Origin of the sequence: Allorhodopirellula heiligendammensis (assembly GCF_007860105.1) — a bacterium.
GTDB classification, from domain to species: domain Bacteria; phylum Planctomycetota; class Planctomycetia; order Pirellulales; family Pirellulaceae; genus Rhodopirellula; species Rhodopirellula heiligendammensis.
Map to the genome: position 1 here is coordinate 2,412,854 of NZ_SJPU01000001.1, position 57,671 is coordinate 2,470,524.

Sequence of the window (57,671 nt, forward strand, 5' to 3'; positions counted from 1 at the left end):
GGTCGTACGAACGCAGGATCCGCCGCCTCCGCCGGCACCACCGAAAGCCACTCCTGGATTCGATGATGCGACGCAGACCTTCCTCACCGCGTTGGTACAAGGCGGTGATGATTGGACAGCATGGATGAACGTGCGAACCCGTGGCACCACTTTGAAGCTGAAGATTGGCGACGAGTTCGAGATCGGCTCGATCAGCGGAAAGGTTACCGGCGTGACCGCCCGCCGAGTGACGTTGGAAATCAACGGTCAAAGTTACGAATTGCGTCCCGCTGGCAAACTCAGTGACGTGCTCGAGGGATCTTGAACTGAGTACGGTGGGACTGTTGTCCCGCCCGAGGTGCCGGCGCGGGACCGCCGCCGTAGTTCGATGCCGGGGACGCGAGTCCGCGGCGTTTCGCTCGCGGGGCTGGGAGCAATGTTGCGCGGACGAATCAGTTCACGGTGTGGCGGCGTTTTCTCGTGATCGCTTTCGCGGTAGGGTTTGGGTTACACGCAGCCAATTCTTCCGCGTCCCCTCAAGCTAATCTCGTCATGTCACCGATCGCCACGCGTCCCTACCACACCGTCCTACAAATTATTTCGGTGGTGTGGTTGATTGTCGCAGTGCTCGCGTTGGCGGCTCACTCGTTCAGCCCGCCTGCCGTCGCGAATGGGTGGCAGGCTGAGACACCGTCGTTGACCAGTGGCGATGCATTGGTGATCGCTGGTCTCAGCGGATTGATCGCGATCGCGTCGACTCTGCCGGGATGTTTCATCATTGTGCCCGAGCAAACAGCTCCCGCGTCATCGATGGTATCCCGGCCGGCCGAGGCGGATGAAACTAACCTTCCGCCCCCGCAATCAGCGAGCGAATCAAGCAGGAACGTCGAACTCTCGCCGCATGATCTCGCGTTGGAACGCCTCGGCCAGGCTTTTCTGGCAGGAATGCTGATTCGCCTCACCGGGACAGTTGCTTTGTTTTTGGGTTGCAGTTATTACATGGAGGCTTCACCGACACAAATTGGAATTTGGGTGCTGGGGTGGCATTTGGTCCTGCTGCTGACTGAGGTCATCACCCTATCACGTCAAATCCGAGTGTCCTGATACTGGATTGTCATGTAGATTATGATGTCGCCTGTTAGCGGGCGGTTGCCCTCGTGGTTTTTGAGTGTCTGTACTAACCTGAAAAGGTAGCGCGGGATAACATGAACCACCTCGCTGACGCGTCCGGATAGTTGATAGACCACCCGCTAGCCGGTTTGACCCGTTTTTTCCGTCCTCCTCGCCGTTTCACGCCTTCCCATGCTTTACCTGCTTGCTGCCGGCCAAGACCCGACCGATCATGCAATTCCGCATTCATTGATCCATTCACCGCTGCTGCGAATTCCGGTGAGCGATGGCGAAACAAGCGTTCCCGCGATGGGGATCCACAACGGCTATTACGAATTCTTTATCACCAACCATCTGATGATGTCCGCGATCGCGGCGTTGTGCCTGATTGTCGTCGGTGTGTTTTGTTCGCGACGAATCAGCATTTATCACGGTGAGGGGTTGGGGCGCTACCAGACTCGCGGTCGGATTTCGCAGCTGTTCGAAACAATTTGTGCGTTCATTCGGGATGAAGTCGCTTACCCCAATCTTCGGGGACTGACCGATAAGTACATCTACTACATTTGGACGGTGTTCTTTTTTATCCTGTTCGCCAACATTCTCGGCGTGATCCCATTCGGGTACATGCTCCAGATGATCACCGGCGATACCCACTTTTCGCATTGGGGCGGTAGTGCGACAGGTAACCTGTCGATGACCGGGGTGATGGCTCTGACATCGTTGTTCGCAATCGTGTTCATCGGAATTCGCGAAACCAGTCTCAAAGACTTCCTTAACCACTTCAATCCGATTGGTTGGGATGGTGGGATCATGATGCTGCCCATCGCATTGATGTTGTACGTGCTCGAAGTGCTCAGTCTCCTGATCAAGTGTTTCGTGTTGGCCATGCGACTTTTCGGGACGATGATGGCGGGGCACCTTGTCCTCGCGGCATTCGTCGGGCTGATTTTTGCGGCGCGTGCTGCTGGGGATGGGACGGCCCTCGCCGTCAGTATCCCCGTTGTGCTCGTGGGTACCGCCTTGACGCTCTTGGAGCTTTTCGTGTGCTGCCTGCAAGCCTTCATTTTCACGTTCTTGACCGTGCTGTTCATCTCGTCAATGGCTGTCCACGAACATGACGAGCATCTCGACGATGACCCGCATGCGATGGACGACGCCAACCAGATGGACCCGGACAAGATCTTTGATCCAGGCCGGATCAGTCCCGCCGTCGGTGCGAGCCATCCGGCAGGTGCATAAACGCGGGCTCACTCCGGCGTCATGATGTCGACTCAGTTCACAGGCCGAAGAGTCGCCGGTTCAGCGGGCAGCATCCCGCAAAGTGGAGGTCGGAAGGGATTGGGCCCGAGTCATATGCAGACGATCACCCTCCGCGCCCGTTGGATCGTGCCGATCTCCAGCCCGCCGATTGAGAACGGATTTGTCGAGATTGCCGCCGGCAGGATCGTTCGCTGCGGTCCTTTGACAACTGATGTCGCCGTCAGCGTCGACCTCGGCGACGTGGCGATCCTACCTGGACTGGTCAACTCGCATACGCATCTCGAATTCAGCGATCTCGCGCAGCCGATCGGTCACGCGGGGATGGAACTGGCCGACTGGATTGTCCAGGTCATTCAGTCCCGCGCCACACGCGTTGCTGAGGATAACTCAATTGATTGTGTTGTCGAGTTGGGTGCCATGGAGGCGGTCCAGTCGGGTACCGCTCTGATCGGTGAAATTGCGACCACGCCATGGCAAATGCCCAGTACTGACGTTGGCATCGTGTCCTATGCCGAGGTTCTTGGTTTAACGACTGGACGCGCGACGGAGCGATGGAATGCGGCCGTTAGGCATCTCGACTTGTACCCACACGCCAGCGGCATCAGTCCGCACGCCCCTTATTCGGCACCGCCGGAGCTGATCAGCCGTTGTGTTGACCACGCGATCCATCTCGGACGCCCGCTTGCAATGCATGTTGCTGAATCACCCGCCGAACGTGAACTGCTGCAGCACGGCAGTGGGCCACTGGCGGATCAGTTGAGTACGCTTGGGCTGGACATGGAGTCGCATTTTCCGTGGGCGTCGTCGGATCCGTTTGGATGGCTTATCGATTTGCTTGCACGCGCACCTGCGGCATCGATTATTCACGGTAACAACCTCAGCCCAGCCGAAATGGAACGCGTCGCTAGCCATCCAACCCTCAGTGTCGTTTACTGTCCGCGCACTCATGCCTACTTCGGTCATGCTCCGCATCCCGTTGCCGATCTGGCCGCCGCTGGTGTAAACGTCGCCCTGGGGACTGACTCTCGTGCCAGTAACCCTGATCTGCAACTTTGGCGAGAAGTGCAGTTCCTATTGAATCATCGGCAAGATTTGAGCCCCCACACCGTCCTCCGCATGGCAACCTATGGAGGTGCGGCGGCGATGCTGCAGGACCACGATTACGGAACACTGTTACCCGGTCGCCTAGCCGCTTTTGCATCGGTGCCGACCACTGCCCACGATGTGAACCGTCTCTACGCAGACCTGGCTGTAGCCGATGCGAGCCAACTCACCCCGCTGTAAACTTTTTAGCTTGTGAGTGACAAGGCACTCTACCACCCGACCCATCCTGTTCGGCGGCTGGCGTCCGGCTTCCATCGGACAGCGGAGGCGAGCTGCCCGGTCAGGCTGACGTCCAGGCGCACGCGTGGCAGAAGTCAGTGAGCGACGCATACGGATGCGTCACCCCACCCGCCGCGCTTCACAAGGAGAGTCCGGCTGCGCAACGTTCCGTCTACGCTAGCCTCAAATCCAATCCACGGATGCGAGTACTGCCACTGGAGATCAGCACATCGAGCGTTTCTCCCGTGGCCGCCAAGCGAATTTGATAGTCCCCGGTCTCTGTAAACGACCGGAAACGATAATTGCCGTTCCGATCCGTTGCGGTAGCGTCGATGACCTCACCCGAGTCATTGAGTAGTTCCACCACAGCCCCTTCGACGCCAATGGTTGGCAGACGATCAGCGTTTGACTTGCGCGATGAACTTAGCGACGACGATTGCGGAGCACTCGTCCCGACCGTCCCTCGGACCTCTGCCTGCATGACGAACACGTTTTCCTGCAGTCCCTCCACGGATGTGTTTCGTTCAATCACGTCAGCCAGAGTGGTGCTGTTGATCGTCCGTAACTCCGAGCCGGAAAAGAGGTTCTCGTAGTAGAATCGATCCCCATCGCGAGTTCGCTCGAACTGATCGGCGATGATAGTGCTGGTCAGCTCACCGACAGAGGATCCCCGCAAATGATCCTCTGCCATCAACCCAACCCATAAATCGATATTATCGACGTCGTCATAGAGTGCCTCTAATTTTTGCTGCAGTTCGGCGTCACTGGTGATGTCATCGAACGACGCTACTGTCTCGAGCCCATAGGCTGCGCGAGTGGAGTTGTAGTCGTTCAATCCATGATCTCGTCCGCGTTGAATATTCAGCGCGACCAAGTCAAAGCCCCCAGCCCCGGGAGGGCCGAACAGAAAGTTTCGTAGGCCATCGACAACCTCCAGATCGATTTCCTGGGATTGTGACGAGGAGTCATACTTCAGAATGGAGTCGATCCCAGTTTCTTCAAGCAACGACGCATTGAAGAACGCATCTTTTAACTCGATTTCGTCCCGCACTGCTCGCCCATCGTTATCAAAGAACTCAATGTCGTCGTTCAGCGTGCTGTGACCGAACCGGTAGGCGGCGGAGGAGAACTCCGTAGCGATACTTGGGTCAACCGTGGCGTCATAGCCGTCGTAACGCCCGATGGCATGCTCGCCCAATAGTGTTGGTAGGTACTCGTTGTAGGTGATTGCTTGGATTTCGCCGATCACGATCGCACGTGCCTGCTGATAGATTTCCTCATCGCTTGCGTCAGGATTGCTCGCGGCAATTTCGTCGGCCAATCGATTGTGTTCGCGAACGAACAGCGTCTGGATGGCGGCCAAAGAAATATTCTCACTCGCTCGGACATCTCCGGCGATGACCATGCCGGTCTCATCAAGAGGAATCAGACCATCGTCAGTGATATTCATGCGACCGCCCTCGAATGAGCGAAGTCCGTCGGCGGTTGCTTGATCGCTACCATAAACCATCGAGCCATCGATATACGATGTAATCTCATTGACCTGTTGGGCCGGATTGTCAACCGACGTTCCGGTTCCCTCTGCGAACGTTGATCGCGTTAATGGAATCACCGCTTCGCCGCTGCCGGTGGGGTCAAATAGCGGATCGTCGGCAGGGACCTCAATGTTAAACGATTCGCCACCCTCACTGACCTCGGTCAACCCGAGGTCGTGGTCAATGAATTGGCCCCAGACGTAGATGAACGCTGACAACCCTCGTTCGCTCTTGACATCTTCGCCGATGACATCTGAGAGGGTGTTGCTGATCTCGCGGGCGCTCGGTCGATCCGCCCCTGCCGGTGTCGAAATGCCATCCCCATAATCCGCTGCGGCGAAGCGGATTAACTCTTGGCCAGCGCTGCCGAGCAGCGGGTCGTCCAAGTTGTTGCCAGTTCCGTCGACCGAACGCACTTCGTCGGGAAGCGCTGGGATAGTTTGTGGATTGTTGTTGTTGTTGTGCGCGGACCCGCTGCCGCGCAGGCTATCGAAATCGCGATTGAGCCGGTTGATCACGCGCAGGGCATCGAGGGCGCTTCGCTGGCCATCGTTGTTGACGTCGGTGAACATCGCGGACTCATCTTTCGCATTGCGGTTGATAGCGTTGATGATTGTCAATGCGTCGATGGCTGAAACCTGCCCGTCATCATTGACGTCCTCGGCGTCGAATGAATTATGTCGCGAGCCGTCAAAGTCGGCAGCGAGCAAGCGGCGTGTTTCGAGCATTTCCCCTCGCAGGCGACGCCGTTGACGACCACGTTTTCCCCGTCGTTTCGACTGACTCTGCAGGCGGCTGCGCAGGTCGTTTTGAAGTTGACGGATGGATTGCAGGGAACTGTCGAAAATATTGTTCCGCGTCATCGCGAATGCCCTCGCACTGGAGAAGAAAAGAGAAGAGTGGAGGCGATCCATCGGTATCGCCTTATCCTCAACAGGGAGCTTGGGAAGCCAAAATGTCACGCAGCGGGTACATATTTTCAACGTCTCCCTGTAATCGTAGGGGATTGCCAAGCATTGACTGCGGCCAGGTTGATCCGCGAATGGGCATCTTCGCTTGAGCTCCTGGCTGAACGAGGAGTTGCGGAGCGAAATGGAAAACCGCCGCTAGCTATCAGAGTTTTTCAGACGCAACTGTTTTCGATACCCGCTGGGCGTCTGCCCCACCTCGCGGCGAAAGGCGACGGATAGGTACTCGGAGTTTTCAAAACCGCATCTTCCAGCGATCACTGCGAGGGAGATATCCGTGTCGTGAAGCATCTGTTTGACGCGGTCGATTCGCAGGCGGACAATCTCTTCGTGAGGCGTTCGGCCTAATCGTTTGCGGAAACGACTCTCGAGAACCCTTCGTGATAGTGGAACCACCGCCAGCACATCAGCAACGTTAATTCCTCGCCACGCATTCTCGCGAATGTAGCGCAGAGCTGCCGCCACCTCTGGATCATCAATCGCCAGAATGTCCGTCGACTGTCGCGTTTCAATTCCCAGTGGATCGATAAAGTGACCCGTTGCTGGGACGGGTTCACCCAACATCATTCGATCCAACAGGGCGGCCGCTTCGTAACCAGTCCTGCGCGCGTTGGGAATCACGCTCGATAACGGAGGCGTCGATAGCTCGCAGACTAGACGGTCGTTGTCCACGCCAAGAACGGCGATCGACTCGGGCACTGCAATCGACAAATCACGGCAGACCTGCAGGAGTTGCTGTGCTTTGATGTCGTAGCACGCGAAGATTCCAATCGGCTGGGGCAATCCACTGATCCACTGAGATAGTCGCGCTTTCTCGGTCGTCCAAGAGTAGTCTCGGTCCCAGCGAGAGATTGAATCATAAAGGTACAACTCGCCTGCCGACCTTGCCACACACTTCTGGAATGCGTCCTGTCGCAACTGAGACCATGCGAATCCCGGGTCACCGCAGTAGGCGAAGCGGGTAAACCCGCGCTCGAGAAAGTGCTCCACCGCAAGTTCTGCAATGCGATCATCATTTGTTTCTACATAGGGCACTGTCCACGAGTGTCGCGCCGCACTCACATCGATGACCGGGACTTTTAATCGTGCTAGGCGTTTGGCAATGACATCGGTTTCAATACGAGCGATGATCCCGTCGCCTCGCCAATGGGCTAACCATTGCGGTGGCGGAGCCCCACGTTCTTGCTCGGGCAAATAAAGCGCCCACGGTTCATGGCTGCGCACGTAGGCGAGCACACCGTCGAGCAGTCCGCGTGCATAAGCGTTGGACGTTTCGATGAATAGTGCGACAGATCGAGTATTGGGCATGTCGGTAAAATATCACAAATATTAAACGCATAAAACCATTCCACAGGCGTTCGACTCTCCTAGAATAGTCAGAGTCGGGTGGTCTCCTCCAACTGCGCAGGCGGCACACGTGGCCATCCTATGTCCGATTGAAACCATGACGTATTGAAGGAAAAGTGACCGATGAGTGGTAGTAAAGTCAAAATGGCAATGGTTGGACTGGGGTTTGGATCGGAATTCATTCCCATTTACCAAGCACACCCTGACGCTGAGATCACGGCAATTTGTCGGCGCAACGAGGCGGAGTTGAACAAGACCGGCGACCAGTTCGGCATCGATACACGCTATACCGACTACGCAGACGTGCTCGCCGATCCCAATGTCGATTGTGTGCATATCAACAGCCCGATCAGTGATCACGCATCAATGTCTCTGGCCGCTCTCGACGCTGGCAAGCATGTGATGTGCACGGTGCCGATGGCAACGACGGTCGAAGAGTGCCGGCAACTCGTCGAAAAAGTGAAGCAGACCGGTTTGCGTTACATGATGGCCGAAACGGTTGTCTATAGCCGAGAGTACCTGTTCATCAAACAAATGTACGACACCGGAGAGCTTGGCAAGATTCAGCACTTGGCTGCCTCGCACCCGCAGAACATGGACGGCTGGCCTGCCTACTGGGAAGAGATGATCCCGATGCATTACGCGACGCACGTCGTGAGCCCGTGTTTGGGATTAGTCGATGGATTGGCTGAATACGTCAGTTGCTTCGGTTCGGGCACGGTGCGCGAAGATATCGCGGCCAAGTCGGGCAATCGATTCGCTGTGGAAACCTGTCACATCAAGATTCAGGATAGTGATCTGACCGCGCATATTTGGCGTTTCCTCTATGACGTTGCTCGCCAATACCGAGAGAGTTTTGACGTTTACGGGACGAAGAAGAGCTTCGAATGGACATTGATTGAGAATGCGCCGCATGTGCTCCATACGGCGCATAAACCAGAGCCCGAGATTCCTGAAGCCATCGAGGTGCCCGACTTCGCACATCTGCTGCCCGAACCGATCCAGCGGTTCACACTGCCGGCGGAAATACATGACGCGGAACATCTATCGTTCGTCCAAGGCGGCGGCCACGGAGGATCGCATCCGCACCTCGTTCACGAGTTCGTCAGTGCCATCCGAGACGGTCGCGACCCGCGGCCCGCCGCCGTCACGTCCGCAAACTGGACCTGCGTCGGGATCTGCGCCCACGAGTCAGCGATGAAGGGAGGCGAAATCGTTCGGCTGCCAGAGTTCACTCGCCAGAGGTAGCGGACTGTTGAAGTCAGTTGCCGAGGATCGTTCGCCCCCCATTCCCCATCGTTTTCGGAAGTTCACGCTATGTTTCGGTTCGTTGCCCTCGCGTCATTACTCGTTCTTGCCGGCGGTAGTCATGCTGCTGACATCCGCGCGTTGTTCTTGGGTGATCAAGGATCACACCAACCTCGCAATCGATTCGACGAACTTCAGCCAGCGCTGTCCGAACGTGGCATCACCCTGGAGTATACAGACGACCTGAGTGATTTGACGAAGCAGAACCTCGATCGTTACGACGCCTTGGTTGTATACGCAAACATTGACGAGATCGATGATCAGTACGCCGAGGCGATCCTGGATTATGTCGCCGACGGTGGCGGGTTCGTGCCGCTTCACTGCGCATCGTATTGCTTTCGTAACCAACCCGAGCTGGTCGAATTAATCGGTGCCCAGTTCCAGCGACATGGCACGGGAGTCTTCCAGGCGGAAGTTGTCGGCACTGATCACGAACTGACCCAGGGGTACGCAGGTTTTAAAAGTTGGGATGAAACCTACGTTCACGCCAAGCATAACGAATCCGCTCGCACGGTACTCGAGTATCGCGTAGATGCCGATGGTCGCGAGCCATGGACCTGGGTTCGTACTCATGGGAGAGGTCGCGTTTTCTACACTGCGTCGGGCCACGACTCTCGGACCTGGACGAACCCAGGATTTCAAAACTTAGTTGAACGGGGGATTCGATGGGTCGTCCGCGATGATCCGGCGAAAGCCGGCGACTATCTGGTAGAACGGCCATTCGACGTGCCCGCGATGACCGAGCCGCGGACCGACGTCGCGCCATTTCAATACATCGATGTCGGACCGAAAATTCCTAACTACACACCGAGCGATAAATGGGGCGTGCAAGGCAAACCCAAGACTCTAATGCCGGAGCCATTGTCGCCCGACGAATCCATGAAGCATTTCGTTACCCCCGCGGGCATGACGACGAAACGCTATGCCGACGAGCGAGATCTTCATTCCAAGCCGATTGCGATGACGTGGGACGAACGTGGTCGATTGTGGATCTGCGAAACGCTCGACTACCCGAATGAGCTCGGCACCGATCGTGACCGGATTCGGATTTGCGAAGATACCGATGGCGACGCTGTTGCCGACAAGTTCACTGTGTTCGCCGATGGGCTCAGTATTCCCACGGCGATCGTCATCGTGCGGGGTGGTGCGGTGGTACAGAACGGTACTGAAACGATCTACCTGAAAGATACTGACGGGGACGACATTGCCGACGAAAGGTCCACGCTCGTGACTGGTTGGGCACTCGGCGACACCCACGGTGGAGTTAGCAACTTCCGCTACGGGCTGGATAACTGGATTTGGGCGATGCAGGGGTACAACAACAGCACGCCCACCTGGGATGGCAAAAAATCTCAATCCTTCCGTCAAGGATTCTGGCGCTTCAAGCTTTCGCAGAGTGATCCGCCACGGGTCACTGACTTGGAATTCGTTCGTTCCAGTGACAACAATACGTGGGGGCTCGGCATTAGCGAAGAAGGTCTGATTTTCGGCTCGACCGCGAACCACAATCCAAGTATGTTCATGCCGATTCCCAATCGATACTACGAACGCGTTCGTGGGTGGGCACCGTCGACGCTACGCAGCATTGCCGATACCCATGAATTTAAACCGATCACGGAGGACGTCCGTCAAGTCGATCATCATGGTGGCTACACCGCGGGAGCCGGACACGCACTCTACACCGCTCGAGCGTTCCCTCAGCAATGGTGGAACAGCACTGCCTTCGTCTGCGGACCTACAGGTCACTTGGTGGGGACCTTTGTGTTGCGGCCCGACGGCGCAAACTACACTTCGACGAGCCCGCTGAACTTGATCGCCAGCGACGACCAGTGGAGCGCTCCGATCATGGCGGAAGTCGGTCCCGACGGAGCGGTGTGGGTACTCGATTGGTACAATTACATTGTACAGCACAACCCCACGCCCAATGGATTCAAAACTGGAAAGGGCGCCGCGTACGAAAGCGATCTTCGCGACAAGCGGCACGGCCGCATCTACCGCGTCGTGCCCGATGATGAATCCAAACTGCACGAGTTTAAAAGTCTTGCCGACTCAACCAATCTCGATTTGGTCGACGCCCTGCAGCATCCATCGATGCGGTGGAGACTGCATGCTCAACGTCTGCTCATCGAGCGTGCCGCGGGAGACGATCCGGCGGTAGTGGGCAGACTCATGGAATTGATCGCTAATGACGAGGTCGATGCAGCCAGTTTGAATGTCGGTGCTATTCATGCGCTGCAAACATTGAGTGGTCTCGATGCGCTCGAACCATCGGCATTGTCAGCGGCATTGAACCATCCATCGCCGGGAGTTCGTCGGAATGCTCTCGCGGTCCTGCCGACTACCGAACAGGGATTGTCGACGCTGCTTGAGCGCAGACAACTGTTCGCTGACAAGGACGCGCAAGTCCGCTTGCAGGCGATTCTAACGCTCGCAGACATGCCTGTTTCACCGGCCGCGGGCGCATTGATCGTTGAGTTAGCTGCTGGTGAAACGGATAGGATTCTCGGTGAAGCTTTGACATCCGCTGCTGCCACTCACTCCGTGCCATTTTTAGAGGCCGTTGCCAAGCTGAGCTGGCCCGGTGACGCTCGGCCTGGTCGCCGGTCAGGCGCTGCTATCCAGCGGGAGCCTATCCTGGCCATTGCCCGACGTGTTTCCGAGCATGTTGCGCGTGAGAACCCTGACGCTGAGACGTTGGAACGGATCGTCGCGAGTTTGCGACAATCCGACGCTGACGTTTCGATTGCGATTCTCGATGGGCTGACCAAGGGATTGCCCGGGGACTTCGCCATGGAACCTACCGCATCGCTTGACTCTGCGTTCGTCAGTACGTTTCAGGACAGCGATGCCACCGTCAAGGTGAAACTGTTGGGGCTTGCTATGCGCAGCGGCACTGACGCCCTCGAGTCCGAAGCGGACGCCATCGTCAATTCGATCGTGGAGGAGTTGTCTGATGATGACGCTAGTCCCGCTGAACGAGTTGCTGCGGCGGGCAACCTGATCGGATTCTTGCCGCAAGAAGCTGGAGCCGTCGAAGAAATTCTTGATGTGATCACGCCTCAAACTGCACCGGATCTCGCCGCCAGCCTTCTCGGTGCGATTAAACGGAGTGAGTCCGCCGAAGCGGGCGACGTTTTACTGGGGGCATTGGCCGGCTACGCGCCGAGCCTGAAGGCTTCCGCCATCGACGTTGCACTCAGCAAACCGGCCTGGGCGAAATCACTGTTAGCCGCGGCGGACTTCGGTGAGTTCGATCTGGACGAGCTCTCTTTAGAGCAAAAACAATCTCTGCGAGCGTTCCCCGATCGATCGCTGCGTGCTCAGGCGGAAAAACTACTCGCCCGGGGTGGCGGATTACCTGACGCCGACCGAGAAAAGGTATTGCAATCTCTCATGCACCTCACGCGGGTCAACGGTGATGTGAAAGCGGGCCAAGCCGTGTTTAAGAAAGTCTGCGCGAACTGTCACCAGCACGGTGATATCGGGCAGAAGGTTGGCCCGAACTTAACAGGGATGGCCGTGCACCCCAAGGCGGAATTGCTCACCCATATCATTGACCCATCTCGAAATGTCGAGGGCAACTACCGGATGTACAATGTTCTGACTGTTGATGGCATGGTCATCAACGGCATGCTGGCGGGCGAATCGAAAACATCGATCACCATCGTTGATGCCCAAGCGAAGGAGGTCAGCGTCCCGCGTGAAGATATCGAAGAATTGATTGCGTCGCGAAAAAGCGTGATGCCCGAAGGTTTCGAGAAACAGATCAGCGAGACGGAACTGACCGACTTGCTCGAATTCTTAACTGACAAAGGCAGCTATCTGCCACTCGCACTTGACGACGTCGCGACCGCCGTCAGCACTAAGGGGTTGTTTCACAGCGGAGATGCCGGCCCTGACCGCATGGTGTTCTCGGATTGGCAGCCAAAGGTTTTCAACGGTGTTCCGTTTCTCCTGGTCGATCCGGAAGGCAAGTCAAAACGCAATATCATCCTTTTGCATGGCCCCCAAGGTTCGCTGCCGCCACGAATGCCTAAACGCGTCGTGTTGCCGGTGGGCACACCCACCAAGACCATCCACATGCTCAGCGGCGTTGGCGGATGGAGCTATCCATTCAGCACCGAACAGACTGTCTCGATGATCGTTCGCGTGAATTACGAGAACGGGGAAAGCGAGGAACACGAACTGAAAAATGGTGTCCACTTCGCCGACTACATCCGCCGCGTCGACGTGCCCGGCAGCGAGTTCGCCTTTGCATTGGGCAACCAACAGATTCGCTATCTAAGCGTCTCACTCAAGCAAGCGAGCCTGGTCAAGAGTATTGAATTCGTAAAGGGACCGGATATCAGTGCCCCCATCGTGATGGCTGTCACGATCGAGCCGCGTTGAGCGTCGGTGAAAGCGAACTTGCGAGTCCACCGTTTGAGTGTTTTTGGCATGGATGTAATCACTCGAACCGCGAGCGAGCATTAATCTCGCAGTTTTTGGTGGCGGTTTCGGTTTGGCTTAGCAACCAGTTGTTTAACCACGAGCTCAAACGAGCCGCGTGACACGACGTACGGGCCCATGCCCCGGCGGTTAAACGACTATTTTCACTAGGCTATTTCAATGCGACGACGTTTTTCGGTGCTGCTGTGTTTGGCGTCCCTACAGGTAGCGGTGGCTCAACCGCCAGGCTTTGGTCCAGGAGGGCCCGGAGGCCCGGGGGGACCCGGCGGGCCAGGAGGATTTGGCGGCGAAGATCGGGAGCTCGTCGAACAATTTGACGCCGATGAGTCGGGTTGGCTCAACCAAGACGAACGCGCCCAGGCTCGCAAGTTCCTAGCGGAGAACCCTTCCCCTCGTGGCGGCGGATTCGGTGGTCGCGGCCCAGGCGGCACAGGGGACAGAGACAGGGGCGCCGAGCGTCGGGGGCGAGGTCCTGAAGCACGAGGTCCTGAAGCACGAGGTCCTGAAGCACGGGGTCCTGAAACACGGGGTCCTGAGGGGCGTGGTTTTGGGCCACCCGATGGTTTTGGGCCGCCCCGTGGTTTTGGACCACCCGATGGGATCGGTCCGCCCAACGGACCTATGCCACCGGATGGGTTCGGACCGCCTCCTGTACCGGAGGGAGACCGTGGTCGCGGCCGCGGCTTTGGCGGACCACGTGGCGGTGGCCCTCCCGGCATGGGCGGCGATCGTCCTCCAGCGACCCAGGGGGAAACTGTAGACAAGGCATCGGTGGCGCCGCTGGAGTCTGAACTCTACGATACGAGCTCTCTGCGAACGATCTTCCTCGATTTCGAAAATGAGGACTGGGAAGTAGAACTCGAAACATTCCACGGTAGCGACGTAGACGTCCCCGCCACGATGACGGTCGATGGCAAGGCGTACCCGAATGTCGGTATTCGCTTCCGCGGCGCATCCTCGTACGGCATGGTCCCCGCTGGTTATAAGCGATCGCTCAACGTGTCGGTGGATATGGCCGATGAGGACCAGAGACTCTACGGCTACAAGACACTCAACCTGCTCAATGGATCGAGCGACAACTCGATGATGAGCACCGTGTTGTATTCGCATATCGCACGCCAGTACATTCCTGCACCCAAAGCCAACTTCGTTCGTGTCGTGATCAACGGTGAAAACTGGGGCGTTTACACCAACGTCCAGCAGTTTAACAAGGAGTTCCTGGAAGAGAATTTTGACAGCGGCAAAGGCGCCCGCTGGAAAGTGAGCGGTTCGCCCCGCGGCGGTGGAGGACTGGACTATCGCGGCCAGGATCCAGCCAATTACGGCCATCCCTTTGAGCTGAAGTCTGGTGGCAAGAAAGCAACCGAGAAGTTAATCGAGCTGTGCCGAGTCATCGACGAGACGCCTGTCGATAAGTTGCCTGGTGAGCTCGAGCAGATACTTGATGTGGACGGACTGCTATGGTTTTTGGCACTTGACAATGCGCTCATCAACTCGGACGGCTACTGGGTGCGGGCCAGCGATTTCAGCATCTTTTTAGATAAAAACGATAAGTTCCACATCATCCCACACGACATGAACGAAGCGTTCCGTGGTGCCGGTGGCCCAGGAGGTCGCGGTGGGCCCGGCGGAGCTGGAGGCCGAGGATTTGGTCGTGGCGAAGGTGGGCCGAGAAACGAGAATTCCGATGGACCGCAGCAGGTGTCGTCGCCTATCGAACTCGATCCGTTGATTGGCATGGACGACGCCAGCAAGCCGCTGCGAAGCAAGGTGCTCGCAGTGCCCCGATATCGCGACCAATATCTCGCCAATGTGCGCACCATTGCTGAGCAATGCTTGGACTGGGATCGAATGGGCCCCTTCGTTGAGTCGCAGGCCGATCTGATCGATGCCGCGGTGAAAGCAGAGACGCGGAAACTCGGCAGTTACGACGCGTTCACTGCCGCGGTGCGGCCAACGCCAGAACACGGCCATGATCCGAAACCACCCGGTGCAGGCGGTGGCCACGGCAGTATGAACTTGAAAGAGTTCATGGACGGTCGGCGAGCGTACCTCCTTCGATAGCCCAACAGCGTGTCACGCCACTCCGTGATCCCGCTCACGGAGTGGCTGGCGTACTCGGGGCTGCATGGTCAGTGTCCCCAACGTGGATTATCCCTAACGTGGATTAGCGAGTTCCATCACGGCATTGGATTATTCCGACTCGTTGGATCGGGCCGATCATCGTTCTCAACCTTAGCGTGACGGCGGATTTCGTTGTGCCTGGCGACGAAATTCGCCAGGCGTCATGCTGATTTCTCGCTTGAAAACTGAGCTCAGGCTCTCTTTATGAGCGTAGCCGGTCTTGAGTGAGATTTCTTCCAACGTCAGATCGGTTTCGGTCAGCAACTGTTTGACACGGTCGAGTTGCACGGCCGTGATTTCCTGGTGCGGTGTTCGACCGAGTTGTCCGCGGAATCTTCGCTCGAGTTGCCGCCGCGACAACGAAGTAAATTGCGTGATCGTGGCCACGTTGATGCCATCGCACGCGTGCTGGCGAATGAAGCGACAAACTCTTGCGAGTTCACGATCTTCGACAGCAACCACATTCGTCGACATGCGTTCGTGGACGCTTCGCGGTGCGATGTATTCAATCTCGCGATGTGGTAGTTCTCCTGCGAGCATCTCGTGTAGCAACTCTGCTGCGCGGTAGCCGACGCGTTCGGCATCGGGACGAACACTTGAAAGCGGTGGATCGCAGAGCATGCAGATCGCGTCGTCATCGTCGACACCGATCACGCCCAGGTCATCGGGGACGGCAATCTGCGCCGTCCGGCAGGCATTCAACACCTGCTGGCCGCGGATGTCATTGCACACGAACAGTCCCGTCGGTCGCTGCAGAGTTTGCAGCCACTCGAACATCTCCCCGACGTCATCGATTCCAGCACGCTCGATACTCGTTAGCGGTCGGTTGGGTTTGCCTTGCGATTCGTGGACTGACAAGAAACATCCCGCATCCGTGACGAGTTGGCGAAAGCACTTCAAGCGGGCGTCGGAGTACGACGCAAATTTGAATCCGCAAAACGCAAAACGACGGAACCCACGGTCCCAAAGATGCCGGAAGGCAAGCTGAGCAACGACTTCATTGTCCGTTTCCACCTGCGGAACTCCGCTGAATTTGTGATTGCAACACACATCCACAATGGGAACATTCAGCTTGCGGAGCGAATCGATCGTGTGTGTGTCGACGCGTGCAATCACGCCGCTAACACCAGCTGAAGCGAGCCAGTCGGGCGCCCCCGTGTCCAGCGTCATCTCCTGGTGGAGCAGGGACCAATCGCTCTGGGTTCGCGCATACAGTGCTGCCCCCCGCAGCAGGTCGCGTCCATAGGAACGTGACGCTTCGACAAGTAACGCAATGGCAGGGCGAGGTTTTCGCATCATGATCGGCACTCAACAGGCTGTCGCAAATTGTCATCCCAGTGTAGCACAGGCGAAGCCGCCGGATCACGCGAAAAAGGAGCGACGACCTGGCGGAGCCAGGCAACGCGAAAATGCATCGCCCCCACGGGGGAAACTGCGCGGGCTAACGATCCGTTTGGCTGGGGATTCAGGCTGCCGCGCGGGCGATTCCGAATCGATCCAGTCAGGAGGAGGCGACGCGAGGACGCGGCCGGGTACGACGTAGCGACGTGCCGCACGCCGCGCGTCCGCGACGTGCCGCACGCCGCGCGTCCGCGGTGTGTGCTCAACGATGGCTAGCCGGAACTGATTGTCCTGCGTCGCAAATCACTAATCCGGTGTCGCATTTTTAGGTCGCTCTGCACGGAAAGCCTGTAAAATCCCCTCCACACGCAACTGTAGTGAGTCGCAATATGTTTAAATTGCTCCGCTGGGCGATGCTGCGTTCTCGGTGGCCCAAGGAAGATCTACCTACCAACTGTGATGCGAAAAGAATGAGTGACGACAATCCTGAATCCACCGTCGCTGGTAATGAATCGACCAGCCTCCGCCCAGCAGTGGTCCCAACCCAATACATTTATCCGTTCATCTTGGTCACGACCCTGTTTGCTCTGTGGGGTTTCGCCAATGACATCACGAATCCGTTGGTGCGTGCGTTTAAAGAAATCTTTTTGATCAGCAACGCGCAGAGCAGTCTCGTTCAGTGGGCGTTTTATGGAGGCTATGCGACGATGGCGATACCTGCGGCTCTGGTTATCCGCAAGGTCTCCTACAAGTCTGGGATTATCATTGGGCTGCTGCTCTATGCGATCGGTGCTCTGCTAACCATTCCCGCCAGCATGATGCTGGACTTCAATATCTTTCTAGTTGGATTCTACGTCCTGACGTTCGGCTTAGCGTTCTTGGAAACGACAGCCAATCCGTACATTCTCTCGATGGGCCCGCGCGAGACCGCGACCCAGCGATTGAATCTTGCTCAGGCATTCAACCCCATCGGGTCACTGAGTGGGATGGTGGTCGCCAGCGTCTTTATCTTGCCGAGCTTGCAGGTGTCGGAGTTTCGTACGGCGGAACTGGCCGCCCATCCGGAGTACAGCACGATGTTGCCTAGTGAGGTCGATGGCTTGATTACCACCGCGATGGAAAATCATGCGGAAACATCGCCCGAGGCTCATCAGGCGATGGTAGCTCACGATCTGAATATCGTGAAAACGCCCTATGTGGTGATCGCAGTCATCGTGATCGCGGTGCTGCTCGTCTTTGTATTTTCCAAACTGCCTGATACAGGCCACGAGGAAGAATCGATTGAGCTGAAGCAATTGTTCAAGCATCTACTGACCAACTGGCAATACGTCGGTGGCGTGATTGCGCAGACGTTTTACGTCGGTGCTCAGATTATGTGCTGGACATTCATCATTCACTACGGAATGACGCTGGTCGGACTCAGTGCGGCTCAAGCCCAAAACCACAACATCGTCGCCATGATTATCTTTTTGCTAAGCCGCTTCATTTGCACGTTTATTCTAAAGTTCATGCAGCCTGGTCTGCTCTTGGGTGTGTTGGCCGTTGGCGGATGCGTGCTGACAGCGGGGGCAATCTTTTTGCAAGGCACGACAGGCCTGTACTGCCTCATCGGAGTCTCGGCATGCATGTCGCTGATGTTCCCGACGATCTACGGGATCGCGCTGAATGGTCTTTCGCCCAACGACGCCAAACTAGGATCGGCCGGATTGATTTTTGCGATCGTGGGTGGCGCATTCATGCCACGTTATCAGGGCAGTCTCATTGACGGCGAGGGGATGGTCATCGCCGGCCAAGCCCTGGAGTCGGTCCGCGTTTCGTTTTTCCTGCCGTTGATCTGTTTCGTCGTGATCGCAATCTTTGGCTTCTCGGTTTACCTCTTTGGCGGCAGACGCACCGCCGAAGCTGCGTAGGCATTCTGCTAGATCACTTCGCGAACAGCTCCTTAAATAAACCAGTACGCTTTTTCGAGTTTTCAACATGACAACACCGCAAACTTTACGTACCGTTTTCCAGGGTGACCTACCCAAGATTGGCATCCGGCCAACCATTGACGGTCGTCTGGGTGGGGTTCGGGAATCTCTCGAAGACCAAACGATGAATTTGGCTAAGCGGGTTGCTGCGCTAATCGAGGAAAACGTTTACTATCCTAACGGTGCCCATGTGGAGTGCGTCATTGCGGACACGTGCATCGGCGGAGTTAGCGAAGCGGTTGCTTGTGACGACTTATTTCGTAAGCAGAACGTAGGGGTTTCGTTGACCGTGACACCGTGCTGGTGTTATGGCAGCGAGACCATGGATATGGACCCTCTGCGTCCCAAAGCGGTGTTTGGGTTCAACGGAACCGAGCGGCCTGGAGCGGTCTATCTCGCTGCCGCGCTTGCCGGTCACACCCAGAAAGGTATTCCAGCATTCGGCATCTACGGACGCGACGTTCAAAACGCAGGCGATGCGAACATGCCCGCCGACGTGCAAGCAAAAATTCTTGACTTTGCGCGATGTGGATTAGCGGTCGCGTTGATGCGTGGAAAGGCATACCTATCGATGGGAGGTACGTCGATGGGCATTGCCGGTTCCATGATCGACTATGCGTTCTGGGAAAAATGGCTCGGCATGCGAGTCGAAGACATCGACATGAGCGAGTTTGCCGGCAGGATGAACAAGGGCCAATACGACCAGGCCGAATATGAGGAAGCGCTGACATGGGTCAAGCAACATTGCCCGGAAGGCGATGATTACAACAGCGATGCTGGCAAACGTACTCGCGAACAGCTTGACCGTGAATGGTCGGACTGCGTGAAAATGGCTCTGATCGCCCGCGACTTGATGGTCGGCAATCCGAAGCTAGCGGAGATGGGATTGCGGGAGCAGGCTCACGGCCACCAGGCGATTGCAGCTGGGTTTCAGGGGCAACGTCAGTGGACGGACCACTTTCCCAATGGGGATTTCATGGAAGCCATCCTCAACACATCCTTCGACTGGAACGGCAGACGAGCCCCCTACCTCGTTGCTACTGAGAACGATGCTCTCAATGGAGCAACGATGCTATTCGGTCACCTGCTGACCGGTACCGCGCAAGTGTTTGCGGACCTGCGAACCTATTGGAGTCCCGACGCGGTCGCAGCGGCATGTGAGGGTTACACTCTCGAAGGAGCGGGGGCCGACGGTCTGCTGCATCTGATTAACTCGGGCCCGGCGGCCTTGGATGGAACTGGACAGCAAGTCGACGGCGATGGTGGTCCGACGATGAAGCCGTTTTGGGAAATCACTGACGACGAGGTGAGTCAATGCCTTGGTGCGACGACGTGGCACCCGTCGATTACCGAATACTTCCCGGGCGGCGGTATGAGTACCCGGTACCGGACTCGTGGTGGCATGCCAGCTACCATGACTCGAATTAATCTTGTCGCGGGGCTGGGGCCCGCCCTCCAGATCGCCGAAGGACACACCGTTGAACTGCCGGGCACGGTGCACGATGTGTTGGATGCGCGGACCAATCCAACCTGGCCGACGACTTGGTTTGCTCCCACGCTGACCGGAAAGGGCGCTTTTCGATCGACTTATGACGTGATGAATCAATGGGGTGCCAATCACTGTGTGATGACTGCCGGCCACGTCGGGCACCTGTTCATCACGCTTGCCTCGATCCTACGGATCCCGGTTTACATGCACAACGTCGACGATGACCGCGTGTTCCGCCCGAGCGCGTGGAACGCTTTTGGTACCGATGATCGAGAGTCCGCTGACTTCCGCGCTTGCAACAATTTTGGTCCCTTGTACGGCCGAGTTTAAGGTATATGGATAAATCACAAACCCGCGACGCATTGCTATCACTCTCCCATGAACTCGGTGAGCCGAGTGAACGTCTAGCGATTCTCGGCGAAGGCAACACCTCTGCGAAGATTGACAACGACACCTTTTGGGTGAAAGCGAGTGGCAGCTGTTTGCAGACACTCGCTGCGGACGACGTGGTGTCCTGTCATTCCGCTCCCCTGCTGGACATGCTCGATCGGGATGATTTGACCGATCAGCAGATTGAGGACGAATTGTTCGGGTGCCGTACCGACAAGCAATCAAAAAAGCCCTCAGTAGAAACGCTTTTTCACGCATACCTATTGTCGCTCCCAGACATCGCCTTCGTGGGTCACACCCATAGCATCAGTGTGAACCAAATTCTGTGTTCGCCCATGGCGGAGAAATTTGCAACGTGCAAGCTATTTCCCGACGAAATCGTCTGCTGTGGTGCTGAGTCTGTGTTCGTTCCCTACACGGACCCGGGGCTGTTGTTGTCCAAAGTCATTCGTGACCAGACGGAGCATTTTATGCAGAAGCACGGGGCGCCACCGCGTGTAATTCTTCTGCAAAACCACGGTTTGATCACAATTGGCAAGACCCCCGCGGCGGTTAAAGCCGCGATGCTGATGGCACATAAATCCGCCGAAATCTTTGTCGGCGCGGCCGCGTTGGGGGGCCCCATCTTCATGAGCGATGTCGACGTGGACCGCATCGCCAATCGCATTGATGAACACTACCGTCAACGAGCCTTGAAACTATGAATATGAAATTGATGACGCGCGCGGCGATACTCTTGGCAGTGGGTTTGACTCTGTCGATGGTGCCCGGATCTGCTCAGGATTCTGCATCCACATCGGATCCCGCCATGGACAAGCTCTGGGGAGATTCGGTCGTCAAACTGCGTGCCGAGAATGCTGAGCGGGGGCAACTATTCGATGAAGGCAACTATGCGATGTTCATCCATTGGGGCCTCTATTCACAGCTTGGTAATCAGGTCAATGGCAAGACGTACTACGGCATCGGCGAGTGGATCATGAATCCGCGGATGGCTGGGATCCCTGTCGCGGACTACAAAAAGCTCGCTGGCTCATTCAACCCCGTTAATTTTGACGCCCAGGAAATTGCTTCGATCGCGAAAGACGCGGGGATGAAATACATCGTCATCACTGCCAAACATCACGATGGATTCGCGATGTACGACTCTCAGGCAAACGACTTCAATATCGTTGATGCCACGCCCTGGGGCAAAGACCCGATGAAGGAGTTGGCGGCGGCGTGCCGCGAAGCTGGGCTGGGGTTTGGCTTCTACTATTCACACAACCAAGACTGGACCTTTCCAGGTGGCGGAGGTGGGCCCACCGTTGATGAAGACGGAAACCCAGCTACATTCGATGACTACTTCAACAAAAAATGTTTGCCGCAGGTCAAGGAGATCACCACCGAGTACGGGCCGATCGAAATCGTGTGGTTCGATACGCCAGGCAAAATGCCCAAACACTATGTTGAGCAGCTCGTTGACGTCGTGCACAAAAACCAGCCGCGAGCGATGGTCTCAGGGCGAGCCGGCCATGGGCTCGGTGACTACCAAACCCTCGGCGACATGGAAGTGCCACGCGAAAATATTGAGGGTTTGTGGGAGAGTGTCGATACCACGAACGACTCCTGGGCCTACGCGTGGTACGACGAATACTGGAAATCCCCCCGCGAGATCCTGTCTCGTTTGCTAGCCTGCGTAGGGCGCGGCGGAACCTACATGCTCAACATCGGTCCCCGGGGCGATGGAGCGGTCCCCGAGCGAGCCGCCGCGACGCTCCGGCAATCAGGCGAGTGGATTCGCCGGTATCCCCAAGTCGTTTATGGCACCCAGGCGTCACCGTGGGAGCACGCACTGCCGTGGGGCGACGTCACTCGCAAGGGTAACACGCTGTTCCTGTGCGTGTTCGATTGGCCAACTTCAGGGAAACTCTACTTACCCAACCTGAAGACTGAGATTCTTTCATCTGAACTGCTCGTTGGCAGCCAATCAGAGCCTATCGCCTGGAACCGGTCCGGCGACTCCGTCGTGCTGGAATTGCCTCCACGTGCTCCCGAGAAGCTGGTGTCGGTAATTGAACTGCAACTCGCATCGGAGCCCGAAGTCGACCCGGTGTGGACTCTCGACCCGAACGTCGAGACAGAGATTTTGGCAGAGTTCGCCGATGTGACGAACATCGAAAAATCAGGCAAACGATGGATGGAAAAATTTGGCGAGTGGAAAGGAATCATTCATGCGCATGGTTTTGAAACAGGAGGCAAGGCGACGTGGGAAATCGATGTCATCGAACCCGGCGACTACAATGTCGACTTGACCTATGCCGGTGAAGGACGGCTGGTTTGGGAAGTGGAAATCGAAGGTGGCCAAAAGATTCGCAACCAGCAGAATTCATCCCATAACTATCAGTCGTTCCCGATCGGTTGGTTACAATTTCCCCATCCCGGTCGCTATCGCGTCAGTGTGTCGTGTATCGATGGGGAGTTGGAATCGGCGAGTCTAAAGGCAATTCGTTTTTCTCCGATACGATGAAACCGTTAGCCTCCCAGCGACATTCAAGGGAATGCGGCGGGGCATCGACCCCCGGATGTCAAGAACGCAGTCCGGCAATCTCTCAAAGTGCAATCGATCTTAGAAACATGCAAACACTCATCCCAATTTTTGTTGCGATCGCTTCCAACCTCGCCTGGTTTTCGTTCACGGCATTGGCGACCGATGCCAGTCACGAGCAGTACTCCGCCGAGCGTCGCGAAGTGTCTGCCTTGGGGAACCTGGTCGCTCCACCGGTGATGCGTGATGTGGAGGGCTTTGAATCGACAGATCGGCTGAAAGCGATCTATTTTGATGCACTCGATTGGCAAGGCGAGGAAACCAAAGTATTTGCGTGGCTGGGGATGCCAACCGAAATCACCGGAAAAGTGCCCGGGATCGTGTTGGTTCACGGCGGTGGTGGGACTGCGTTTAAAGAATGGGTCCAGAAGTGGAATGACCGCGGATTCGCCGCGATCAGCATCGCCGTCGAAGGGCAAACGGACGTTCGCGGAGCATCGAAGGCTTGGCAACGCCACGCGTGGGCCGGACCACAACGTTCAGGAATCTATGGCGACTCGTCCCAGCCGCTACAGGATCAGTGGATGTACCACGCCGTTGCTGACACCGTTCTAGCAAATTCGCTGCTCCGCTCGTTACCCCAGGTCGATGCTGATCAGGTTGGTGTCATGGGGATTTCGTGGGGCGGCGTGATCACCAGCACCGTGATCGGAATTGATGATCGTTTTGCATTTGCAATACCAACCTATGGATGCGGAAACCTGGCGACTGCAGAGAATCAGTACGGCCGAGCACTTGGTAACAACGAGACCTACACACAGGTCTGGGATCCCATGCTGCGACTCGAGCGAGCGACGATGCCGACGTTATGGCTTTCCTGGCCGGGGGATCAACATTTCCCCTTGGATAAGCAGGCAGCCTGCTACGAGGCAATGTCCGGGAGGTCGATGGTGTCGTTGATCCCAGGGATGAGGCACGGCCACGGCGCAGGTTGGAATCCTCCCGATAGCTACGCGTTTGCTGAAAGCGTCGTCGAGACCGGCACGCCGTGGTGCCGCCAGAGGGAAGTCACCGTCCAAGGAGATCGTTGCACGGTATCCTTCGAATCGACAAAGCCGCTGCGTGACGCGGTGCTGATCTCCACAACGGATGATGGAATCACAGGCGGACGTGCTTGGCACGAAACCACCGCCGATCTGACTCAAACGGATGACGCTTGGCAGGTGACGGCAGTGTTGCCAACAGATACGACGGCATGGTTTGTGAACGTACATGCCAACGACCTGACCGTCAGTTCTCACTTTCAAGAACAGAGCCATTAACCGTGGTTCTGGTGCCTCAAAACGAGAAGACAGCGATGTGTATTAACAGGCGTTTCGATAAGGAAAGACTCCTCCTCCGTAGCCTCTGCGTCGTCGCCGTGCTCGCCGCGTCACAGGCTCACGCGGGCAAGCCCAATATTATTGTCATCTACACCGATGATCAGGGCTTTGGTGATGTCAGTGAATTCAATCCCAATGCCAAGTTCGCCACCCCGAACATGGACCGACTCGCCCAGGAGGGAATCGCGTTTCGCAACGCACACAGTTCCGATTCGGTATGTACCCCGAGCCGCTATGGATTGCTGACCGGACGCTATTGCTGGCGAACGACTCGCAAGAGTGGCGTGATGGGAGCGGAAGGGCCCTGTTTGATCGATAACGGTCGGATGACATTGGCCTCACTCCTGCGGGACCAGGGTTATCACACGGGGATGGTCGGCAAGTGGCATTTGGGCATGGATTTCCCAGGTACTACTGCGGACCGGGACTGGTCGAAGGCCGTCCAGGACATGCCGCTGGACAAAGGGTTTGACTATTTCTATGGGATTCCGGCATCCCTGAACTACGGCATCCTGGCCTGGTTTGAGGGGCGGCGTGCAGCGGTGCCACCGACGCTCTACACCAAGAAAAAGAAAAATGCTCGGCATGTTGATTACCGCATCATGCCGCCCTATCACGATGCCGCTGATGCGGAGAAAGGCGAGTTTGAGGTCGCACCAGATTTTGTCGACAATCAATGCTTGAGCCGTTTCACGGATAAGGCGATTGAGTGGATGGAAACCAAGGTGCCGGATGCAAAAATGGGAAAACCGTTTTTCCTGTACTTGCCTTTCACGTCGCCTCACTACCCTGTTTGTCCGCTGCCTGAGTTTGAGGGCCAGGGCCAGGCGGGTGCTTATGGTGAATTCGTAATTGAAACAGATCACCACATTGGCCAGATCCTTGATTTCGTAAAGTCAGCGGGGATCGACGAGAACACGATGATCGTCTTCACGAGTGACAACGGCCCTGAGAGATCCTGGAGCGGCCGGATTGCCGAATTTGGCCATGACAGTCGCGGCGGTTTTCGAGGGGGCAAACGTTCGGTCTATGAGGGTGGGCACCGTGTGCCTTTCATCGTGCGATGGCCCGCGGGAGTCACGCAGCCTGGTCGTGTCTGGGATAAACCTGTAGGACAGGTCGACGTGATATCAACGGTGGCGGAATTGGTGGGGGCGACGGTGCCCAACAATGCAGGTGAAGACAGCCAAAGCTTTGCGGCTGTCCTGCGAGATCCAAACGCAGACTATGTGCGCCAACCTCTCATCAATCGTGGCGAGGACGACGGTCGCTACGCGGTCACCGCTGGAATCTGGAAACTCATTTTACCTGGCAAGTCAAAGCCAGTCGAACTATACGACTTGTCCACCGACCCCGGTGAAACGATGAATCTGGCTAGTGAGCACCCCGCGAAGGCTCAGCAGTTGCAAGATCAGATTACGGAGATTGTCGTAAACGGCAGAACGACTCCAGGAACGCCCCAACACAACGACACAGGCTACTGGAAACAGCTAACATGGATGACGGAAGAAGCATTCACGCATCCCCACTGAAGGGCAGTCACCACGACGTCTGCTTCCGTCGGATGAATCATTGATTTCCCCCTTTTGACGAGAGTTCAGTTTGATGAGATTCGCTTTCGCGTTGTTTTGGGTTGGCATTTTTCTGGCACAGTGGTTGCCATCGATTTCCTGCGCGGACGATCCTGCGGCCGCTCCACCGAATATCGTCCTGGTGATGACGGACGACCAAGGCTATGGCGATCTCAGCTGCCATGGCCATCCGTTTCTGAGCACACCCCACCTGGATGACTTGTATACACAAAGCACACGGTTTACAGACTTTCACGCCAGCCCTACGTGTGCACCGACGCGTTCGGCACTGATGTCGGGTCGAGCACCGTTCAAAAATGGGATTACGCATACGATCCTAGAACGTGATCGCATGACGCTGGAAGCGACGACGATCGCTGAAGTGCTCAAGACAGCGGGCTACACGACCGGCATTTTTGGAAAATGGCATCTGGGTGACGAAGATCCTTACCAGCCTGACAATCGAGGTTTTGACAAAGCCTTCATTCACGGTGCCGGGGGAATCGGTCAACAGTATGCGGGTTCGCAAAGCGATGCGCCGGGGACGGGATACTTCAACCCTATCATCAAAGACAACGGTCGTTTTGTTCAGACAGAGGGATACTGTACCGACGTCTTTTTCCAAGAAGCGTTGGGGTGGATCAAAGCGAACAAGGATGCAGGCAAGCCGTTTTTTGCCTACATCCCCACCAACGCACCGCACGCTCCCTACTTGGTTGACAAGAAGTATTCCGATTTATTCAAAGACAAGTGCAACGCGAAAGCGGCAGCATTCCTGGGGATGATTGTCAACATCGACGAGAACATGGGACTGTTAATGCGGAAGCTCGACGAGTGGGGCTTGGCTGATAATACGCTGTTAATTTTCATGACAGATAACGGCAGCGCAGCGGGCTCAGGCGTTTTCAATGCAGGCATGAAAGGCGGTAAGGGGTCGACACATGAAGGTGGATCTCGCGTGCCATTGTTCATGCGATTGCCCGGCCTCACCACACCCGGCGCCGACGTGGAGGTGTTGACGCGGCACTACGATCTCTTTCCAACGCTGATGGAGATCGCGAACGCAGAGGCGCCAGCAGAGCTTGATTTAGATGGTCGTAGTCTCGTTCCACTGATTAAGGATTCGCAGACCCCGTGGCCTGATCGGTACACTTTTTTCCACGGCGGTCGTTGGAACAAGCAAGGGGCCCCGGGACGCTGGGGAGAGGGCAACACCGATCCAGACGCGGCCAAGTACGATAAATTCGCGGTCCGCAATGAACGTTGGAGATTGGTGGGTGACGAACTGTACGACATTCAAAAAGATCCCGGAGAACAGCACAACGTCGCCGCCGAACATCCTCGAATCGTTGCCTTCATGAGGGCGGCATTCGACAGTTGGTGGGATGAGGTTCGTCCCCTGATGATCAATGAGGACGCTTCGCTGGACGTCCCCAAGCCATTCCGTGAAGGATTTGAAAAGCAGAAATCAAGCTCTGGAATCCCAGCTTGGGTCGCCCCGGAACTCTAAAATCTATCCGGCAAGCTCCACACCACTTCCCCACGGGGCTAATGTTTCGATCGCCGCACTTTATGGCGAAGTTTCTTCCGCTGTGGCGTGATTGCGTGGCGTAAATTGTTACTGCCGTGTCGCAAAAATTGACTCTCCCTCTCGATTTGCTGTGTACGTTGAATACGGAGTCGCAATTGCGGCCCTCCTCTCGTTCTCTTGTAAATCAAGGACTTGTCATGAAGAACCAGCGTTTTAAGCGTGGTTTCACGCTTGTGGAACTACTTGTGGTGATCGCTATTATTGGGGTTCTAGTGGGTTTGCTATTGCCGGCCGTGCAAGCGGCCCGTGAGGCGGCGCGGCGGATGAGTTGCAGTAATAATTTCAAACAACTCGGGCTGGCGATTCACAACTATCACGCCGCGTACAATCAACTGCCGACTCACGGCACGGGGACGCAGCCGGGCACACCTGATGCCTATTTCAGACCGTCGGCTCTTGGAAATCGCCTTCGTCTGAGCATGTTGGTTCCCAGCCTGCCCTTCATTGAGCAGCAGGCATTTTGGCAGCAGATCTCTAATCCGAATATGCAGCGGACGGATGGCACCGTGCAATCGCCGCCATGGCCAGCGATGGGGCCAACCCCCGACGATATTCAGTACATCCCTTGGGCGACCGAAATCCCTGCCTTTCGCTGCCCCAGCGATCCGGGGTTCGGGCTTCCCGCATTGGGCAGGACCAACTACGCGGCCTGCATGGGCGACTCATCCTGGGATCTATATTTTGGGCCCTGGAACAACCTTCGCACAACTCAGAGCAATGCTGAGGATGCGCGAGCGGCCCATCGCGGGTTCTTTAAGCCTATCGACGTATCACGCTTTGGGGACTGCTTAGATGGATTGTCCAATACAATCGCCATGGGAGAAATCATTACCGACTTGGGGGATAACGATAACCGCGGTCAGGTGACCGAGTCTGCCGCCAACTCCAGCGCACCCGGCATATCGCTGGCGAATATCCGCAACAATCCTTCGCGATGTTTACCATTGTTATCTTTTACGAAATATCGGACTTTACGATGACATTCAGACGCTTCTGTCAATACAGTCTCCTGGTCAGTGGTATGTGCTTGAGTACAAGCCCCATGGCTGCTGATATTTACGTCAGTACCGATGGCAGGGACACGAATCCCGGGAGTCAGTCTGCGCCTGTTGCGACGCTTGAGAGAGCGAGATCGTTGGCAGCTACATTCAGCGGCAGCGATCCCGTCACAGTTCATGTTGCTGACGGGACATACTACTTGCCTGAAACGTTGGTGTTCACGCCCACTGATTCAGGATCGGCGGGGGCGCCCGTTGTCTACCAAGCCGACGGCGAAGCAGGCGCGGTTCTAAGCGGCGGCACACCTTTGCAGCTAGAATGGCAGCCTTTTCGAGACGGTATTTTCATGGCGGTAACGGAGCCGGGCTTAGCGATCGACCAGCTATTTGTTGATGGCCAAAGTCAACGGATGGCCCGTTACCCCAATTTCGACGCCGCGAGGAAAACGGATGCCTATCAAGGCTTTGCCGCTGACGCATTTTCCCGACAACGCGCCGCGAAATGGGCGCATCCGGAGGGGGGCTATATTCATGCCATGCACCGGGCGCGGTGGGGCGGCTATCACTACCGCATTACTGGAAAGGATCCCGACGGCAATGTCCTTTTTGAAGGTGGATGGCAAAACAATCGCCAGATGGGCATGCATCAAGACTTTCGGATGGTCGAAAACATCTTCGAGGAACTCGATGCTCCCGGCGAATGGTTCCACGACAAGACGACCCACACGCTGTACTACATGCCAGCTGAGGGCGTTGAACTCGCGTCGGCGACGATCGAAGTCGTTCGGCTGCGTCACTTGGTCGAGTTTCGTGGCAGCGATAGCGTTCCGGTCAAACACATCACACTGAAAGGTTTTGTTTTTCGACACGCCGCGCGCACGTTTATGGAAACCAAGGAACCGTTGCTCCGCAGTGACTGGGCAATCTATCGTGGCGGAGCTGTCCTGCTGACAGGGACTGAAAACGTGCAGATCCTGGACACTGAGTTTGATCAGGTCGGCGGCAACGCCATCTTCGCGAGCAACTATAACCGCGGACTGCGAGTGCAAGGTTGCCATATCCACGACTGCGGCGCCAGTGGCGTGTGCTTTGTCGGTGACCCCAACGCGGTCCGCAATCCACTCTTCGAGTATCGGGAAAAGAATGATCTGGTAGAGATTGATCGCACGCCTGGTCCCAAGACGAACAACTATCCCGCCGACAGTATCGTAGAGGACTGTTTGATCCACGGCATTGGTCGCGTGGAACGGCAGCCAGCAGGCATTTTGATCGAAATGTCGAAGCAGATCACCGTCCGAGACTGCTCCATCTACGACTGTGCCCGCGCTGGGATCAATATTGGCGACGGAGCTTGGGGCGGTCACCTAATCGAAGGCTGTGATGTATTCGATACCGTCCAAGAAACGCACGATCACGGTTCTTTCAATTCGTGGGGCCGCGATCGCTTTTGGCGCAGCGATCGGGATGTGACTCAAGCGGCCGTCGATATGGAACCAAATCTACCCTTTCTCGATGCCGTCGAGACGACGGTCATTCGTAACAGTCGCTGGCGCTGCGATCATGGTTGGGATATTGATCTCGATGATGGTTCGTCTAACTATGACATCTACAACAACCTGCTGCTGTCAGGTGGCTTGAAGCTACGCGAAGGGTTCCGTCGGCACGCCTGGAACAACATCACGATCAACAACGGTTTGCACCCGCACGTTTGGTACAACAACAGCGGTGATGAGGTGTATAGCAACATTTTTATGGCGGCTCCGCAAGGAGCGCGGATGCCCAGTCATACTGCCAAAGGCAAGCGTGTCGATGGCAATTTGTTCTTTTCTGAGAACCAAAAGATGAAGGATCGCTTTACTCAGTTCGGTTGGGATGTCAATTCAATCGTCGCCGATCCCGAGTTCATCGATCCGGCACAGGGTGACTTTCGAGTCGCCAAAGGTTCGCCAGCTTTCCAGATCGGCTTCGAGAACTTTCCGATGGATCAGTTCGGAGTCAAGAAGAGTTCGCTCCGAGCAATCGCAGAAACGCCAATCATACCGCAGTTGGAGATTCAGCGCCAGCTTGCCAAGCCGCGTCGCGATAGCCCCCAGCCGGCGACGGAGATTTCAAGCTATTTCCTCGGCAGCAGAGTACAGTCACTCACGGGTGAAACCTATTCGGCGTTTGGTGTCTCCCAGGAAGACGGTGGCGTCGCAATCTCGCAAGTTGGCGCTCACAGTGAGGCTGCGAAAATTGGTTTGTTGGAAGGAGATCTGATTCAGAACATCAATGGCAGGCAGGTGAAAACAGTTGCCGATTTATTGCAAGCGTTCAGTCTTGCCGGCGACACGGAGTTGTCCCTGCAGGTGATTCGTAACCAGCAACCGGTTACCATCCAAGCATCATCCGGTTCTTTCGTGTTGACCGCACAGGCGTCGCGAGCGGACGATTTCACCAAGCTAGCGGTGCCCGATGCGGTGTCCGCGAAAGTCGCTGCGAATCAACTGCCATCCGATGCTCCGTTGAGTATACTCAGCGATGGTCAGCTCAGCGATGGATATGGGCCGGTATTTGCCAATGGTGTAGTCTCGGGGCTGTATCGTATGGACTTAGGTGAGTCGAAACCAATCACTGCGATCACGACTTGGAGCACCAATAAGAACGGTAATCGAGGTGCTCAAAACTTCACGCTTTATGGCAGCAACAAGTCCGAGGCACCAGGTTGGGATGTTCGCGACCGCGATCGAGTCACGCCGTTGGCGACAATTGACACGACAAGGGAAGCCTCCCGTGCGTTCCAGGCCACGTCTTTGCGCGCTCGGGAGGGTCACCACCTCGGAACGTTCCGGTGGATCTTTTGGGAGGTGAGTCCTGTGACCGATCGAGGTGAAAACACGGCGTTCCAAGAGTTCTACGTGGAGTAGATCAAGGGCGTTAGGGTGCGTTGGAATCCGCTCAATCTCGAAATTGAGATGGGCGGGTATGCCATTGTGTGCCCAGACTCGCGGTCGATCCTCCCACCCTACCTCATCCGTTTTCATTTCGAATGACGGCTCCCCGCGTTTGCTTGGTGTGGGCTTGACCGTCGCTTTGGCCAGCGGCCTTGGCACGATGACGCAAATCGTTGGTGTCGTGTCGCATATTATCCTCGGCATGGCGGAAATCCCGTCCACAATGTGGTATCCTTGCCCGCTAAAACGGCGTTGACTCCTGGCGGCTGGTTGTTTGCGGTGACGCAGTTCGTTGTGTGACGTAGCGAACGCAAGCTCTGAACGCAATTCAGCACACCCTCTGGGCGTTGCGATCTGGCTAAGCTCAACGGCACCGACAAAGCAGCTGTGATCTTTTGTCTTTCCCCATGTCCCCTCGAAGTCCCTGGTATTCATGAAACCCCTTGCACTGTTCGTCGCCTTGGCATTGTTGTCGGTAAGTGACGCCCCCCCCGTAATTGCTGCCGAAGATACCCGGCCTAATATCCTGTTCGTTTTTGCCGACGATTGGGGATGGGGTGATCTCAGTTGCCATGGCCACCCCTATGTGAAGACACCGAATATCGATCGGCTGGCCAAAGAAGGCACCGACTTCACTCGCTTCACGGTCGCGAGCGGGGTTTGCTCACCCAGTCGCACGGCAGTGATGACAGGACACTTCCCAGCTCGCTACAACATCGACGGGCACTTTGCGTGGGTGCCGAGCAATGCGAAACGGAATATGCCCGACTGGTTGGACCCGAGCTCGGTGACGCTACCGCGATTATTGCAGCAGTCAGGCTACGCAACGGCCCACTTCGGTAAGTGGCACCTTTCTAACAATATGATTCCCGATTCGCCGCTGCCCAGCGAATACGGCTACGACGAGTACGGAGCATTCAATTGCGCTGGCGAGCAGATGCCGGTGCACGAAGACGCCCAGCATACCATTGCATTTATTGAAAAGTGCGAGCGGGAGGGAAAACCATTCTTCGTCAACCTGTGGGTGCATGAGCCACATACGCCCTTTCATACCGTGCCAAAATACGAATGGCGTTTTCGTGACATGGAGAGTGCGCCCGATGCGATTTATGCATCGGTATTGTCTCACGCGGACGATCGCATCGGAGACGTGCTCAATACACTCGATCGCCTCGAGATTGCCGACGACACGCTCGTAATCTTCAGCAGTGATAATGGACCGGCGAGAGCGGGCGGCAATGCGGAACCGACCTTGATGTACGACACCGCCACGGGCGCCGGCTGGGGAACCGGTGCTTCCAAAGGTATCACCGCCGGCAGAAAAGGTCACAAAGCGGCTTTGTATGAAGGTGGAATCAACGTGCCCTTCATCGCTCGTTGGCCTGGAAAAATTGCGCCGGGCGCAATCGATGACTCTTCACTGATTTCGGCTGTTGACTTACTGCCGACATTCTGCGAGATCGCCGGTGCTGAGCTTCCCGAAGGCTACCAGCCCGATGGGATCAGTCAGCTCGCCGCGCTCACAGGAAGTCCTTCGGAGGTTCGCGAAAAGCCCTTGTTTTGGAAGATGAAAGGAACATGGCCCATACGCAAAGCAGCGCCCTATCACTGGGTCGCTTACGCCATCGTTGATCAGAACTGGAAACTACTCGCTAACGAGGACCTGAGCTATTTCGAGCTCTACGATATCGCGCAAGATCCCTACGAGAAAACAGATCTCAAGTCCAGTGAGTCCGTAGCCACGGATGTGCTCCTTGCGAAGCTCAAACAGTGGAAATCCACGCTTCCATCGCAGCCCAGCGGAAGCGTGTTCTCGACTGAGCGAGATAACCCGAAATAGTGCCCATCCGCACCGACGAACTGAATTGAGTCACCTCTTGCCAAACCCACCATGCGAACGATTCACGTGATAAAGCTATTCACTGTTGCCTGTTTGATCCATTCACTTGCGACCCTGCTTCCTGCGTTTGCTGAGGAGACCCGTCCCAACATCATCCTGATTCTAACCGATGACCAGGGCTATCAAGATGTGGGCTGTTTCGGATCGCCACATATCAAGACTCCTCATCTCGACCAAATGGCTGCTGAGGGATTGCGGCTAACAAATTTCTACGCGCAACCGGTCTGCGGCGTTTCGAGAGCGGCGCTCATGACGGGATGCTATCCGATTCGCATTGCCGAACCGGGCAATCTCAAACGCTTGCACACGGTTCCGCATCCCGATGAGACGACGATGGCGGAAGTTCTCAAGCGGGCTGGCTATGCGACCGGGATGGTGGGTAAGTGGCACCTTGGTCTGGACCGTCAAGGTACTCCCGGCGGAGTCGTGCCTGCGACGATGCCGAACGCACAGGGATTTGATTATTTTTACGGCACGCCGAAGTACAACGGCTTCACGGTTCACGTCGATGATGTGCCTTCACGCAGTCCGATCATGCGGAATGATGACGTGGTGGTCGAGGCGGTTCAGGACTGGGATCACATCACCGCCGTCTACACGCTCGAAGCGACCGAGTGGATCCAACAGCATCACGAGAGTCCATTTTTCCTCTACGTCGCGCATAACATGCCGCACGTTCCCCTGGGGGCCTCGGAAAACTTTAAGGGCAAGTCAGACGGAGGACCTTACGGCGACGCGATTGAAGAGCTTGATTGGTCCTGTGGCGAGATTTTCAAAACGCTGCAAGAGCTCGGTATCGATGATAATACCTTGGTTGTCTTTGCGTCGGACAATGGACCTTGGGTAGAAACTACCCGTGGCATGCAAGCTAACGGAAAACCTTTTATTCCCCGCGACCACTCCGGCAATGCCGATCCGCTGCGCGGTTGGAAGATGTCGGCGTGGGAGGGTGGCTCGCGAGTGCCGTTCATTGCTCGATGGCCAGGCCACATCCCCGCCGGTTCAGAGTCGAGCGAATTGCTCACTACAATGGATTTGCTGCCGACGTTTGCGTCGATTGCCAACGCAGAGCTGCCGGCTGTTGAACTCGACGGTGTTGACGCCTCGAGTTTTTTGCAAGGACAAGCCGAGAGGAGTCCGCGTGATGAGTTTCTCTATTACGCAGGTAGTCTGCTGACGGGCGTACGCCGCGGGCAGTGGAAATTGGTATTGCCCCGCGAAAAATCACCGGCCGGTCTTGGCTGGTGGGGGCGAATGATTGAACAGGTGCCAGAGTTACAGCTGTTTGATTTAAATACGGATCCAGGTGAATTGAACAACCTGGCATCAGCGCACCCAGACACCGTCACCTCTTTACTCAAGCGTATCGATCGAGCCCGCGCTGAACTCGGCGACATCGACCATCAAGGGAGTGGTGCGCGGCTCTACGACAACGGACCGCGGAGACTACAGGTTCCCGTGACAACGCAGGTCCGCACGAACTTGGTACAGGAGGATGCAAACGAAGTTCCCCAGACAACGCACAGCTTTATCGCATTCGGCCAAAAAACTTACATCGTCGATGAAAACGGTGTGAAAACCTGGACCTATCCCCACGCGACTCGCGATGGATATGTGCTCGACAACGGCAACATCATACTGACGCTCAATAAAGGGAAACGGTATCCCGGTGGTGCCGTCATTGAGATTACGCCTGATGGCAAAGAGACCTTGATTTGGAGCGGTACTCAGGCAGAGGTCAACAGCGCCCAGCCAACCGAAACTGGCACGTTCGTGATCACCGAAGCCGGAGACATGCCGCGTTTGCTGGAAGTCGATCGATCAGGAAAAGTATGGGTCGAGTTTCCGCTGCAGTGCCAAACCGACAATCATCATTTGGAAACACGGATGGCTCGGAAATTGGCCGACGGCACTTACCTGGTGCCTCACTTGCTGGATTTCGCAGTGAAACAGTACGACGCCACGGGCACGGTGATCAGCGAGATTGACACGACCGTACCAGGCGACTCCGCGAGATCGATTCACACTTGGCCATTCACCGCCATCCGGCACGGTGACGGCCAAACCCTCGTATGCTGCACCAATGGAAACCGAGTAATTGATTTTGACGCTGATGGAAATATCGCTTGGCAACTGACCAACGACGACTTGCCCGGACCGTGGTTACAGGATCCCTGCGGTGGGCAGGTGTTAGCCAATGGGAATGTTGTGATTGCCTGCTACGCCGGTGGTAGGAAAGATGCACAGGCACCCAAGCTGGTTGAGGTCAACCGACAGAAAGAAGTTGTTTGGACATACACCGACGGTCAGAAAGTTGGGATTCATCATTTCCAGATTCTTGATACCGACGGAGAAAAAAATCGAGGTAAACAACTCAAGTGATGCACCGCTTCGTCCTACGTTCCACAGATCGCGCCGCCATCTCGGCACATGCCGTCGACGGTCCGTGTGTTCACGTTCATGCCCTCTCACTTTATTGTTCTTCCGACTTGCCGTAATCACTAAGAATCAAGCAGCACTGCTGCTGTATATCAACTCGATGGACGTGATGTATGAAAACCACCCAGCCGTTAAATAGAACAACAATGCCGATAGCAATACGAGAGACGACGAATTGGTTTGGAGGCGTGGTGGTCTGCTTGATCCTCATGGGGGCAATCGCGTCTGCCCAATCCAGTGCAGGTACGGATGGCAGTGAAAACCTCAGCCAACTCGCACAGGAGACACCTATTGCTCAGGTGGCGCGGGTGGATGAGTTTCCCGGGGAAAAGTCCGATTGTGAAGGTTTCGACCGGTATGAAATTCGTACCTCGCAGGGCACTATCTCGGTGGTATGTCCCCACCATCCTGCACCCGGCAAACCCTGGATGTGGCGTAGTATGTTCTGGGGAGTCGGCGCGAACGCGACAAAGCGTGTGGCCCGCGGTGACCTGAAATTGGTTGAGCAGGGCTATTATGTTGTGATCGCACCGGGAGATGTTGCTGGTCATCCGAGGGGCAACCCGATCATTGATGCCGCCTATCAAATGCTCACGCAGGAATACGGGTTTTCCAAGACGCTTTCGATGGCCTCGATGAGTCGGGAGAATCTGGCTCTGTTTCGTTGGGCCGCCGCCAATCCGGAAAAGGTAGAGAGCATCTACGTTGACAACGGAGTGTGCAACGTCAAGAGTTGGCCGGGAGGTAAACTCGTGCCTGGTAACGACTCCGTTGCGGATGGGGACCCGAGATCGTGGGCGGGAATGAAACACGCTTATGATTTCGAGACTGACGAAGAACTGCTCGCGGCAAAGGTGAGCCCCATCGATCTGCTTGAGCCGCTGGCCAAGGCAGGCGTTCCGATACTGATGGTCTGCGGCACCAAGGATACCACGGTGCCGTACGAAGAAAATGGAGCACTCATGAAGGAACGCTACGAGAGGCTCGGCGGTGATATCACCATCATCTTTGAAGAGAAAGGGCACCATCCCCATGGGCTAGCTGATCCGACTCCGGTCGTGAGTTTTATTCAAACGATGCGTTCACGCCATCAGCAGTGAGTGGCTCGGTAACGAATCATTTAATTTACCTTGACGATTAGGTCACCAACGATGAAAAAATTTGGCATATTTAATCCTCCGCGTCGGCAGGCTCGCAGTCTGCTGGGGCTGATCACAACGCTCATCGCCATGTTGTTGGGTGCATCCAGCGTGGCGTTCGCGGTAGAGAAACCGCACGTTGTCCTGGTGGTGGGGACACTGCACTACTCACCGGAATTGAGCATGCCGCTGCTGGCGGAGGAGTTGGAACGATTCGGATTTCGCACGACGGTCGTGATGGGGACCGGTGATCCTGAGAAGAAGAGGGAGAACGTTCTGCCCGGCATCGAGGTATTGGCAGACGCCGATCTGGCAATCTTCTTCATGAGGTTTCTCCAACTCCCCGATGAGCAATGGCAGCCAATCGAAGACTATGTCAGATCCGGAAAGCCTGTGATCGGATTGCGTACGGCAAATCACTCGTTCAAGTATCCAGCGAAACATCCGCGATTCAGCTGGAACGATGACTTTGGGCGACGCGTTCTTGGTACCCCGTACGTCGTCCACCAGTCCAGCGCAACCAAGATTCAGGTGAACGAAGACGCTCGCCTTCATCCGGTCATGACAAACGTATTGAAGTCGCATTGGACATCGCCGGGGACGTTGTATTTAACACATTTCGAAGAAGGCTGTATTCCGCTCGTAACAGGCACCGGGACTGGCCGACCACGCGAGTTGAAAAAATCATTCGGGGTTATCCAGACGAAGCAATCGGAGACGGATACCGTCGCGTGGGTGTGGCAGAACGAGTGGGGCGGGAAAGTCTTCGGAACGACGTTTGGTCACCCCGGCGATTTCGCTGAAGAAGCAGTTGTCAGGATGATCGTCAACGCTGCGTGCTGGGCGGTTGAACTCCCACTGCCTGGCGCGGACGTTGAGATGACGACTTGGGAAATCGAGCGGGCCGACAAGTAGCCGCGCCGTGAGCGATGCTCCGTTTTCACCGCAAAAATCCGTCTGCATATCGCGTTAGCTCCGGCGATTCCTACCAAGAAAGAAGCACCGAAAGATGAGAAGTATTTGTTATACCGCTGCATTGCTAAGCTGCTGGCTGTCCGTCTCCCACGTACCCGCCCAGGCACCGATTCGACCAGGTGACCACGTCGCTATCGTTGGAAATACCTTTGCGGACCAGTTGCGTATTCACGGGTACCTCGAAACCATGTTGGTGCAGCATTGGCCTGAAGACCCGGTATCAATTCGCAACCTGGGCTGGGGCGGAGATATGCTAACGGCGCGTGATCGGCCGACGGGGTTCCCGTCGGAAGAGCAAACTCTCACCGATCATCGTACCGATGTGATCATCGCCTGTTTCGGGATGGGCGAATCCTTCGGCGGCGAGAGCCGTCTCTCCGATTTTCGAGCTTCGGTGCAGGCGTTCATCGAGTCTCATGCGGGCAAACAGTACAACGGGCAGACGGATGTACGATTGGTGCTGATCTCTCCGATCGCTTACGAGCAACTCGGTGAGTTGACACCTCACCACCAGCGGCGGAATCACGAACTGGCCATGTACAGCCGCGCCATGGAAGAAGTCGCCCGTGCTCAGAACGTGCCCTTCATCGATATCAATGAGCAGACGCGTTACCTGATGGATGAGCCGCAGGGCCCGAATCTGACCACCAACGGAATCCATCTGAACCGGTACGGTTACTGGGCGACCAGTCATTTTATCTTTCGGGAGCTTATCGCTGACGACAAAGAATTCAGCGAGCGCCCCTGGCGGATATTCATTGACGCTTCCGATTCATCCGTCAGTAGTAGCGGCGTGAAGGTTTCACATCTTTCGGACTTCGAGACAGGGCTGACTTTTCGTGTCGCCGAAGTGGCTGCCGCGACTCTGCCACCGCCCACTCACGACGAACTACCGCCACAACTTGCGCATCTGAGAGACTCGTTGACCGTCGTTAATCTGCCCCCGGGGATCTATTCGCTGAAGGTTGATGACGAACTCGTCGTGACGGCGAGTCACCGACAGTGGGCAGAGGGCGTCGCCGTTGACGGGTCGCCGGCTCACAAGATCGCCGAGGCGATTCGCTCGGAGGTCAACGAGAAGAATTTGCAGTTCACCTATAGTTGGAAGACGCTCAATCAGGTGCACATTGTGGGCGAACGAAAAAAGTCTCCCAGCGGAAAACAGTTGCCCGCCGAAGTCATCGAGTTCAATCGACTCGCCAATGAACGCGACGCAAGGTTGCGTAGTGGGATCCAACGGACAACTCGCGAGTGGAGTTTGACGCTGGATACATCAGAACAGAAGACTAACGAGATCAAGGCTAACCAATAATGAGAATGGAAACATCACCGATGCCCCCTCGCCCCCGCCCGGTTCAACGTCGCAATCACCTTTGGCGCTGCTCACGCGGCAGTCGTGTGTGGATGGTTCTATTGGCCACGATCGTTTTCACCAGCTCGACGTCAGCTCAAGATGCGTCAGGCATCAAAAACTTGGCGGACGCTGACCTCGACTTAATGGAGAATCATGATCCGGCGTCTGAACTTGAAAATTTTGAGTTGCTCGATGGATATCAGGTAAACCTGTTCGCCGCCGATCCGATGTTGGCAAATCCGACACACATGCACTGGGATTCACGTGGGCGACTTTGGGTTTCTTGTTCGTGGGCGTATCCACAATTGAAGCCAGGTGAGGTCGCCAATGACAAGATTATTATCCTCGAAGACACCGACGACGATGGCGTGGCCGATAAATCGACGGTATTTGCTGACGGGCTCTACCTGCCGACGGGCCTCGAATTGGCTAATGGAGGATGTTATGTCGCGCAGTCTCCAGATGTATTCTTTCTCAAGGACACCGATGGAGATGATGTCGCTGATGTCAAAGAATTGGTGCTGACTGGATTTGGAATCGAAGACAGTCACCACTCAGTGAGTGCCTGGCGACGGGGGCCCGGCGGATGGATTTATTTTCAAGAGGGAATCTTTTTGCATTCACAAGTTGAGACACAGCATGGCGTGTTGCGAAATTTCAATGGTGGCGTTTATCAGTACAACCCCCGCACGCAAGAACTCAGGATGTTTTGCACCGGTACCGGCGGGAACCCGTGGGGACACGTGTTTGACAAATGGGGACAGTCGTTCATGGTCAATAACCCCCGGATCATGTATCTGTCTCCTGCCACCGGGAATGGTTCCCAAAGCGTGAAAGTACCAACACTGATCAGCACAGAAAAACAATGCGGTGGCGATCTCGCGACCGGCTCGCACGTGGGAGACGACATCCGCGACAACCTGCTCAGCGGGCGATTTAAAAGTCGCACCATTATTCGATACGAGTTCACCGAAAATGGTGCTGGGTTCAGCGCGAATGTCCTGCCACCATTGATGACGAGCAAACATCCGAATTTCAGGCCGGTCGATGTCAAAGTCGGTCCCGACGGCGCGATTTACGTTGCGGATTGGTACAACTCCATCATCAATCATGCCAACCATGATTTCCGCGATCCACGCCGGGATCATGAGCATGGTCGAATTTGGAGAATCACTCACAAAGAGCGGCCGCTCGTCAAGAAGCCGGATTTTGATGGTGCCACCACCGAACAACTCGTCGACCACTTGAAGAGCCCTGAGACCTGGGTCCGTCATCAAGCGAGAAAGGAGATCAGTGAACGCGACCCCGACGAAGTCGCAGTCGTCCTTGAGGCTTGGGTAGATCGCCTTGATGCGGAGTCACCTGACTACGATCATCACCTCGTTGAAGCGATGTGGGCTTGCCAGAATGTGGAGCGTCCGAGCCAGAAAATTCTTAAATTGGTGCTAAGTGCCAACGACGGCCATGCTCGCTCGGCAGGCGCCCGCATGATTCGCTACTGGCACGAAGATCTTGACGATCCGATTGGCTTGGTTGCCAAGGCAGCCGGGGACGCTTTCCCGCGAACGCGAATGGAGGCGGTGCTATCAGCGGGATTCATCCCCGATGCGCAGGCGTATCCCGCGGCGCTGAATTCGCTGGATTATCCAGGCGACGATTTCCTCGATCTGGCCCTGCCTCAGACGAAATCAGCCTTGGAACCACTATGGCGTCCCGCCATGGAAGCTGGAACCCTCCGTTTCGATAATGAGTCTCACCGTGTTTTTGCTGAACAGGCGGCTGGGATAGGTTTTACCGAGAGAATTACTAGCTTTCTTGCTCAAGACAGTCCGACCGAAAAAGAGATTGCAGATTTCTGCAAACAGCTTCAGGCGATCGGCACGAACGACGACGTCCTCCCGGTAGTTTCAGCGTTGGTGAAGACTGGTGAAGAAAGATCACCTGAGGTTGCCATCGCCTTGCTCGAAACGCTCCGGCCGATGGCCAATCCGCGTCAGTCGCGAGCGCTTCGCCGGCGTTTGCAGTCGTTGACGCGACTGCTCGACCATGACGACGCTAACATCGCTTCACTCGCCGCTGAGAATCTCGCGGCCTGGGGTGTCAACGGTGTCACAGGACAACTTCTCGAGGTTGTCGAAAGTGAGCAGCGGCCGCCTGTGCTCCGACGATCCGCAGCTGTTGCCTTCGCGGAACTCGGTGGTGACCGCGAGCTGCAGAAGCTCGTTGATCTCGCCGAAAACGGCAACGCCGAAACACGCTACTGTGCGCTCGCAGGCGTTGTAGCCTCCGACCTGGACAAGGGAGTGAACATGACCGCGACGTTGTTGAGCGAGGATCCAAACGAAGCCGATCCTGCGCCGTTGCTTGTCGCGATTTTGAAAAATCGAAACGGAGTGAAAGCTCTTGCCGATGCGATGCAGGGCGTCGCTGTGGATCCGACTGTCGCGCTTCGAGTGGATGAGTTTCATCGCTCGACTGGGCTGCTCCCCAACCGTCTTGCTAGGCTATTTAGGTCGCATCCGAAATCGACTTCGCTCAATGAGCAACTGCTAGCAGAAAATCAAGCGAAGCTGACAAGCGATGTGGATCAATTCGGTGACGCCGATCGTGGTGAGCTGATCTACCGGCGAAAGTCGCTGTCATGCACGACTTGTCATGGAATTGGTCCGGTCGGTCCAGAGATCGGTCCGAACCTCGTTGCTGTCGGAGCAGCCGCTAAAACCGACTATATCGTCGAGTCCATCTTGCTGCCTAACAAAGCGATCGCTGAGCACTACGACAATCGAATGTTTGTGCTCGACGACGGTACCATCCAGACCGGCATCGTCACCTCCAAGAGCAAGGACGAGGTGGTCGTCCGAGATGCGGCCCAGGGTGGAAAGGAGGTGCGGCTTGCGGTGGATGAGATTATTGCTGAAAAGGCGATGGTTTCGGCCATGCCTGCTGGTCTCCCTGACCAACTCGCCAACCGTCAAGAGTTTCTCGACCTCGCAAAATTCGTGGCATCTTTGGGGCGGCCAGGTGCCTTTGCTAATGATGAAACTCCCGTCATCCGAAAGTGGCGACTTTTCACAGCGGCCCGAGGAGAAGAGCTTCCCAGCGACGATGACGAAGGCAGCACCGTATATAGCATGGTCAATGGTGAACTGCCCGCGAACGATTTTCCTGATGGCGATCGAGTGATTGCTCGCGGATATCTTAATGTACTCGTTGCCGGCGGTCTGCAATTTCAGGTCAATGATCTTACCGGTCTCAACTTCTGGATCGATGGCGAAAAGGTGAGTGATATATCCAGCCCAATTGAGCTTGCCAAAGGTCGACGAGAGTTGACGGTGGTCGTTGACAGCCAAAAACGCGGAAGTTTGGGTCTGCGAGTGGAATTGCAGCCAGCACCGAAGTCACCTGTAAAATTCCAAATCGAAGGCGGAATTTAATCCGCGCTTTCATAGCAGGTCTCATTCTCGCACGGCGCTGCGTGAATGAGACGCGGTGGGTGATCTGCTACTCAGTGATGCTCGCGAATCAATGGTAATTCACCGTGGGGCTGCAGCCGCGAAGATGAGTCGAGCACGGGTCGGTTCGTTCGATCGATTCCGACGATTGTCTTTGTCGCAAATCCGCACTCAGGTGTCGCAAAATGCCAGCCACTAGGGTCGTGCAAGTTACTACAATTACATGTGTTGGCGGTTTCTTGTCCGTAGCTATCTAGCGGACGATGAGAATCACCCTCAGGGTGGCATTGCTGAACTTCAAAGACGCTACCGCATGGCATGCACCCGCTGATTCTCCTGTCGCTCCGGCGGAACTGCCATCAACCATTCCAGATACATCAATCTCGTGACGTTGGAAACACCCAACCTCGACCTGGCTAACAGCTACATGAATTCATTCAATCGCTTGTCATGCGTAATTGCACTGGTAATTTTGCTGGCGCCGGTGTGCTTTGCGGAAGATACAACGCGACCGCAGCCCAACATTATCCTGCTTCTGACGGATGATTTGGGTTGGCAAGACGTGAAGTGTTACGATATTGACGCCCCGTGTCCCTATGAGACACCGAATATTGATGCACTGGCAACCAAAGGCGTGATGTTCTGGCAAGCCTATTCACCTGCTCCGACGTGCGCACCTTCGCGGTGCGCGATAATGAGTGGAAACCATCCCGCTCGGGCTCAGAAGACGCATGTCGTCGGCGGTGCGCCACCGTCACCGCACTCTCGCCAAGGCTCACGGATGATGGATCCCTGGTACAGCGGACGGATGCCAGCTGATGAGATGACGCTCGCGAGGGTACTGCGAGATAATGGCTATGTCACTGGGCACTCGGGAAAATGGCATATGGCAATCGATCACCATTCGTTTCCCCAACCGGAGGATCAGGGATTCGACTTCACCCGTTCGAATCGTGGTTCGCGGCGTCGCATGGATGATCGGCTGACGGGGTTCGCGACGGCCGCACCCGATGACCCATTTCGTCTAGACAAGAATGGCTACCCTTTCGATCAAACGAACCAAGACGCTTTGGCGTTTTTGGAAGAGAGCAAGGAGGAGCCGTTCTTTTTGTACTATGCAACTTGGCTGGTGCACTCGCCGATCCACACCCGCTCAGCAGCACACTTGAAGAAATACGTTGAGCGTCTGGGGACCGATCCCGCTGCGACTCCCAACAAGGACACCCCTGGCCAACTCAATCCGTTCTACGCGTCGATGGTTCAAGAGTTGGACTATTACGTTGGGCAGGTATTCGACTATCTAGACACGACCGACGACCCGCGCTGGCCTGGACACAAGCTTTGCGAGAATACCTATGTGATCTTTACGTCCGACAATGGAGGCATGGAGGGTGGTCCCAAGGAACGCTACACCGACAATCACCCACTGGCTCGAGGAAAGATCTCTGCCATGGAGGGTGGGACGCGGGTGCCATTGATCATCACCGGCCCAGGGATCTCCGCAGGAGTCGAAACGAACGTGATGGCGAACGGCCTCGATTTCTATCCCACAATCCTTTCGCTGACGGGCGTCAATTTGCCTGCTGGCAAACACCTTGATGGCTGCGACCTCGAGCCGATGTTGCATGGCGATCCTACGGACCCTGCGCTCGTCAAAGAAACCGATGGCTCGGTGCGCGACACGATGGTATGGCACTTTCCCCATGGTACGGCCTTAGAGAGTACGATTCGTACAGGCGACTACAAATTGATTCACAATTATGATTCTGTGAATGATCCGTCGACTCCTCCATTCGAACTATACCGTCTCTATCGAACCGCCGACGGCAGACAGCAGCGAGCGGATATTGAGGAGGCCATCAATTTAGCTGACGAATTGCCTGAGAAGACGGAGGCGATGTTTGGCGATCTGAACAGGGCACTGACAGAAATGAAGGCCAGCTACCCCAGCTACAATCCGAATTACAAAGGCAGTATGCCGCATAAGGATGAAGTGCCATCAGTGATCTCGCACTCCCAACACGGCAACACTGTTGAGTTCACCGTGCAGCAGGAGCATGCCAAGGTGGACCATGCCGATTTGATTTACACGCTAAACGGTGGCAAACAGTTTGAAGAGTTCTTTCGCGCCCCAGCCACACTGGCTCCCGACGGTACCGTCCTCGCTGAATTGCCCGCCGGGACAACGCATTACTTCCTCAACCTGATTGATGAGCATAATTTTTTGGTTAGTTATCCAGAGGTGCCCAATGCCCGGAGTCTCTTGCAAGACAAACTGAAGTACTCCGATGTTGCGTTGACCGCCCAATCGATTGGAGGGGCAGGGAAATAGAGGCAGTGAAATAGAGGCAGGGAATGAATGAGCATTCCACGCAGGTGAGTGCTGCCAGTTTGCCAACCACCGATCCAGTTGCCCTCGACGGATTTTTCGGCCATTGTCAAATCGAAACGAGAATTGGCGAGGAAAACGCAACCCGTACCCGCAGAGATATCCCTTAACAAGAAGTGTTTCCGTCGACGACGCAGCTTCATTACAGTCAGCCATCGGCGGATGATGAATGCTCTATCTCTACGTGAAAACAACCATCGCTCATCGCAAAGTCATGGCCGTCGACTGCGATATTCCGATTGCCTAACACGGATTACAAACGATCACATGCACAATATTTTGATTCGAGTTCTACTTCTGCTCTGGGTTGTTTCAGGCTGCTTTTCGGAGACCGTTGCGGCAGATGAGCGACCCCCTAACTTCGTGGTTATTTTCGTTGATGACTTGGGCTATGGAGATCTCGGCTGCTTCGGTTCCACCACGATCAAGACGCCTCACATTGACCAGCTGGCTGCCGAAGGGATGCGACTAACGAGTTTTTATGCGCAGACCGTTTGCGGACCTTCGCGGGCGGCACTGATGACGGGGAGCTATCCGCTGAGGGTCGCGATTCGTCAAAACAAGGTGGAGGTGCACCCGGAATTGCATCCCGATGAAATCACCATCGCCGAGGTCCTCAAGCCTGCTGGGTACGCATCAGCCGCGTTTGGTAAGTGGGATTTAGCGGGACATCGAGGGGACCGATATGTGCCGACTTTGCTGCCCCTGTACCAGGGTTTTGACGAGTTCTTTGGTACGTCAACGAGCAACGATACCCGGGTCGACCTGATTCGAGGTAACGAGATGGTTGAAACAAAAGCTGATATGCGATTGTTGACCGAACGCTATACCGACGAAGCCATTGATTTTATTCGGCGCAAGGGTGACCAGCCGTTCTTTGTCTATCTTGCTCACTCCATGCCGCATGTAACGTTGGCGGCTTCAGATGACTTCAGAGGCAGGTCTGCGGGCGGATTGTACGGGGACGTCGTCGAAGAAATTGACGCCAATGTCGGCCGCATCATGAAGTCGCTCACAGACATGGGACTTGATGAGCATACATACGTGGTATTCACCAGCGACAATGGGCCATGGTATCTGGGACGCAGCCCCGCGCATCGCAAGCGGTTTGGTATCGACGCGGCTTCGCATGGCGGATCGGCCGCGCCGCTTCGAGGGGCAAAGACCTCAACCTGGGAAGGCGGCTTGCGAGTCCCATGCATCATTTGGGCGCCTGGCAAAGTCCCAGCGGGCACAACCTGTGATGAGATCGCGTCGACTATGGACCTGTTGCCGACTTTCGCCGACTTGGCCGCCGTGGATGTGCCCACTGATCGTGTTATTGATGGGCACGATATTGGTGATCTGATGCACGGCGTTGAAGACGCCACGAGTCCGACGGACGCGTTTTACTTTTACAGGCGTACTCGCTTGGAAGCTGTGCGGTCGGGTAAATGGAAACTGCATCGAGCGCTACCGGCAGATAAAACGTGGGCACGGTACAGCAAGGCAGAAGACTCGATCGACATCAACCTTCCAATGTTGTTTGACCTCCAAACTGACGTGGGCGAATCAAATGATGTCGCTGATGAGCACCCAGAAAAGGTGGCAGAATTGTTGCAATTGATCGAGCAGGCGCGTATCGATATCGGCGACTACGATCGCGTCGGCGAGAACGCCCGTTTCTTTGATCCGCAACCTCACCGACCTGACATTCGTGTTCCCGTTTCGTCAAATGCGCAACAATAGTGGCGTTCCTTCTGGTCTGTGGGCTGACCGCATGGGCGACGTCTGCGTCCCACGCGGAGAGGTCTGCAAACCTGTCGTAGCGCGGCCGCACGGAAGTCATCCTCGTGGTATTAAAATGATTCAAGACATGCAACGTAATCTCATTCTCATATTGACCTTCGTGCTCAGCGGCTTCGCGAGCGCGTCTGCGCAGCCTCCCGTCCATGAGGCAGACTTCTACCTGTCGCCGGATGGTTCCGACACCTGGTCGGGAACCTTGGCGGAGCCAAATGCACAAGGTACGGATGGTCCTTTCGCCACGCTTCAAAGAGCTCGTGACGCTGTCAGGAAATTGAAGGAAGGCGGACCAACGGACGTTCTCGTGCTGTTTCGAGGAGGCACGTATACGTTAAGTGAGACTGTTGTTTTTGGTCGCCAGGACTCGGGAACGGCGGCGGCCACGATCACGTATGCTGCCTATCCCGGGGAAACGCCGGTGCTGTCCTCCGCGAAGCGTATTTCAGGATGGCGGGATGTTGGCAATGATGTCTCTGGGCTGCCTCCAGCGGCACGGGACCACATTTTGGTAGCGGATGTGACCGAGAATTTTAAATGCCTTTTCGATCAAGCAGGCCTGTTACCACGCGCACGATCCAAAGGCTTCATTCCGCTGCCGGGAAGTAGCCGAAACAAGTTGCACTATCCCGCCGGAACGCTGAGGAATTGGCGAAATGTGGAGGATGTGGAAGTTGTCGTGCGGCCACACCACGCATGGATCGTCAATGTGCTTCCCCTGGAGTCTGTCGATGAACAACGGCAGATTGCCAGTACATCGGTTGACGCCACCTATGCCATGAACGAGCTTCATTTTCTCAAGGGCACGAACTCGTGCTGGGTAGAGAATGTTTTGGAGGCACTCGATGAGCCAGGCGAATGGGTACTCGATACCCAGCAAAACAAAGTTTACTTGTGGCCGCGAAATCGAGGAGAGGTGCTGGCACCCCAACTCCAGGAGCTCGTCCGTGTCGAGGGTGAGGTCGATGAGTCGGGACCCGTTGACCTGCCTGTTGAGCATCTCTGTTTTCGCGGCCTGAGCTTTCGCCACGGTGACCGGGATACGTTGACCAACGCCGACGCGGGGTTGCAGCACGATTGGGAAATGCATGACAAGGGCACTGCCTTACTTCGACTGCGTGGAGCAGAGAACTGCATAATCGAAAAGTGCCATTTTGCTCACAGCGGCAACGGTGCAATCCGCGTGGATCTTCACGGGATGCACAATACGATTTCGGGTAACCACATCGAGCAGATCGGCGGATCCGGCATCTTGCTATGTGGGTACGGTCCGGGGACAAAGGATGTTAACCGGCACAATTTGGTCTACAACAATCACGTCCATCATACCGGACGGATTTACTCTCACGCACCGGGGATCATGCTGTGGCAGAGTGGAGAGAATCGTGTGGCGAACAATCTGATTCACCATACGCCCTACACGGCACTGATTCTATCGGGATGCATGACTGACTTTTTCTCGAAATCTGGCCGTGAACTCTCACGGACGATCCGGTGGCATGAGATCGGGTCCAAACCATCGCGAAATACAAAATTGACGTTTGACGACGTGCGTTCTTTCTTACACACGCACGACAACATGATCGAATACAACGAGATTCATCATGCCATGGAATCGCTGGGTGACGGCAACGCGATTTACATTCGCGGGGCAGGGGCAGGCAATGTGATTCGCCGCAACTACGTCCATCATCTCGTCGCTCCAATGATCATGCAATGTGCGATCCGAACAGACGGCGGTCAGATGGATACTCTGATCGCCGAGAACATTATTTACAAATGCACTTCCCAAGGAATCATGCTGAAACTCAACACACGCGTTGAGAATAATTTTGTAGTCGATGTCATCGCGCCGCCGCGTGGCTACTATTTGTCGGTTCGCGAGGGTCCACTGACGGGAGCGACCATCAAACGGAACATCTTCTTGTCGTTCAACCCTGAAAGTGAGTTCATCAATGAACTGGGGCCTGGCAAAGGGAGAGCCAACGAGGATCGGCGAGGACGAGCCTTGGCCCGATCGGCAGACGCTGACACCGATTACAATATATATTTTTGTGCCGCGGAGCCTGCGTTGAGTGATGAGATGCTGGCAACGCAACGACGCAGTGGAGTCGACGCTCATAGCGTGGCAATCGATCCACTATTCGTCGATGCAAGAAAGGGGGATTTTCGGCTCCGTCCAGATTCGCCAGCTCTGCAGATGGGGATCGTTCCTATTGACATTTCAATGATAGGATTGCGGCCTCCTGTGACAGAGGACTGAATCGGGCCAGTCGCTTGCATTTGCATGAACGGCAGCTGATTCGAGCGGTTCCGCAGAAAGCATGACCAATCGCCGCACCGAAAACATGCATTAATATAAATCTCCAGAAAATCTTTTCAAATCGATTCATTTCAAGACACGCCAACTCACGACTCTATCTCAACAGGAAATAACATGACACCAATTATCCGCACCTACTTACTTCTTCTGGGGGTCTTGATTTCCGCATCGTTGCAGGCAGCGCCCACCAATGTTGTGTTCGTCATGTCGGATGACCAAGGATATGGGGATCTTGGTTGCACAGGAAATCCTATTATTAAGACGCCGAATATTGACCAACTGGCGTCGGTCAGTTCTGGCTTGAGCGATTATCATGTCGCGCCGACGTGTTCGCCCACAAGGTGCTCGCTCCTGACCGGACACTGGACGAACCGCACGGGGGTTTGGCACACGATCATGGGCCGCTCAATGTTGCGTGAGAATGAAATCACCATTGGCCAAATGTTTGCAGACGCGGGCTATGAAACCGGAATGTTTGGCAAATGGCACCTGGGTGATAACTATCCCTACCGTGCCGAGGACCGTGGCTTTACGGAAGTCTTTCGCCATGGCGGTGGCGGTGTCGGGCAGACTCCAGACCTGTGGGATAACGCCTACTTCGATGGCTCGTATTTCCACAATGGAAAAGTTGAGCCGGCAAAGGGGTTTTGTACGGATGTGTTCTTTTCCCGTGCCAACGAGTTCATCAGCAAATGTGCGAGGGAACAGAAACCTTTTTTAGCCTACATCGCGACCAACGCTCCTCACGGACCGCTGCACTGTCCACCCGAATACTCGGCAATGTACGAAGGTCAATCTGCAAACATCGCGTCATTTTATGGAATGATTACCAATGTCGATGACAACGTTGGTAAGACTCGCCGCCTGATCGAAGATTTGGGAATCGCTGACAACACGATCTTCGTATTCACCACCGACAACGGAACTGCCAGCGGTGCCAAAGTTTTTAATGCAGGGATGAGAGGGGCCAAGGGTAGTCCCTATGATGGTGGTCACCGGGTCCCGTTCTTTTTGCATTGGCCAGCCGGTGGTATTACAAAGCAGCATGACGTCGATGTGCTCACTCATGCCGTTGACATTGTCCCAACTTTGCTTGAGATGACTGGTGTGAAGAAGCCCGCGGGCGTGAAGTTTGATGGTGTCTCGATCGCTGGGCTCCTGGATCCTGCCAAGGATGTCGACTTTCCTGAGCGATTCGTCATCAGTGATTCGCAGCGCGTCCGCGATCCGATCAAATGGCGTAGTTCATCCGTCATGTCTCAGAAGTATCGACTGATCAACGGCAAGGAACTCTATGATATCGCCGTCGATCCCGGACAGCAGAACGATGTCGCGAAGCAGCAGCCAGCAGTCGTTGCGGAGATGCGTCAGTTTTATGAAGATTGGTGGGCGGAGTTGAAGCCAACCTTTGCCCAGACGACAGAGATCTATCTGGGGCATCCCGAGCATCGTGTCGTAAGTCTCACCGCTCATGATTGGATCCAAGATGTCTATCCCCCCTGGCATCAGGGGTCGATTCGGCAGGCAGATCGTAAGCATCCGAAGTCCGAGAAACTTGCTCATCAGGGTCACTGGGCCGTCAAGGTGATCCGAGATGGCAAGTATCAGGTATCGCTCCGCCGCTGGCCGGTTGAGTCCGGCGCGGCGATCAACGACGCCCTCCCCGCTGGAGCCAACGTCCCGGGGGCAGCGCAAGCTTTTCGTACTGCGGAGGGAAATGCCATTGGCGCTACCCACGCGGTGCTCCGCATCGACGAAGAGGATGTTGACCGTAAATCCATTGAGCACGACGCGGCCGAGGTGAGCTTTGTCGTCGACCTAAAACAGGGCTCGTATCGACTGGCGCCATGGTTTGAGATCGAGGAAGGTGAATTGGGGGCCTATTACGTGGTCGTCACTCAGCTTGATTGAGTTGGCAAGCCCCAAAAGAAAGAACGCAACCGGCTAGCAAGCAGCGCTCGATTTGCACGGTGGCAGGACATGACGGAATAGGATGGGAGTCGCTGCTCCCATCGGACAGACTCATTCGATAGGGAACCCAAAATGAACAGGATCTGGTGGGCAGTCGTTGTCTTCCTATGCTCGGCTTGTTGGTCGATCCAAGGGATCGCTCAAACGTTGCAGGTTGCTGATGGAAACGCACTAGTTGGAAATCGAAAGCTGGCCGACGCTGTCGGTGGCAGTGGAGTGGCGCCTCGTCCTCAGTTCAGCTGGGACCATGTGCCGCTGTACATGCATATGCGGAAGGCAACGGACTTTACGTCCGAGGAATTGGAGTACTTGGCAAACTTTCCGCTGATCACGCTCGAGAAAACCACAGGAAGCCGCACGCATGGCTCATCAGAGGACGGCTCTCTGGCGGCGGCGAAGGCCATCAAAGCCGTCAATCCAGATGCCTGCGTTCTGTATTATCGAAACGTCCTCTGCAACTATTCCGGTTACAAGGTGAATCGCGAGTTAGCACAAATTCCTGACGCGTTCCTGCAAGGCAGTGACGGCAACAAACGTCTTCATCGCGGGGTAAGGGAAGTGTACGACTTGTCCAATCCCCAGATTCGCCAATGGTGGGTTGATCATTGTGTTCAGATGGTTGGTCATGACGAGATCGATGGCATTTTCCTGGATGGCAACATAAAGGCTTTGGAACCAGAGTTTTTACGCAAGGAAATCGGGGCGGAACGCAAACAAGAGGTCGCGACTGGGTACGGGCTGATGATGCAAACGCTTCGCCGACAGATGCCAGCGAACAAAATGTTGGTGGCGAATATTATCCGCGCACGTTTACCTGATTCTGGATTGAGCTATCTGCAGTATTTCGATGGCTCGTACCTCGAAGGAATTGAGAGCCAAGCAAATGGTCTGACCCGCGTAGAGTACTTGGCAAAAGGTATTGATGCCGTGCAGCAGGCTGCGCGCCAAGAGAAAATAATCTGCATGTCGATAGGGCTCGGCCGTGAGGCGCTGACTGGGCTTAAGATCGATGACAGTCGAAAAAGGCTTGGTCGGAACGCCGATATTCAGCCTCGCTTGGAGTACTGTTTGGCGTTGTTTTTGATTTGTGCAGAGAAGTATAGCTATTTCCTGCCACATGACGGATACGATGTGAACAATGGACGTAGTTCAGTCTGGCTCCAGCGGTTTCCTGAATATGACAAGCGTCTCGGGCCCCCTCAAGGACCGGCAATGCGAGATGGACACGTCTATAGCCGCGACTTTGAATCAGCGAGTGTCGTTCTCGATATCGAAAACGAAGTGGGCAAAATTACCTGGAAGTGAATGTGTTCAGTTCGGTAGACGAAACTACCGGCAAGTTCGCGTCTTTCACTCATTCCTCCGGCCGGTCATTTCAATTCCCAACCGCGAAAGTGGACCTCTCCTCAGTCTGATAGCCCTGCTTCGAGTGAGGCTTGATCGAAAGTTACTACCTGGATTCAACGGAAATGACAACGAACCTATTCGCAGCATGCATGCTGCTCGCAATCGCCACTCTGTTCTCCAGTCAGCCCTCGTTGGTACATGGACAGGAGCATGAAGAAACGGTGCCCCTGCTCGTTAGCGACGGTAGTCGCTTCCAGGTGCAGGACAGTTTTCCGAAATTTAGCTGGGACGTGACGCCCCAATATTTCATGTTTGGCGATACTCAAAGGGTGTTGAGCCCAGAGGAAGTAAGGTCTATCGCCTCACGAACAGATTTTCTCTGCATCGAAAAGTCGCATGGATCGAAGGCCCTTGGTGCCGCTGAATTGGGCGCAAAGCATGAGGTCGAGGCGTTCAAGCGAATCAAACCCGAAATGAAAGTTTTGTTCTATTTCAATTCAGCATATGCTTGGCCTTTCACCTCTTACAATAAGGTTTTCACGCCGGATCAGATTAACGCGCGACCCGATTTGAAGAGCTTGTTGCTTATCGATCCGGCAACCGGCGAGCTTGCTCAGCGCCGAAAGGTGTTCTTCTTTGATGTGTTGAACCCACAGATGCGGAAATGGTGGGTCGACACCGTTGCCAAAGGAGTTGCCGACTCCGGTAGCGATGGTGCTTTCATCGATCAGATGCATGGTTTTTTCTGGATGCGAAAGGACAGGGCAGCGGAGGTGCGAGAAGCGATGGGTGAGATGATGTCGTCGCTGAAAGAGAGGCTAGGTCCCGACAAAATCCTGTTGGGAAATAATGTGCACCAGGATCTCGCGGAGCATGTTTTTCCGGCCGTCGATGCGAGTATGTTCGAGCACTACAACGCCGCACTTCTCAGTAAGGAAAGCTTGCTCCATGATTGGCAGGATATGTTGCGGCTCGCCCAGGCCGGCAAGATGTCGGTTTTTCGGATCGGGGTTGAGTCCGAGGCCTTACCTGAGCATGTGCAGGGACGTCGTCGTGGTCATGACACGGCTGAATTGGCGAAGGCCCGATTGGAATACTATCTCGCTTGTTACTTGATTGGTGCTCAGCCGTACTCGTTTTTTCAGTACGGATGGGGGTGGACTCTTTCATCGGGCTCCCTTGAGGATTACCCTGAGTTGCATCGGCCGCTCGGTGCGCCCCAGGAGGCTTTTCGGCGAACCACACCGGACGGCTGGGAGTTCACTCGCGAGTTTGAGCATGCCAGTGTGTGGGTGAATACGGAAAGTAAGCAGGCCAGAATTACATGGCGTTTGCCGGACGGTCTCAGCGATGCTCAGGAGTAGCGTGTGGACACCGTCGGTTTTGTTCCCATATTGAGACATGTCTCCATGCAGAAAGATTCACCAATTCGCGAGACGAGCCCCCATCGAGTTTCCGAGTTTCTGCCGAGGATGGCGGCAAGAGGGGCGGCTTTCACGCACGCATTGAACCGCCCCGCCACACGACTGGTTCTTGTTTTCATCGTGCTGGCGATTCCCGGCCGTCTCGTAGCAGATGCCCCCGTGATCCTCGGCCATGGCGAGGGTGTGTTCCAGGTCGGGCCACTTTTGGCACACGGTAACTTTGAGAATCTGGACCACTGGGTGATTCAGATCCAGCAGCGTACAGGGTTTCCCGAAGCAAGCGTCAAGGTGCGAGACAATGCGCTCGATTGCCTCGCACCGGGTCGGGGATGCACGATTTGGTTCAAGCAGAGTTTTCCGACCCGAGTCGCGATCACCTACGACGTGCTCTGCCCCACGTCCGTGCCTGGGATCAAAGGCATTCAGCCACGTGATATTAATAATTTTTGGATGGCCAATGATCCCTCCTCTCCCGACGAAAGTCTTTTCGATTCATCTCGCTACACAGGCGCGTTTGCCTCCTACGATAAAATTCATGGCTATTACGCGAGTACGGGGGGAGGCGGAGCGAACGCGAACTTAACGACCCGCATGCGACGCTACCCACGTGAAGTTGACGGCGGTCCGGTCGAGCACTTGGCCCTCCGTTATCGAGATGGCAAGCCCGGTTACCTCATTACACCTGACAAGGTGATGAGCGTACAGCTAGTCGCCTACGACGATATTGTTCAATACATCGTCGACGAGAAACTCGTCTATCAGATCAGCCGTGGAGACCGTGTTCAGGTAGAGGGGCGTGATCGCAACGGCCAGCAGGTTGTAAGCGATACCATATACGATCTTGATCGGTTTCCGGTATACCGGGAGGGTTACTTTGGCTTTAGAATGGTCGGCACCCACCATGTCTACACCAATTTTCAAGTGCATGCGCTCGAGCCTGTTCCGTCGTCACCGCCTCAACGCTCGTCAACCAACCGACGATCACCGCCACCACAGAGTACAGAATGAAAAACGGGAGATTTTCCTTGTTCGAGTCGAGTTGCGAGATGCCATCGCCGTGGGGGCTGGCCAAGCTCCGGGGCCTGGCCAATCTCCGGGTCCTGACTGCGGTCATCATGTCGATCGGGTGCAGTTTGGGGCTACAAGCTCAAACGAAGCTTGCCGTGTCGACATTGTCAGAACTGCGTGATGCCGTCCAGAAGAGTAATCAGACAATTGTGATGGCGCCTGGCCGCTATATGCTCACGGATCTTCCCGTCGGCCACCGCGATGTGCCGTGTTCAGGATCCCATAACACGATCGATCTCTCGGATGTGTACGTAACGGTGCCGGTGGGGACGACACGTCGCAGCTATATCACGATTTCTGGTGACCACAATCTATTTCGAGGAGGCGTCTTCGAAGATGTCTATCCGAATGGACTAAAAGAGGTTACAGACTTCAGTGCCTATAATCAAAACCGCTCGACCCTGGCAAAAGGGTTAAGTGGTAGCGCCGTGTTGTCGGTGACTGGCGATAATAATACGGTTGCCGACACAAAGTTGACCGTTCGCGGTTCGTTCCCGTACGGCTATGGCAGTATCTACGGGATCGGCGCGGATAATGTCTACGGCCTCGATAAACGTTGCGGGATCCTTGTCAAAGGCAAGCAAAATATAATCGATGGATGCGAAATCCAGCAGCAGGCGTTTGGACACGGAATCTACATGCAGCGTCCTGCCGATGAGACGGTGGTCAGGAATTGTCTGGTTGAAGGTGTGATGCGTCCGAGCAATGACCTCTACTTGGAAACGGATCCCCGGGATCTGCCTGTTCGGTCAGACTACCGGATTCCGGAAACGAGAAGAGGGGGACGGAACGGGAGTAGAAATCGGCGACGGGGCCGACCGGAGCGTGAACCAGAGACCACACCCGCGAATTTGGGTACTCCCATTCCCAGAGACACCATGATTCCGCTTTCAGAAGACGGGATCCGTGTGTACACCGATGGCGGGAGCGTGACCGTCGAAAACTGTACGGTTAAAAAGATGAGAGGCGGAATCCGGCTGTATTTAGCCAGTCGTGCAACGGTCATCAATTCCACCGCAGTTGATTGTGGAGCCACGAATTTTAACATGCCTAAAAATGGCAAAGTCATCGGCTCGGCGGGAAACTTTGCCTACGCACCACTGAGCGATTTTCGGCTCTCGAAGTCCAACCAGGATATTGAGCTGACGATCATGCCGTCGCCTCACCTCGTGGGACCGCACCATGTTGCCGATATCCTCGGTAACAATCACAACATCGTCTTCCATCGCACCGAAGGTCCACTCGATGTCAATTTGCGACCCATCGTGGTAGTAGGGAGCGGCTCGACGATCCGCAATGAAACAGAGTATCCCGTCATTCTCCAAGCGACAGCAAGTGCGAATTCGGTCGTCAGTTATGGGCCTGTCACTGACCTCGGAAGCGATAACAAGGTAGTCCGCATCGACCCTCCCGGAGACAATAGCACGCAGCCATAGTCAGCAGAGATATGAAACAACCCGGGTGAACCGATCGCAGATAGGTTTTCGTGCATGTCGCGGTTGTCCATCAATCCAACGAAATCCATTCACGCAATTTTTTTATCGATCGGACACAGATGAACCGAGGCATTATTGGGCTATTGATCGCAACCATGACGCTTGCAACTTCCACGTGCGCAGACGTCCCGACTCGTCCGAACATCATCTATCTTATGGCGGATGATCAGAATGTCGGGTCTGTTGGCTGTTACGGAAACACAGAGGTGAGCACGCCCAATATGGACCAGCTCGCGCGCGACGGCATGGTGTTTGATCGTCATTACAACACCACGTCAATCTGTATGGCGAGTCGGTCCAACGTGTTCACCGGAATGTATGAATACAAAACGGGGACCAACTTCGGTCACGGTAACATGAGACCTGACGTGTGGGCGAAGTCATACCCCGTTCTGCTGCGGGAATCGGGATACTTGACCGCGTTTGCAGGAAAGTTCGGTATCGAGGTGGACAACAAGGGATTATGCGAACAGGACTTTGATATGTGGGGCGGCGGGCCCGGGCAGACGGATTATCGGACCGCCCGGAATCCCTCGATGGCCAAGTACGCAAAGGAATATCCCCATTCAACGCTTTCGTATGCTGCTTTCGGCCAGGATGTCATTCGCGAAGCGGTTAAGCAGAGCAAGCCTTTCTGCCTTTCGATCAGTTTCAAAGCCCCGCACCGACCAGTGACACCGGATCCAAAATTCGACCATGTTTACGCGGGCAAGAGTTTCACCAAGCCGGCCAATTTTGGGCGTGAGGCGGGCGCCCATCTGGCACCGCAGAGCAAGCAAGGTCGCCAGTATCCTCGCTTTATCGAATGGGAATACGACACCGACTATGATGGTGTGATGGCCAAGTATTACCAACTCATCTATGCGATCGATGTAGCATTGGGAACGATTCGAGCCGAGTTGGAAAGTCAAGGAGTCGCGGATAATACTGTGATTATCTATACCAGTGACAATGGATATATCTGCGGATCGCACGGATATGGATCCAAAGTGCTGCCGATGGAAGAGTCTTCCCGGGCGC

The 57,671-nt window shown here is 55.4% G+C and carries 33 protein-coding genes and 2 pseudogenes (2 of these 35 running past the window's edge); 32 read left to right on the plus strand and 3 right to left on the minus strand.

Going from position 1 to position 57,671, the window contains the following annotated elements; translation table 11 throughout:
* The 4 genes from Poly21_RS09090 to Poly21_RS09105 all read left to right on the plus strand — a co-directional run.
* A protein-coding gene (locus Poly21_RS09090; RefSeq protein WP_146406518.1) for a hypothetical protein crosses the window boundary here: on the plus strand, nt 1-304 show its 3' end. The gene continues 968 nt to the left of window position 1, outside the view; only the last 304 of its 1,272 coding nucleotides appear in the window; the start codon falls outside the window, past its left edge; its stop codon occupies nt 302-304.
* Nucleotides 305-531: 227 nt separating this feature from the next.
* The gene (locus Poly21_RS09095) at nt 532-1,083 is read left to right on the plus strand and encodes a hypothetical protein (protein ID WP_146406519.1); all 552 of its coding nucleotides are present in this window, start codon (nt 532-534) and stop codon (nt 1,081-1,083) included.
* A 198-nt stretch (nt 1,084-1,281) separates the two neighbouring features.
* Entirely contained in the window at nt 1,282-2,328 is a 1,047-nt protein-coding gene (atpB, locus tag Poly21_RS09100; protein ID WP_146406520.1) for a F0F1 ATP synthase subunit A, read from the plus strand.
* 21 nt (nt 2,329-2,349) lie between these two features.
* Nucleotides 2,350-3,633 (plus strand): amidohydrolase family protein, encoded by a 1,284-nt coding sequence (locus tag Poly21_RS09105; protein ID WP_302118213.1) that lies wholly within the window; start codon nt 2,350-2,352, stop codon nt 3,631-3,633.
* Nucleotides 3,634-3,844: 211 nt separating this feature from the next.
* Here the strand turns inward: Poly21_RS09105 and Poly21_RS09110 are convergent, their stop codons facing one another.
* Together Poly21_RS09110 and Poly21_RS09115 are read right to left on the minus strand one after the other, a co-directional pair.
* Nucleotides 3,845-6,070: a peroxidase family protein gene (locus tag Poly21_RS09110; protein WP_436967480.1), complete on the minus strand. Its 2,226-nt coding sequence runs from the start codon at nt 6,068-6,070 to the stop codon at nt 3,845-3,847.
* A gap of 243 nt (nt 6,071-6,313) precedes the next feature.
* On the minus strand, nt 6,314-7,483 hold the full coding sequence (locus Poly21_RS09115) for an AraC family transcriptional regulator (RefSeq protein WP_146406521.1): 1,170 nt from the start codon (nt 7,481-7,483) through the stop codon (nt 6,314-6,316).
* A gap of 162 nt (nt 7,484-7,645) precedes the next feature.
* Between Poly21_RS09115 and Poly21_RS09120 the strand changes: the two genes are divergently transcribed.
* The 3 genes from Poly21_RS09120 to Poly21_RS09130 all read left to right on the plus strand — a co-directional run bounded on the left by Poly21_RS09120 (nt 7,646) and on the right by Poly21_RS09130 (nt 15,343).
* Entirely contained in the window at nt 7,646-8,770 is a 1,125-nt protein-coding gene (locus Poly21_RS09120) for a Gfo/Idh/MocA family protein (RefSeq protein WP_146406522.1), read from the plus strand.
* A gap of 69 nt (nt 8,771-8,839) precedes the next feature.
* Nucleotides 8,840-13,219: a PVC-type heme-binding CxxCH protein gene (locus Poly21_RS09125; protein ID WP_146406523.1), complete on the plus strand. Its 4,380-nt coding sequence runs from the start codon at nt 8,840-8,842 to the stop codon at nt 13,217-13,219.
* 219 nt (nt 13,220-13,438) lie between these two features.
* Nucleotides 13,439-15,343: a CotH kinase family protein gene (locus tag Poly21_RS09130; RefSeq protein WP_146406524.1), complete on the plus strand. Its 1,905-nt coding sequence runs from the start codon at nt 13,439-13,441 to the stop codon at nt 15,341-15,343.
* 171 nt (nt 15,344-15,514) lie between these two features.
* On the opposite strand, the gene Poly21_RS09135 is transcribed toward Poly21_RS09130, so the two are convergent.
* Nucleotides 15,515-16,702: an AraC family transcriptional regulator gene (locus Poly21_RS09135; protein WP_146406525.1), complete on the minus strand. Its 1,188-nt coding sequence runs from the start codon at nt 16,700-16,702 to the stop codon at nt 15,515-15,517.
* 512 nt (nt 16,703-17,214) lie between these two features.
* On the opposite strand from Poly21_RS09135, the gene fucP reads away from it, so the two are divergent.
* The 25 genes and pseudogenes from fucP to Poly21_RS09260 all read left to right on the plus strand — a co-directional run.
* A complete protein-coding gene (gene fucP / locus Poly21_RS09140) occupies nt 17,215-18,654 on the plus strand; it encodes an L-fucose:H+ symporter permease (RefSeq protein WP_146406985.1) in 1,440 nt (479 codons plus the stop codon).
* A 67-nt stretch (nt 18,655-18,721) separates the two neighbouring features.
* Nucleotides 18,722-20,533, plus strand: coding sequence for an L-fucose isomerase (locus tag Poly21_RS09145; protein WP_146406526.1), 1,812 nt, complete (start codon nt 18,722-18,724; stop codon nt 20,531-20,533).
* 5 nt (nt 20,534-20,538) lie between these two features.
* Nucleotides 20,539-21,297 (plus strand): class II aldolase/adducin family protein, encoded by a 759-nt coding sequence (locus Poly21_RS09150; protein WP_146406527.1) that lies wholly within the window; start codon nt 20,539-20,541, stop codon nt 21,295-21,297.
* 2 nt (nt 21,298-21,299) lie between these two features.
* Entirely contained in the window at nt 21,300-23,099 is a 1,800-nt protein-coding gene (locus Poly21_RS09155; RefSeq protein ID WP_367302536.1) for an alpha-L-fucosidase, read from the plus strand.
* A gap of 107 nt (nt 23,100-23,206) precedes the next feature.
* Entirely contained in the window at nt 23,207-24,439 is a 1,233-nt protein-coding gene (locus tag Poly21_RS09160) for an alpha/beta hydrolase family protein (RefSeq protein WP_146406528.1), read from the plus strand.
* A gap of 35 nt (nt 24,440-24,474) precedes the next feature.
* On the plus strand, nt 24,475-26,031 hold the full coding sequence (locus Poly21_RS09165) for a sulfatase family protein (RefSeq protein ID WP_146406529.1): 1,557 nt from the start codon (nt 24,475-24,477) through the stop codon (nt 26,029-26,031).
* A gap of 73 nt (nt 26,032-26,104) precedes the next feature.
* The gene (locus Poly21_RS09170) at nt 26,105-27,580 is read left to right on the plus strand and encodes an arylsulfatase (protein WP_146406530.1); all 1,476 of its coding nucleotides are present in this window, start codon (nt 26,105-26,107) and stop codon (nt 27,578-27,580) included.
* A 218-nt stretch (nt 27,581-27,798) separates the two neighbouring features.
* Nucleotides 27,799-28,599 (plus strand): annotated as a pseudogene (locus Poly21_RS09175) (DUF1559 family PulG-like putative transporter); the annotation flags it as partial.
* A 104-nt stretch (nt 28,600-28,703) separates the two neighbouring features.
* Nucleotides 28,704-31,565, plus strand: a complete 2,862-nt coding sequence (locus Poly21_RS09180) for a right-handed parallel beta-helix repeat-containing protein (protein WP_302118219.1) — start codon at nt 28,704-28,706, stop codon at nt 31,563-31,565.
* 460 nt (nt 31,566-32,025) lie between these two features.
* Entirely contained in the window at nt 32,026-33,432 is a 1,407-nt protein-coding gene (locus tag Poly21_RS09185; RefSeq protein WP_146406532.1) for a sulfatase-like hydrolase/transferase, read from the plus strand.
* 51 nt (nt 33,433-33,483) lie between these two features.
* A pseudogene (locus Poly21_RS09190) lies at nt 33,484-34,845 on the plus strand (sulfatase family protein); the annotation flags it as partial.
* Nucleotides 34,846-34,950: 105 nt separating this feature from the next.
* A complete protein-coding gene (locus Poly21_RS09195) occupies nt 34,951-35,874 on the plus strand; it encodes an SMP-30/gluconolactonase/LRE family protein (protein ID WP_302118501.1) in 924 nt (307 codons plus the stop codon).
* 203 nt (nt 35,875-36,077) lie between these two features.
* Complete coding sequence (locus tag Poly21_RS09200) at nt 36,078-37,031, plus strand: alpha/beta hydrolase (RefSeq protein ID WP_146406533.1); 954 nt, start codon at nt 36,078-36,080, stop codon at nt 37,029-37,031.
* Nucleotides 37,032-37,082: 51 nt separating this feature from the next.
* Complete coding sequence (locus Poly21_RS09205; protein WP_302118223.1) at nt 37,083-37,985, plus strand: ThuA domain-containing protein; 903 nt, start codon at nt 37,083-37,085, stop codon at nt 37,983-37,985.
* Nucleotides 37,986-38,079: 94 nt separating this feature from the next.
* Nucleotides 38,080-39,357 carry an SGNH/GDSL hydrolase family protein gene (locus tag Poly21_RS09210; protein WP_146406534.1) on the plus strand — a complete coding sequence of 426 codons (1,278 nt, stop codon included), beginning with the start codon at nt 38,080-38,082 and terminating at the stop codon, nt 39,355-39,357.
* A gap of 20 nt (nt 39,358-39,377) precedes the next feature.
* Nucleotides 39,378-42,833 carry a PVC-type heme-binding CxxCH protein gene (locus tag Poly21_RS09215; protein WP_302118225.1) on the plus strand — a complete coding sequence of 1,152 codons (3,456 nt, stop codon included), beginning with the start codon at nt 39,378-39,380 and terminating at the stop codon, nt 42,831-42,833.
* Between the two features lie 403 nt (nt 42,834-43,236).
* On the plus strand, nt 43,237-45,183 hold the full coding sequence (locus Poly21_RS09220) for a sulfatase (protein WP_302118227.1): 1,947 nt from the start codon (nt 43,237-43,239) through the stop codon (nt 45,181-45,183).
* Between the two features lie 324 nt (nt 45,184-45,507).
* Nucleotides 45,508-46,968 (plus strand): sulfatase family protein, encoded by a 1,461-nt coding sequence (locus Poly21_RS09225; RefSeq protein ID WP_146406535.1) that lies wholly within the window; start codon nt 45,508-45,510, stop codon nt 46,966-46,968.
* Nucleotides 46,969-47,095: 127 nt separating this feature from the next.
* On the plus strand, nt 47,096-49,285 hold the full coding sequence (locus tag Poly21_RS09230) for a right-handed parallel beta-helix repeat-containing protein (protein ID WP_146406536.1): 2,190 nt from the start codon (nt 47,096-47,098) through the stop codon (nt 49,283-49,285).
* Between the two features lie 174 nt (nt 49,286-49,459).
* Nucleotides 49,460-51,256, plus strand: coding sequence for an arylsulfatase (locus tag Poly21_RS09235; protein ID WP_146406537.1), 1,797 nt, complete (start codon nt 49,460-49,462; stop codon nt 51,254-51,256).
* Nucleotides 51,257-51,388: 132 nt separating this feature from the next.
* Nucleotides 51,389-52,621, plus strand: coding sequence for a putative glycoside hydrolase (locus Poly21_RS09240; protein WP_146406538.1), 1,233 nt, complete (start codon nt 51,389-51,391; stop codon nt 52,619-52,621).
* Between the two features lie 164 nt (nt 52,622-52,785).
* Nucleotides 52,786-54,027 (plus strand): putative glycoside hydrolase, encoded by a 1,242-nt coding sequence (locus tag Poly21_RS09245; protein WP_146406539.1) that lies wholly within the window; start codon nt 52,786-52,788, stop codon nt 54,025-54,027.
* Nucleotides 54,028-54,072: 45 nt separating this feature from the next.
* On the plus strand, nt 54,073-55,095 hold the full coding sequence (locus tag Poly21_RS09250) for a DUF6250 domain-containing protein (protein ID WP_146406540.1): 1,023 nt from the start codon (nt 54,073-54,075) through the stop codon (nt 55,093-55,095).
* Between the two features lie 17 nt (nt 55,096-55,112).
* A complete protein-coding gene (locus Poly21_RS09255) occupies nt 55,113-56,591 on the plus strand; it encodes a right-handed parallel beta-helix repeat-containing protein (RefSeq protein ID WP_302118231.1) in 1,479 nt (492 codons plus the stop codon).
* A 155-nt stretch (nt 56,592-56,746) separates the two neighbouring features.
* Nucleotides 56,747-57,671, plus strand: the 5' portion of a protein-coding gene (locus Poly21_RS09260) for a sulfatase family protein (protein ID WP_302118503.1). It continues 536 nt past the right edge of the window; the window shows 925 of its 1,461 coding nt (coding positions 1-925); it begins with the start codon at nt 56,747-56,749; its stop codon lies beyond the right edge, outside the window.

Excerpts from the sequence above, each read along its gene's own strand:
- Poly21_RS09230 (WP_146406536.1), top strand. The coding sequence starts at position 47,096 with ATGCAACGTAATCTCATTCTCATATTGACCTTCGTGCTCAGCGGCTTC.
- Poly21_RS09235 (WP_146406537.1), top strand. The coding sequence starts at position 49,460 with ATGACACCAATTATCCGCACCTACTTACTTCTTCTGGGGGTCTTGATT.
- fucP (WP_146406985.1), top strand. The coding sequence starts at position 17,215 with ATGAGTGACGACAATCCTGAATCCACCGTCGCTGGTAATGAATCGACC.
- Poly21_RS09185 (WP_146406532.1), top strand. The coding sequence starts at position 32,026 with ATGAAACCCCTTGCACTGTTCGTCGCCTTGGCATTGTTGTCGGTAAGT.
- Poly21_RS09150 (WP_146406527.1), top strand. The coding sequence starts at position 20,539 with ATGGATAAATCACAAACCCGCGACGCATTGCTATCACTCTCCCATGAA.
- Poly21_RS09145 (WP_146406526.1), top strand. The coding sequence starts at position 18,722 with ATGACAACACCGCAAACTTTACGTACCGTTTTCCAGGGTGACCTACCC.
- Poly21_RS09250 (WP_146406540.1), top strand. The coding sequence starts at position 54,073 with ATGCAGAAAGATTCACCAATTCGCGAGACGAGCCCCCATCGAGTTTCC.
- Poly21_RS09120 (WP_146406522.1), top strand. The coding sequence starts at position 7,646 with ATGAGTGGTAGTAAAGTCAAAATGGCAATGGTTGGACTGGGGTTTGGA.
- Poly21_RS09130 (WP_146406524.1), top strand. The coding sequence starts at position 13,439 with ATGCGACGACGTTTTTCGGTGCTGCTGTGTTTGGCGTCCCTACAGGTA.
- Poly21_RS09165 (WP_146406529.1), top strand. The coding sequence starts at position 24,475 with ATGTGTATTAACAGGCGTTTCGATAAGGAAAGACTCCTCCTCCGTAGC.
- Poly21_RS09135 (WP_146406525.1), bottom strand. The coding sequence starts at position 16,702 with ATGATGCGAAAACCTCGCCCTGCCATTGCGTTACTTGTCGAAGCGTCA.
- Poly21_RS09105 (WP_302118213.1), top strand. The coding sequence starts at position 2,350 with ATGATGTCGACTCAGTTCACAGGCCGAAGAGTCGCCGGTTCAGCGGGC.
- Poly21_RS09180 (WP_302118219.1), top strand. The coding sequence starts at position 28,704 with ATGGCTGCTGATATTTACGTCAGTACCGATGGCAGGGACACGAATCCC.
- Poly21_RS09225 (WP_146406535.1), top strand. The coding sequence starts at position 45,508 with ATGCACAATATTTTGATTCGAGTTCTACTTCTGCTCTGGGTTGTTTCA.
- Poly21_RS09125 (WP_146406523.1), top strand. The coding sequence starts at position 8,840 with ATGTTTCGGTTCGTTGCCCTCGCGTCATTACTCGTTCTTGCCGGCGGT.
- Poly21_RS09160 (WP_146406528.1), top strand. The coding sequence starts at position 23,207 with ATGCAAACACTCATCCCAATTTTTGTTGCGATCGCTTCCAACCTCGCC.
- Poly21_RS09110 (WP_436967480.1), bottom strand. The coding sequence starts at position 6,070 with ATGACGCGGAACAATATTTTCGACAGTTCCCTGCAATCCATCCGTCAA.
- Poly21_RS09095 (WP_146406519.1), top strand. The coding sequence starts at position 532 with ATGTCACCGATCGCCACGCGTCCCTACCACACCGTCCTACAAATTATT.
- Poly21_RS09115 (WP_146406521.1), bottom strand. The coding sequence starts at position 7,483 with ATGCCCAATACTCGATCTGTCGCACTATTCATCGAAACGTCCAACGCT.
- Poly21_RS09210 (WP_146406534.1), top strand. The coding sequence starts at position 38,080 with ATGAGAAGTATTTGTTATACCGCTGCATTGCTAAGCTGCTGGCTGTCC.
- Poly21_RS09200 (WP_146406533.1), top strand. The coding sequence starts at position 36,078 with ATGCCGATAGCAATACGAGAGACGACGAATTGGTTTGGAGGCGTGGTG.
- Poly21_RS09155 (WP_367302536.1), top strand. The coding sequence starts at position 21,300 with ATGAAATTGATGACGCGCGCGGCGATACTCTTGGCAGTGGGTTTGACT.
- atpB (WP_146406520.1), top strand. The coding sequence starts at position 1,282 with ATGCTTTACCTGCTTGCTGCCGGCCAAGACCCGACCGATCATGCAATT.
- Poly21_RS09240 (WP_146406538.1), top strand. The coding sequence starts at position 51,389 with ATGAACAGGATCTGGTGGGCAGTCGTTGTCTTCCTATGCTCGGCTTGT.
- Poly21_RS09205 (WP_302118223.1), top strand. The coding sequence starts at position 37,083 with ATGAAAAAATTTGGCATATTTAATCCTCCGCGTCGGCAGGCTCGCAGT.
- Poly21_RS09215 (WP_302118225.1), top strand. The coding sequence starts at position 39,378 with ATGCCCCCTCGCCCCCGCCCGGTTCAACGTCGCAATCACCTTTGGCGC.
- Poly21_RS09245 (WP_146406539.1), top strand. The coding sequence starts at position 52,786 with ATGACAACGAACCTATTCGCAGCATGCATGCTGCTCGCAATCGCCACT.
- Poly21_RS09170 (WP_146406530.1), top strand. The coding sequence starts at position 26,105 with ATGAGATTCGCTTTCGCGTTGTTTTGGGTTGGCATTTTTCTGGCACAG.